General features: G+C 62.5%; 30 protein-coding genes and 17 pseudogenes (1 of these 47 running past the window's edge). 32 read left to right on the forward strand and 15 right to left on the reverse strand.

Annotation, left to right across the window (positions count from 1 at the left end; genetic code table 11):
• The first annotated feature begins 169 nt into the window (after positions 1 to 169).
• From traI to trbG, 10 genes are read left to right on the forward strand one after another with little or no spacing between them, the layout of a single operon-like run.
• Positions 170 to 796, forward strand: a complete 627-nt coding sequence (traI, locus tag ABIF91_RS00660; protein ID WP_035679252.1) for an acyl-homoserine-lactone synthase TraI — start codon at positions 170 to 172, stop codon at positions 794 to 796.
• A gap of 5 nt (positions 797 to 801) precedes the next feature.
• The gene (gene trbB / locus ABIF91_RS00665; protein WP_038381012.1) at positions 802 to 1,770 is read left to right on the forward strand and encodes a P-type conjugative transfer ATPase TrbB; all 969 of its coding nucleotides are present in this window, start codon (positions 802 to 804) and stop codon (positions 1,768 to 1,770) included.
• The gene (locus tag ABIF91_RS00670; RefSeq protein ID WP_028152998.1) at positions 1,760 to 2,140 is read left to right on the forward strand and encodes a TrbC/VirB2 family protein; all 381 of its coding nucleotides are present in this window, start codon (positions 1,760 to 1,762) and stop codon (positions 2,138 to 2,140) included. The genes trbB and ABIF91_RS00670 overlap by 11 nt, the downstream gene beginning before the upstream one ends.
• Positions 2,133 to 2,432, forward strand: a complete 300-nt coding sequence (locus tag ABIF91_RS00675; protein ID WP_028152997.1) for a conjugal transfer protein TrbD — start codon at positions 2,133 to 2,135, stop codon at positions 2,430 to 2,432. Before ABIF91_RS00670 ends, ABIF91_RS00675 begins: the two co-directional genes overlap by 8 nt.
• 9 nt (positions 2,433 to 2,441) lie before the next feature.
• Positions 2,442 to 4,895, forward strand: coding sequence for a conjugal transfer protein TrbE (locus tag ABIF91_RS00680; protein ID WP_424578673.1), 2,454 nt, complete (start codon positions 2,442 to 2,444; stop codon positions 4,893 to 4,895).
• Positions 4,867 to 5,664, forward strand: a complete 798-nt coding sequence (trbJ, locus tag ABIF91_RS00685) for a P-type conjugative transfer protein TrbJ (RefSeq protein ID WP_060907882.1) — start codon at positions 4,867 to 4,869, stop codon at positions 5,662 to 5,664. The genes ABIF91_RS00680 and trbJ overlap by 29 nt, the downstream gene beginning before the upstream one ends.
• Positions 5,661 to 5,843: an entry exclusion protein TrbK gene (gene trbK, locus ABIF91_RS00690; protein WP_060907883.1), complete on the forward strand. Its 183-nt coding sequence runs from the start codon at positions 5,661 to 5,663 to the stop codon at positions 5,841 to 5,843. Before trbJ ends, trbK begins: the two co-directional genes overlap by 4 nt.
• A gap of 16 nt (positions 5,844 to 5,859) precedes the next feature.
• Positions 5,860 to 7,020, forward strand: coding sequence for a P-type conjugative transfer protein TrbL (trbL, locus tag ABIF91_RS00695; protein WP_028180954.1), 1,161 nt, complete (start codon positions 5,860 to 5,862; stop codon positions 7,018 to 7,020).
• 42 nt (positions 7,021 to 7,062) lie between these two features.
• The gene (locus tag ABIF91_RS00700; RefSeq protein ID WP_284278624.1) at positions 7,063 to 7,725 is read left to right on the forward strand and encodes a conjugal transfer protein TrbF; all 663 of its coding nucleotides are present in this window, start codon (positions 7,063 to 7,065) and stop codon (positions 7,723 to 7,725) included.
• The gene (trbG, locus tag ABIF91_RS00705; protein WP_424578674.1) at positions 7,722 to 8,582 is read left to right on the forward strand and encodes a P-type conjugative transfer protein TrbG; all 861 of its coding nucleotides are present in this window, start codon (positions 7,722 to 7,724) and stop codon (positions 8,580 to 8,582) included. The genes ABIF91_RS00700 and trbG overlap by 4 nt, the downstream gene beginning before the upstream one ends.
• A 145-nt stretch (positions 8,583 to 8,727) precedes the next feature.
• On the opposite strand, the gene ABIF91_RS00710 is transcribed toward trbG, so the two are convergent.
• A protein-coding gene (locus tag ABIF91_RS00710; RefSeq protein ID WP_424578689.1) for an IS3-like element ISRj2 family transposase occupies positions 8,728 to 9,857 on the reverse strand; the annotation gives its coding sequence in 2 pieces (ribosomal slippage) (positions 8,728 to 9,605 and positions 9,605 to 9,857; 1,131 coding nt in all).
• Positions 9,858 to 9,981: 124 nt separating this feature from the next.
• On the opposite strand from ABIF91_RS00710, the gene ABIF91_RS00715 reads away from it, so the two are divergent.
• Positions 9,982 to 11,259 carry a transposase gene (locus tag ABIF91_RS00715; RefSeq protein ID WP_424578675.1) on the forward strand — a complete coding sequence of 426 codons (1,278 nt, stop codon included), beginning with the start codon at positions 9,982 to 9,984 and terminating at the stop codon, positions 11,257 to 11,259.
• Between the two features lie 65 nt (positions 11,260 to 11,324).
• Here ABIF91_RS00715 and ABIF91_RS00720 read toward each other — a convergent pair whose 3' ends face one another.
• Complete coding sequence (locus tag ABIF91_RS00720; RefSeq protein WP_080586306.1) at positions 11,325 to 11,597, reverse strand: transposase family protein; 273 nt, start codon at positions 11,595 to 11,597, stop codon at positions 11,325 to 11,327.
• Positions 11,598 to 11,774: 177 nt separating this feature from the next.
• Here ABIF91_RS00720 and ABIF91_RS00725 point away from each other — a divergent pair.
• A pseudogene (locus ABIF91_RS00725) lies at positions 11,775 to 12,062 on the forward strand (IS110 family transposase); the annotation flags it as partial.
• 330 nt (positions 12,063 to 12,392) lie between these two features.
• Here ABIF91_RS00725 and ABIF91_RS00730 read toward each other — a convergent pair.
• Together ABIF91_RS00730 and ABIF91_RS00735 are read right to left on the reverse strand one after the other, a co-directional pair.
• Positions 12,393 to 13,190, reverse strand: a pseudogene (locus ABIF91_RS00730) (IS1380 family transposase); the annotation flags it as partial.
• Positions 13,191 to 13,381: 191 nt separating this feature from the next.
• Positions 13,382 to 13,921: a GNAT family N-acetyltransferase gene (locus tag ABIF91_RS00735; protein WP_014498653.1), complete on the reverse strand. Its 540-nt coding sequence runs from the start codon at positions 13,919 to 13,921 to the stop codon at positions 13,382 to 13,384.
• 275 nt (positions 13,922 to 14,196) lie between these two features.
• Here ABIF91_RS00735 and ABIF91_RS00740 point away from each other — a divergent pair, with 275 nt between their 5' ends.
• The 5 genes and pseudogenes from ABIF91_RS00740 to ABIF91_RS00760 form a co-directional block, all read left to right on the forward strand.
• Positions 14,197 to 14,391 (forward strand): hypothetical protein, encoded by a 195-nt coding sequence (locus ABIF91_RS00740; protein WP_424578676.1) that lies wholly within the window; start codon positions 14,197 to 14,199, stop codon positions 14,389 to 14,391.
• Between the two features lie 61 nt (positions 14,392 to 14,452).
• Positions 14,453 to 15,721 (forward strand): IS256 family transposase, encoded by a 1,269-nt coding sequence (locus ABIF91_RS00745; protein ID WP_014497957.1) that lies wholly within the window; start codon positions 14,453 to 14,455, stop codon positions 15,719 to 15,721.
• Between the two features lie 71 nt (positions 15,722 to 15,792).
• Positions 15,793 to 16,365, forward strand: a complete 573-nt coding sequence (locus ABIF91_RS00750) for a hypothetical protein (RefSeq protein ID WP_028182303.1) — start codon at positions 15,793 to 15,795, stop codon at positions 16,363 to 16,365.
• A gap of 72 nt (positions 16,366 to 16,437) precedes the next feature.
• Positions 16,438 to 16,671: a type II toxin-antitoxin system VapB family antitoxin gene (locus ABIF91_RS00755; protein ID WP_424578690.1), complete on the forward strand. Its 234-nt coding sequence runs from the start codon at positions 16,438 to 16,440 to the stop codon at positions 16,669 to 16,671.
• Positions 16,671 to 17,003 (forward strand): annotated as a pseudogene (locus ABIF91_RS00760) (PIN domain-containing protein); the annotation flags it as partial. The gene ABIF91_RS00755 and the pseudogene ABIF91_RS00760, both read left to right, overlap by 1 nt.
• A 44-nt stretch (positions 17,004 to 17,047) precedes the next feature.
• Here the strand turns inward: ABIF91_RS00760 and ABIF91_RS00765 are convergent.
• The gene (locus ABIF91_RS00765; protein WP_424578677.1) at positions 17,048 to 18,421 is read right to left on the reverse strand and encodes a DUF2130 domain-containing protein; all 1,374 of its coding nucleotides are present in this window, start codon (positions 18,419 to 18,421) and stop codon (positions 17,048 to 17,050) included.
• 321 nt (positions 18,422 to 18,742) lie between these two features.
• On the opposite strand from ABIF91_RS00765, the gene ABIF91_RS00770 reads away from it, so the two are divergent.
• The 5 genes from ABIF91_RS00770 (at position 18,743) to ABIF91_RS00790 (ending at position 22,745) form a co-directional block, all read left to right on the forward strand.
• Entirely contained in the window at positions 18,743 to 18,985 is a 243-nt protein-coding gene (locus ABIF91_RS00770) for a hypothetical protein (protein ID WP_424578678.1), read from the forward strand.
• 19 nt (positions 18,986 to 19,004) lie between these two features.
• Positions 19,005 to 20,069, forward strand: a complete 1,065-nt coding sequence (locus tag ABIF91_RS00775) for an IS630-like element ISRj1 family transposase (protein WP_026192128.1) — start codon at positions 19,005 to 19,007, stop codon at positions 20,067 to 20,069.
• Between the two features lie 66 nt (positions 20,070 to 20,135).
• Positions 20,136 to 20,330, forward strand: coding sequence for a hypothetical protein (locus tag ABIF91_RS00780; protein ID WP_424578679.1), 195 nt, complete (start codon positions 20,136 to 20,138; stop codon positions 20,328 to 20,330).
• A gap of 42 nt (positions 20,331 to 20,372) precedes the next feature.
• Positions 20,373 to 21,437, forward strand: coding sequence for an IS630-like element ISRj1 family transposase (locus ABIF91_RS00785; RefSeq protein WP_026192128.1), 1,065 nt, complete (start codon positions 20,373 to 20,375; stop codon positions 21,435 to 21,437).
• 178 nt (positions 21,438 to 21,615) lie between these two features.
• Positions 21,616 to 22,745 (forward strand): IS3-like element ISRj2 family transposase gene (locus tag ABIF91_RS00790; RefSeq protein WP_424578686.1). Its coding sequence is split into 2 segments (ribosomal slippage): positions 21,616 to 21,874 and positions 21,874 to 22,745, totalling 1,131 coding nucleotides; the frame shifts between segments, so codons are not numbered across the junction.
• A gap of 148 nt (positions 22,746 to 22,893) precedes the next feature.
• Here ABIF91_RS00790 and ABIF91_RS00795 read toward each other — a convergent pair.
• The 4 genes and pseudogenes from ABIF91_RS00795 to ABIF91_RS00810 all read right to left on the reverse strand — a co-directional run.
• Positions 22,894 to 23,199: pseudogene (locus ABIF91_RS00795) on the reverse strand (IS21 family transposase); the annotation flags it as partial.
• Between the two features lie 32 nt (positions 23,200 to 23,231).
• Entirely contained in the window at positions 23,232 to 24,500 is a 1,269-nt protein-coding gene (locus ABIF91_RS00800; protein WP_014497957.1) for an IS256 family transposase, read from the reverse strand.
• Between the two features lie 94 nt (positions 24,501 to 24,594).
• A pseudogene (istA, locus tag ABIF91_RS00805) lies at positions 24,595 to 25,278 on the reverse strand (IS21-like element ISFK1 family transposase); the annotation flags it as partial.
• Between the two features lie 120 nt (positions 25,279 to 25,398).
• Positions 25,399 to 25,788, reverse strand: a pseudogene (locus tag ABIF91_RS00810) (IS21 family transposase); the annotation flags it as partial.
• Between the two features lie 96 nt (positions 25,789 to 25,884).
• Between ABIF91_RS00810 and ABIF91_RS00815 the strand changes: the two are divergent.
• Positions 25,885 to 27,153: an IS256 family transposase gene (locus ABIF91_RS00815; protein WP_038952271.1), complete on the forward strand. Its 1,269-nt coding sequence runs from the start codon at positions 25,885 to 25,887 to the stop codon at positions 27,151 to 27,153.
• Between the two features lie 34 nt (positions 27,154 to 27,187).
• Here the strand turns inward: ABIF91_RS00815 and ABIF91_RS00820 are convergent.
• Positions 27,188 to 27,538: pseudogene (locus ABIF91_RS00820) on the reverse strand (IS21 family transposase); the annotation flags it as partial.
• A 717-nt stretch (positions 27,539 to 28,255) separates the two neighbouring features.
• On the opposite strand from ABIF91_RS00820, the gene ABIF91_RS00825 reads away from it, so the two are divergent.
• A complete protein-coding gene (locus tag ABIF91_RS00825) occupies positions 28,256 to 28,399 on the forward strand; it encodes a hypothetical protein (protein ID WP_284277706.1) in 144 nt (47 codons plus the stop codon).
• Here the strand turns inward: ABIF91_RS00825 and ABIF91_RS00830 are convergent, their stop codons facing one another.
• Positions 28,400 to 29,668, reverse strand: coding sequence for an IS256 family transposase (locus tag ABIF91_RS00830; RefSeq protein WP_424578680.1), 1,269 nt, complete (start codon positions 29,666 to 29,668; stop codon positions 28,400 to 28,402).
• Positions 29,669 to 29,761: 93 nt separating this feature from the next.
• Between ABIF91_RS00830 and ABIF91_RS00835 the strand changes: the two are divergent.
• Both ABIF91_RS00835 and istA (ABIF91_RS00840) read left to right on the forward strand, forming a co-directional pair.
• A pseudogene (locus tag ABIF91_RS00835) lies at positions 29,762 to 29,938 on the forward strand (transposase); the annotation flags it as partial.
• Between the two features lie 172 nt (positions 29,939 to 30,110).
• Positions 30,111 to 31,073, forward strand: a pseudogene (gene istA / locus ABIF91_RS00840) (IS21-like element ISFK1 family transposase); the annotation flags it as partial.
• 233 nt (positions 31,074 to 31,306) lie between these two features.
• Here the strand turns inward: istA (ABIF91_RS00840) and ABIF91_RS00845 are convergent.
• Positions 31,307 to 31,942 (reverse strand): annotated as a pseudogene (locus tag ABIF91_RS00845) (IS256 family transposase); the annotation flags it as partial.
• 254 nt (positions 31,943 to 32,196) lie between these two features.
• Here ABIF91_RS00845 and ABIF91_RS00850 point away from each other — a divergent pair.
• Positions 32,197 to 32,957 (forward strand): IS5 family transposase gene (locus ABIF91_RS00850; RefSeq protein WP_110115998.1). Its coding sequence is split into 2 segments (ribosomal slippage): positions 32,197 to 32,536 and positions 32,536 to 32,957, totalling 762 coding nucleotides; the frame shifts between segments, so codons are not numbered across the junction.
• Between the two features lie 669 nt (positions 32,958 to 33,626).
• On the opposite strand, the pseudogene ABIF91_RS00855 reads toward ABIF91_RS00850, so the two are convergent.
• Positions 33,627 to 34,911 (reverse strand): annotated as a pseudogene (locus tag ABIF91_RS00855) (IS256 family transposase).
• A 239-nt stretch (positions 34,912 to 35,150) separates the two neighbouring features.
• Here ABIF91_RS00855 and ABIF91_RS00860 point away from each other — a divergent pair.
• The 4 genes and pseudogenes from ABIF91_RS00860 to ABIF91_RS00875 form a co-directional block, all read left to right on the forward strand.
• Positions 35,151 to 43,217: pseudogene (locus ABIF91_RS00860) on the forward strand (amino acid adenylation domain-containing protein); the annotation flags it as partial.
• Positions 43,218 to 43,397: 180 nt separating this feature from the next.
• Positions 43,398 to 44,756: pseudogene (locus ABIF91_RS00865) on the forward strand (amino acid adenylation domain-containing protein); the annotation flags it as partial.
• A gap of 186 nt (positions 44,757 to 44,942) precedes the next feature.
• A pseudogene (locus tag ABIF91_RS00870) lies at positions 44,943 to 49,961 on the forward strand (amino acid adenylation domain-containing protein); the annotation flags it as partial.
• Positions 49,962 to 50,040: 79 nt separating this feature from the next.
• Positions 50,041 to 55,758 carry an amino acid adenylation domain-containing protein gene (locus ABIF91_RS00875; protein WP_424578681.1) on the forward strand — a complete coding sequence of 1,906 codons (5,718 nt, stop codon included), beginning with the start codon at positions 50,041 to 50,043 and terminating at the stop codon, positions 55,756 to 55,758.
• 189 nt (positions 55,759 to 55,947) lie between these two features.
• Here ABIF91_RS00875 and ABIF91_RS00880 read toward each other — a convergent pair.
• Together ABIF91_RS00880 and ABIF91_RS00885 are read right to left on the reverse strand one after the other, a co-directional pair.
• A pseudogene (locus tag ABIF91_RS00880) lies at positions 55,948 to 56,281 on the reverse strand (integrase core domain-containing protein); the annotation flags it as partial.
• A 111-nt stretch (positions 56,282 to 56,392) separates the two neighbouring features.
• Positions 56,393 to 56,602: pseudogene (locus tag ABIF91_RS00885) on the reverse strand (transposase domain-containing protein); the annotation flags it as partial.
• A 196-nt stretch (positions 56,603 to 56,798) separates the two neighbouring features.
• Here ABIF91_RS00885 and ABIF91_RS00890 point away from each other — a divergent pair.
• Positions 56,799 to 57,671, forward strand: a pseudogene (locus tag ABIF91_RS00890) (IS3-like element ISRj2 family transposase) (its annotated part continues 113 nt past the right edge of the window); the annotation flags it as partial.

Here is a 57,671-nt window from a genome sequence, read left to right on the forward strand (position 1 = left end):
GCGACCCTTTTGGCCTCGACTAGAGCTGCAACCCGACCAAATCCGACGCCGAAGGCGCGACTCATCGCGAATCGGAGCTCGCCGGGGCCCCGTTAATTCAACAGAGCGTACGAGCCGCCGCGCCGTGCTGACTTGCCTCCGTTCACGAACGCGACGGAGGATTCGACGAATGCGGGCAATTGCGATCGATGCCAACGAACACGGCGGATTGGGGTCTCTGGTCGATGAGATGCATCAGTTGCGCGCCCGGATGTTCGCCGACCGGCTCGGTTGCCAGGTCAGGATCGAGTACGGCCGCGAGCGCGATGAATACGACGCGCTTGACCCGACCTACCTCCTGGCCCTGACGAACCACGGCGGCGTCGCCGGCTGTGCCCGTCTGCTTCCGACCACGGGCCCGACCATGCTGTCGCGGACCTGCCCGCAACTGCTCCCGGGCGGCGGGTTACGAAGCAAATCGACCATGATCGAGAGCTCGCGCGTTTGCCTCCTCGACACGCGCGTCGGGAGGAGGGGAGGCCGGTTCCTGCACGAGGCCACGCTGACAATGTTCGCGGGGATGATCGAGTGGTCGATGTCGAATGGCTTCGGCGAGATCGCCACGGCAACGGACGTGCGCTTCGAACGCATCCTCCAACGGGCGGGCTGGCCCATGACGCGCTTTGGCGGCGTAAAGCTCATCGGCGAGACCATGAGCGTCGCCGGCATCCTACCGGCCGGCCAGGCAAGCTTCGATCGGGTCTGCCCGCCTGGCTATCGGTCCGACCTGCGGCACCTTCAGCGCGTCGCTGCGTGAGCGATATGGCCGAACTTCGTTCTCATCCGCGGCTCGTCCGCAAACTCCAGGATGCGCTTGGCGACCAGATATGCGCCGCGCTCAATGATCCGGCGGTCGTCGAAGTGATGCTCAATCCGGATGGCCGGTTGTTCATTGAACGACTAGGCCAAGGGATGACCGCTGCCGGGACCATGCTGGAGGCGACCGCCGAGATCATTATCGGCAGTGTCGCCCATGCGCTGCAATCGGAGGCCGACGACGAGCGTCCGATCATTTCGGGGGAACTGCCGATCGGCGGTCATCGCTTCGAAGGTTTGCTGCCGCCCGTCGTCGGCGCCCCCACATTCACGATCCGAAAGCGGGCTTCGCGTCTCTTCAATCTCGAGGACTACGTGACGCAGGGCGTGATGACGACCGACCATCTTGCGGTCATCCGCAACGCCATCGCTTCGCGCTTGAACATCGTGGTGTCGGGCGGCACGGGCTCGGGCAAGACAACACTCGCCAATGCCGTGATCGCGGCGATCGTGGCGCACGCGCCTGAACACCGCCTGGTCATTCTCGAAGATACGGCCGAGATCCAGTGCGCGGCCGACAACACCGTCTCGCTTCACACCAGCGACACGGTCGACATGGCGCGCCTGCTCAAGAGCACGATGCGGCTACGGCCCGATCGCATCATCGTCGGAGAAGTACGCGACGGCGCGGCGCTCACGCTGCTCAAGGCGTGGAATACCGGCCATCCCGGCGGCATCACCACCATCCACGCCAATAGCGCCGTTTCGGCGCTGCGCCGTCTCGAGCAGCTCACAGCCGAAGCCAGTCAACAGCCCATGCGCGAGGTCATCGGCGAGGCGGTCAATCTGATCGTCTCGATCGAACGAACGGATCGCGGCCGCCAGGTCCGCGACGTGCTCCATGTCGAGAGCTTCTCAGCGGGCCAATACCGAACCCAGTCCTATGCCCCGAAGGAGGAACGCCATGTCGCATAACCGCATGATGATTGTCGGCACGAGCGCCGCATTGCTCGCGCTCCTGATACTCGACCCCGCCTTTGCGTCGACCAGCGGCGGCGGCAATCTGCCTTGGGAGAGCCCGCTTCAGCAGATCCAGCAATCGATCACGGGTCCGGTGGCTGGCTTCATCGCGCTTGCAGCTGTGGCCGTTGCAGGCGGCATGCTGATCTTCGGTGGCGAGCTCAACGATTTCGCGCGACGCCTCATGTATGTCGTGCTTGTCGCCGGCATTCTGCTCGGCGCCACACAGATCGTGGCTCTATTCGGTGCAAGCGGCGCGTCGATCGGTGATGTCACGCGTGCAGCGGCCAGCGCCGATGGGGCAGGGGAGCCCGGTCATGGCTGAGGTCGGGGCCAATCTGCGACGCAATCGCATTCACCGCGCGCTGTCGCGGCCGAACCTGCTATTCGGCGCCGATCGCGAGCTTGTGCTATTGACAGGCCTTGCCGCCGTCATCCTGATCTTCGTCGTGCTCACCTGGTATGCGGCGATCCTCGGCGCAGCTATCTGGATCGTTGTCGTCGCGGCGCTGCGGATAATGGCGAAGGCCGACCCGATGATGCGGCGGGTCTATGCCCGTCACATCTCCTATCGGCCTCACTACCGGGCGACCTCGACGCCCTGGCGTCGTTACTGAGGTCCGCTCATGGTCGCGCTGCGTACATTCCGTCATTCTGGCCCGTCCTTCGCCGATCTCGTGCCCTATGCCGGGCTCGTTGCGAACGGGGTCGTGCTGCTCAAGGACGGCTCGCTGATGGCGGGCTGGTATTTTGCCGGGCCGGATTCCGAGAGCTCGACGGATGCCGAACGCAACGAGGTCTCGCGCCAGATCAACACCATCCTGGCGCGCCTCGGTTCCGGCTGGATGATCCAGGTCGAGGCGGTGCGGGTGCCGACCACGGATTATCCGGCGCAGCAGGACTGCCACTTTCCCGATCCGGTGACGCGGGCGATCGACGACGAACGCCGCAGCCGGTTCGAGCAGGAGAGGGGACATTTCGAGAGCCGGCACGCGATCATTCTGTCCTGGCGGCCGCCCGAGCGGCGGCGCGCGGGTCTCGCGCGCTACATCTATTCCGATACCGAGAGCCGATCAGCCTCCTATGCTGATACGGCGATCGAGAGCTTCCGCACTTCGATCCGCGAGGTCGAGCAGTACCTCGCCAGCGTCCTGTCCATCCGGCGCATGGAAACGCGCGAGGTTGAGGAGCGCGACGGCACGCGCATAGCGCGTTACGATGAACTGTTCCAGTTCATCCGCTTCTGCATCACCGGCGAGAATCATCCGATCCGCTTGCCGGATATCCCGATGTATCTCGACTGGCTGGCGACGGCCGAGCTCCAGCATGGCCTGTCGCCGACGGTCGAGAACCGCTTTCTCGGCGCCGTGGCGATCGACGGTTTCCCGGCCGAGAGCTGGCCGGGAATCCTCAACTCCCTCGATCTGATGCCGCTGACCTATCGCTGGTCCTCGCGTTTCATGTTCCTCGACGACCAGGACGCGCGGCAGAAGCTCGAGCGCACCCGCAAGAAATGGCAGCAGAAGGTCCGCCCCTTCATCGACCAGCTCTTCCAGACGCAAAGCCGCTCGATCGATCAGGATGCGGCCGCCATGGTGGCCGAGACCGAGGATGCGATCGCACAAGCCTCTTCGCAACTCGTCGCCTATGGCTATTACACGCCGGTCATCGTGCTGTTCGACGAGAGCAGCGCGCGCCTGCAGGAGAAGGCCGAGGCGGTCCGTCGCCTGATCCAGGCCGAGGGTTTTGGCGCGCGCATCGAAACGCTGAACGCGACGGAAGCCTTCCTCGGCAGTCTGCCGGGCAATTGGTACGCCAACATCCGCGAGCCGCTCATTAACACGCGTAACCTCGCCGACCTGATCCCGCTCAATTCGGTGTGGTCGGGCAATCCGACCGCGCCATGCCCGTTCTATCCGCCTAGCTCCCCGCCATTGATGCAGGTCGCATCCGGTTCAACACCCTTCCGGCTGAACCTGCATGTCGACGACGTCGGTCATACCTTGGTGTTCGGGCCGACGGGCTCCGGCAAGTCGACGCTGCTCGCGCTGATCGCAGCGCAGTTTCGCCGTTATGCCGGCGCGCAGATCTTCGCCTTCGACAAGGGCCGCTCGATGATGCCGCTGACGCTGGCCGCCGGCGGCGACCACTACGAGATCGGCGCCGACGACGCGGATGGTGCGCCAGCGCTCGCGTTTTGTCCGTTATCAGACTTATCGACGGACACCGATCGCGCCTGGGCGGCCGAATGGGTGGAGACGCTCGTCGCCGTGCAAGGCGTCTTGATCACGCCCGATCATCGCAATGCCATCTCGCGGCAGATCGGCCTGATGGTTAAGGCGCGCGGACGATCGCTGTCGGATTTCGTGTCGGGCGTGCAGATGCGCGAGATCAAGAACGCGCTGCACCACTACACGGTCGACGGTCCGATGGGCCAACTGCTCGATGCCGAGAGGGATGGCTTGCAACTCGGCTCCTTCCAGACCTTCGAGATCGAGCAGCTGATGAATATGGGCGAGCGCAACCTCGTCCCGGTCCTCACATACTTGTTCCGTCGCATCGAAAAGCGGCTGACCGGCGCACCGAGCCTGATCATTCTTGACGAGGCCTGGCTGATGCTCGGCCATCCTGTCTTCCGCGACAAGATTCGCGAATGGCTGAAGGTGCTGCGCAAGGCCAATTGCGCAGTGCTGCTCGCCACGCAGTCGATCTCGGACGCCGAGCGCTCCGGCATCATCGATGTGCTGAAGGAAAGTTGCCCGACAAAGATCTGCCTGCCGAATGGCGCCGCGCGCGAGCCCGGTACACGCGAGTTCTACGAGCGTATCGGCTTCAACGAGCGCCAGATCGAGATCGTGGCAACCGCGGTTCCCAAGCGCGAATACTACGTCGCCTCGCCCGAAGGCCGTCGCCTCTTCAATATGGCGCTCGGACCCGTCGCGCTCTCCTTTGTCGGTGCGTCCGGCAAGGACGACCTGAAGCGCATCCTGGCGCTGAAGAAGGCCGAGGCCAATTGGCCCGTTCACTGGCTCAAGGAAAGGGGGATCGGCCATGCCGAGACGCTTCTCGCAACTTCGTAAGGCGCTCTTCGCCGCCATCATCATCGGATCGCCGACGGCCGGTCCCGCGTTCGCCGGCGCCGCAGCAGGCGGCGCCACCGAGTTCACGCAGATCCTCAACAACGGCGAACTGGTCAGCCTCGTCGGCCAGTCGACGACGCAGATCAACAACCAGATTCAACAAATCTCGCAGCTCGCCCAGCAGATTCAGAACCAGCTGAGGATCTACGAGAACATGCTGCAGAACACAGCACAGTTGCCGTCGCATGTCTGGGGGCAGGTCGAGAACGATCTCAAGCAGCTGCAGAACGTCGTCAACCAGGGCCAGGGCATGGCGTTCTCGATGGGCAACATCGATGACGTGCTCAAGCAGCGCTTCCAGAGCTACGCCCAGTTCAAGACCAATCTGCCCAATGGGGCGAGCTTCGCGTCGACTTATCAGACCTGGTCGACGACGAACCGCGACACGATCTCGAGCACGCTGCAGGCGGCGGGTCTCACCTCGCAGCAATTTGCGACCGAGAACTCGACGATGACGCAACTCAAGACGGCCTCGGAGAGCGCTGATGGCCAAATGAAGGCGCTGCAGGTCGGCCATGAGATCGCCGCGCAGGAAGTCGCCCAGATGCAGAAGCTGCGGGGTCTGATCTCGCAGCAGACCACCATGATGGCAACCTGGTTCCAGTCCTCGCAGGCGAGCAAGGACCTGTCGCAGGCGCGCCGGGAGCAGTTCTTCAACGCGACTGCGCCGGCCACCTCCGGCGGCCAGCCCATGGAGCCGCGCTGGTGAGACCGTCCACGATCATCATCGTCATCCTCGCGATCGGCGCCGGCGCTGCAGGGGCCTGGCTCGTTTTCGCGCCGCGCGCTTACGGGGGGCAGCCGGCTGCATCGCGTTCCAGCGACTTCTTCAAACCTCCGCAGGACTACGAGACGTCCGGCGGCCAGCAGATGAAACCGCGTTGGTAGGATAAGGGGGCAGGGGGTGCGTGGGATTAAACCGGGGCTCATTCTGATCATCGCGATCGGCATCGTCGTTGCTGCGCATCCGGCATTGGCGCAGCAGGACGGCAGCGTTCTCACGACGCTGGAGAATTCGGTGACGACGGCCGCCAAGGGCTGGCAGACGACGGTCATGCAGGCGGCCAAGTCGTTGTTCTGGATCCTCGCTGGCATCGAGGTCGGACTTGCCGCGGTCTGGCTTGCCATTCAGACCGCAACGCTTGACGCCTGGTTCGCCGAGATAGTGCGACGGATCATGTTCATCGGCTTCTTCGCTTTCGTGCTCGACCAGGGGCCGAGTTTCGCGAAAGCGGTCGTCGACAGCCTCTACCAGATCGGTGCCGGCGGCGGCTCGGCTTCGCCGGCGGATGTGTTCAACGCGGGTCTCAAGGTCGCCTCCGCGATGTCGCAGAACGCGCAGTTCGGCCTGTTCCAGGACAATGCGCTCGCAATCGCCTCGGTCTTCGCCATGGTGATCGTGGTGATCGCCTTCTCGCTGGTCGCCGCGATCTTCGTGGCTGTCATGGTCGAGATGTATGTCGGCCTGCTCGCCGGCATGATCATGCTCGGCCTCGGCGGCTCGTCCTTCACCAAGGATTTTGCCATCCGCTACCTCGTCTACGCCTTCTCCGTCGGCATGAAGCTGATGGCGCTGGTGATGATCGCCAAGATCGGCTCCGACGCCTTGTTGAACCTTACCAACCAGACCGGTACCGGCAACGACGCCTTTGTCGGAACACTGGCGATCGGCGGCATCTCGGTCGTCGTCTTCATCATCTCGATGTACGTGCCGAGCATCGTGCAAGGCGTCGTGCAGGGCGTCTCCGTCGGCAGCGGCATGGAGGTAGTGAAGCATGCGGGGCAGGCGGCGAGCTTCGCCGCCGGCAGCGCTACGCTTGCCATGGGAGGGGCAAGGGCAGGGGCAGCCGGGTTCAGTTCCGCGCGTGCTGACGGCGCCTCGTTTGGCGCGGCCGCCCTCAAGGCGATGACGCAAGGCATCGGCACGGCGGGCGGCGCGCTCGCCTCCGCCACACGCGACCAGGCGATCGGCGCGCCGGGCTCCTTCGGCACCTCAACGCTTGGCCTCGCCAACGCCAAGCTCGATCAGCGGGTCGCCCAGAAGAAATCGGCGAACAGGCCGTGAGCGACAGGACCCGCCAGATGAAGAATAGAGAGCCTTTCCCGAATGCCTGCGCATAATCCGCCCGACAATCCCTATCTCGCCGCGCGTCAGGAATGGAACGAGCGCTACGGCTCCTATGTGAAGGCGGCCGCGACGTGGCGCACCATCGGCATCGTCGCCATGGTGATGGCGGTGATCGGCTTCGCCTATGCGCTGTTCCAGAGCACGCAGGTCAAGCTTGTCCCTTACATCGTCGAGGTCGACAAGCTCGGCACCGCCGCGAGCGCCGGCTATCCGCAGCAAATCGAGTATGCGGATCCGCGGGTGGTGCGCGCGACGCTCGGCAGCTTCGTTGCGAACTTCCGATCGGTGACGCCCGATGCAGTCGTGCAGAAGCAGTATATCGACCGCACCTACGCGCTGCTGCGGACCTCTGATCCCGCCACGCAAAAGATCAATGATTGGTTCCGGAGCAACTCGCCGTTCGAGAGGGCCAAGACGACGACGGTCGCCGTCGAGGTCAACAACATCGTCGCCCTGTCCAACCAGTCGTATCAGATCGACTGGACTGAATTCGAGTGCGACAGGAAGGGAAAGCAAACCGGCGAGCACCGCTATCGCGGCATCGCCACCGTCACGCTGACCCCACCCCAGGACGAGCAGACCATCCGGCTCAATCCGATCGGCCTCTACCTCCGTGATTTCGACTGGACGGCGCAACTATGAAAGGGGCGGGGACGCAGATGCACCTAAACACAACAAGGCTTCATGCATGCAGTGTTCTCGCGGTATCCGTCTGCGGCTTGCTGCTTGCCGATGTCAGCGCGCACGCGCAGCCGATGAGCGCCAAGGAGCGAAAGGGCACGGGCATTTCGAGCCAATGGCGTGGATCGACCGGCCTTGTGACGCGCGGCGCGGACGGCAAGGTCGTCTTCCTGTTCGGGGAGGTCCAGCCCTCGGTCGTCTGCTCGCCGCTCGAGGTTTGCGACATCGAGCTCGAGGCCGGTGAGGTCGTGCGCGATGTGCTGGTTGGCGACACCGTGCGCTGGAAGATCGAACCGGCGACGTCTGGCGCGGTCGGCGGACAAGCCATCCACCTGATCGTCAAACCGTCCGAGCCTGGGCTCGTCACCTCGATGGTGGTGACGACCTCGCGGCGGACCTATCACATCCAGCTCAAATCGAATGCGAGCCAATACATGGCGCGCGTCGGCTTCGAATATCCGGAGGCTGTCAGCAGCCGGCTCGGGGACATCAACGCGCGGCTTGGCACTGACGTGCTTCCGGGCGCCGGCGTTCCCGCCGAGCAGTTGAGCTTCGCCTATAGCGTGAGCGGCAACGCCTCCTGGCGGCCGACCCGCGTCTACAGCGATGGCGTGAAAACCTATATCCAGTTTCCATCATCGCTCTCCGGACAGGATGCACCGGTCCTGTTCGTGGTGTCGGGCGGCCAGAACCGCATCGTCAACTACCGGCTAAAGGGCGACATGATGGTGGTCGATTATCAGATCGACACCGCCATTCTGGTCTCCGGCGTCGGCTTTTGGAACCAGGACAAGGTGACGATCCGGAGGGGAGGATGAGAGCTGGCCCCGGTTGTTTGGACAGCGCCCCGCTGGATTTAAGTGGATTCCTGCCGGGTTATGCTGAACGCGGGGCTTTACGGTTTTGTCGTTGCGTCGGGAGGGCGTAGCCCGACCAGAGCGACGACAAAACCGTCGGCGACGGTCATGCGGCCATCACCATAGCTTGCGTGCCGAAGTAAGCCTCGTCGGGCGTGCGCCCGTCAAGGCTCGAGTGAGGGCGTCCCTGATTGTAGAAGGCCAGATACTTGGCAATTGACGCTCGCGCCTCGGACACGCTGTCGTAGGCGCGGAGATATACTTCTTCGTATTTGACCGTGCGCCAGAGCCGCTCGACAAACACGTTGTCGCGCCAGGCGCCCTTGCCGTCCATGCTGATGGCGATCTTCGCGTCCAGCAGCACATCGGTGAACTCGAGGCTGGTGAACTGGCTGCCCTGATCCGTGTTGAAAATCTCGGGCCTGCCGTGCTTCGCCAACGCCTCCTGGACCGCTTCGACGCAGAAGGCCGCCTCCATTGTGATCGAGACGCGATGGGCCAGGACCCGTCGGCTGAACACATCGACGACCGCCGCGAGATAGACGAAGCCACGCCGCATCGGAATGTAGGTGATGTCCATTGCCCACGCATGGTCGGGCCGCTCGATCTTCAATCCGCGCAACAGGTACGGGTAGATCTTGTGACCCGGAGCCGGCTTGCTCGTGTTCGGGCGACGATAGACCGCCTCGATCCCCATGCGCTTCATCAGCGTCGCGATGTGGCGGCGACCGGCGTATACGCCCTCCCGCCGCAGCAACGATCGCAGCATACGCGCTCCCGCGAAGGGATAATCGAGATGCAGCTCATCGAGCCGACGCATCAAGGCAAGGTCCTCGGCCGAAACTGGCCGAGGTTCATAGTAGACCGTGCTGCGAGCCAGCTTCAGGACCTTCGCCTGGCGCACGATAGAAAGATCATGATCGCGGTCGATCATCCCTTTGCGCTCAGCAGGCCCGCCTTGGTGAGCGCGCCGGACAAAAAATCGTTTTCCAACGCCAGCTCGCCGATCTTGGCATGTAACGCCTTCAAATCGACCGGCGTCTCGGCCGATGTCTTGTCATGCCCAAACACGCCGGCGGCGCCTTCCAGGAGCTGGTTTTTCCAGATCGTGATCTGGTTCGGATGAACATCAAACAGTTGCGCCAGCTCCGCCAGTGTCTTGTCGCCTTTGACCGCAGCCAAAGCAACCTTCGCCTTGAATGCCGGAGAATGCGTCCGGCGGCTCTTCTTCGTCATCTTCGCTCCTGATTCGCAGCAAGAATCCTCGCCGCTGTCAGGCAGAAAATCCACTCAAGCTACTGTCCGAATTTGCGGGGCCAGCTCTATCAGCGCCGCCACCATCGATCGCCTGCTCGTCGATGTGAAGATCGCGGCGAGCGGCGGCAGGCGGCGCCGTGCCGGGTTCCATTCGGCAATCCGGCGCGAGGTCCCGATCCGCACCTTCAATGACTGGAACAGCCCGCCGCCGGGCTTCTGCGAGGTCGACATGGTCGCCCATGGCGGCACGTCGGTGGCTGGCTCGTTCATCCAGACCCTGACGATGGTCGATATCGCCACGGGCTGGACGGAGTGCCTGCCGTTGCTGACGCGGGATGGCTCGCTGGTTGCCGAGGCGATCAACCGCGCACAGAGCCTGTTCCCCTGGCTCTTGCGCGGCGTGGACTTCGACAACGACAGCGCCTTCATGAACGATGTCGTCGTGCCATGGTGCCGCCAACAGAAGCTCGAGGTGACGCGCTCGCGTGCCTATAAGAAGAACGATCAGGCGTTCGTCGAGCAGAAGAATGGTGCCGTCGTCCGCCGCCTCATGGGCTATGGCCGCTTCGATGGCGTCGAGACGGCGCGTATGATGGGCCGCCTTTATGCTGCGGCACGGCTCTACGTCAACTTCTTCCAGCCGTCGTTCAAGCTGAAGGAGAAGCGTCGCGAAGGGGCTAAAGTGATCAAGCGTTATCATGCTCCGTTGACGCCCTATCAGCGCGCGCTGGCCCATCCCAAGGTGACCGCGGCTGTAAAGCGGCGGCTACGCGATCAGTATCGCTCGCTCGATCCGGTCGCGCTGTTGGCCGAGATTCGCGCAACCCAGGACGAACTCGGCAATCGCGTCGATCGTCGTGCCGGACAGGCGCGCTGCCTGCAACGCGCTTGCACGAGCACCGCGCCGGCGACCGCGGCGACGTTTGCGAAGACGCTCGGCAAGACGGTGACGGCCGGCGAGCCGCGTGCCACGCACCGGCGAAGCCGTCGGCCCTATAAGACCAGGGTTCGCATGCCGTCCAAGCTCGACCCGCATCTTGCTGCGATCGAAGCCTGGCTCGCAGAGCAGCCGCAGCTGACTGCACTCGCCATCGTCGGCCGGCTGAGCGAGAAACACCCCGAGGAGTTCGGGACGAGACAGCATTCGATCGTGCAGCGTCTGCTGAGGGCGCTTAGACGGAGGGCTGCCGAGCAGTTGGTCGCGGAGGAGTCGCTCGGCGACGCCACCACCGCTGCCCCATTGTCCGGGGTTGTGGACGGCTCGGGCTATGTAGGGCCCGACCCGCCCACAGCCCCTCCCACCGAGCAAGCTTGGAAAGCAACCTGGCGCGGCCAATCAGTCGACATCGCATCGACCGCTGCAACGGCGCCATCAGGGTAACATTCGCAGATGCGGCAATACGGGGGGTCAAATTTCGATCCGCATTCACACCCTGAAATCCGCGCTCACGATCCCGCGAAACGCGCACACAGGACGGCGTCGCAGCGGAAGCGGCGGGCGATCACCAGGAGCTGTACGATCCGCCCCGAAAGCGGGAGATCGGTCACGCGTCGCCGATACCGGCTATGGACACGCCGGGAAACTGTTCCGCACAATGGACACAGACCAACGCTTCCGGACGCCCGGATCTCAATGACGGCCTTATCACCTTCGTAGTATGCACTCTCTACAACAAACCCACGCGGCACCAGACTGGAGCGGTGGAGTGCTTGCTGCATGGCGTTGATTCTCCTCCAATCAAAGCGCCACGCATCCCCCAAACTGCATCAAAAGTGAGTCAGATGGGGTATTCGGCCTGTTGCTGAGCCCCGCGTTAGCAGGGTGCTGCGCTTCAGGTTGATGATAAACGTGGTCTGTTTTCGAACAGCCACAAGCATCAGACGGAGAAGCGCAGCATGAAACATTACGCTGGACTGGACGTGTCGGTCAAAGAGACGTCCCTGTGCATTGTCGACGAAACGGGCCGCATTTGCCGGGAAGCGAGGTTGGTGAGTCACCCGGACGATCTTCTTGCTGCACTCAACGATCCGATTTGGCGGTTTGATCGGATTGGGCTCGAGGCTGGACCGCTGTCGCAATGGCTGTTCAGCGGGCTGGCGGAGGCTGGCCTGCCGGTAATCTGCATCGAGACGCGACATGCCAAGGCGTTCCTCAAGGCGCAGGTGAACAAGAGCGACCAGTCAAGGAGGCTCCGCGTACAAAGCCGCGTGGATGCCTTGACGGGTTGCGCTGCTGACCTATTCACCCGACCTTGCCGGCCGGGTGGCGAAGCATCCAAAGGAGGCTCATCGACTGGGGTCCTTCATCGCGCCGCGAGACTTCGTCGAATGCTGAATACGAAGCTAGCCCGTCCTATTCGTGAGAGTGCGGCTTTGGGGCCCGATTGATCCGGCCGAACATCTTGTCTGACGAGGCGCACAGGATTGCCTTCGGCTTTTCACCGCCTGACGACCCGTACTTTGCAACGCGCTTGAGGTATAGGTTGGGCGAACGGGGGGCGGACGCCCCGCCGGTCAAGGACCGAGCGGCAGCAGCGCACCGGGCAAGCAGCGGATCAGGTCGGCTTCGGGACATGCCGCGGCGAACGCAAGGCGAATGCGGCTCGAGGTCTCGACCACACGGGCGGCGATTTTCAAGAGCCGAAGACGCAGCGTCGCGAACTCGGCAGCGGCCAATTCCCGGACTTTGGGAATGGCGTCGCGCACGGTCAGCATCAGCCAATAAGCGGCCGTATGGAGCAGGAGACGGACCTGGTTGGCGAGCGCCGAACGGCAGCTGGTGCGGTCGGAGGCGAGCTGCGTCTTATGCAGCTTGATCAGATTCTCGGCTTGGCCGCGCGCGCAATACAGGCTGTCGTAGATCCACTCGGCCGAGCCGACATCGAGGCTGGTGACGACGAAACGGATGTCGAGGCCGAGCATCGTCGCCTCAATACGGGCGACGGTGCGCCGTTCGCGATCCCAGGACTTTGCCTTGTGGCGCGTCTCGGTATAGCCACGCAGAACCGGCAGGTTCTCGATGGCGCGTCGGGTGCGGATGTCGTCGGCGACCTCGTCGACTTTTCTGGCGAGAGGCTTGGTGCCGGACAGACCGAAGATGTAGTCGATGCCGTTGGTCTCGCACCACGCCATGGCCTCCGGCCGGGCATAGTGCCCGTCGCCACGGAACGTAATTCGCGTGTTGTGCCACCGCGTCCGGATATGCCGTACCAGGCGGCGCAGATGGGCACGCACCTCGACGCCGCCCGGCGTCTTGCCGGGCCGCAGCACGACGGCCACGGGCCGGCTCTTATCCGTGTCGTAGACGTGGATCGACCGCCATCGAAGGCAGCTGTGACTTTCTTGGCGTGAACGGCTGGAAACGAGGATGGCAGAATCGTATCATCGGTCATGGCGGGCGTGGTTTAAGGTGATGGGGTGGCTTCGCAACCGAATCCTACGCCGCATCAGCGCTTTACACCACGCTCGCCAGCCCTCAGGCGCACTCTTACGAATAAGACGGGCTAGCGCTCCATCTCGCCCATAAGAATTTCATCTGAGACGTATCGTGGATTGGAAATGACAGTCCGCATTTCCGCATTCTTGCCCTCGTCCGCAAACCGGAATCCCTTCTTGTAGAAAAATGCTGAAGCTCCTTCATCTTGAGAGAGAAGGGATAGCTTGGAAAGGCCCGCGGACTGCCTAGTATGATCGGCGACTTCAATCATAGCCGTCCCGACCCCTTTGTACCTCGACCGGCCGAGATTTTCTATGCTGAGAATTCGCAAACTGTTGCGCCCCGGCGCCACGGTCATCGCTCCCACCTTATTGCGTTCATTGGCATCAGTAAACAAAGAAACACTTTGGGCGTTGCCAATATTGCTACTTACTCTGTGTAGGCGGACTGACACACCTGTCCTCTTGTCAAAAGCGGAAGACGCTGGTCCAGCAGCTAAAGCGGCCGTAAAAGCAGCACCATCTGCGCCAGAAGTGCCGGCCAGCGCATCGCGCTGCTGGTCCACACTTTGCCCGTCGGAGGGCCAGTTGTTGTAATTGGTTCTCATCACAACGAGCTACTATTTGGACGAGCTGACAGAAAGCTGACAAAGCCGACGCATGAGCCGGTCCTTTACGAATAAGACGGGCTAGACTGCCGCTGGGGGTCACTCCGATGGGTGAAGCCAAGCGCAGACTTGAGGAAATGAAGGTGGCACCTTGTCGTTGTCGATCGGGGCGACAATCGGCTTCCTGCTGTTTTGATGGTGTTCGATGGCACAAGCCGGCTTCAGGGCTTGACCTTCGATCCGGCTCGCCCAGTACGACACTTGAACGCTGTTACATGCAGGAGCTGGGAAATTGCGAAGCGCCAATCTCCGGCGAGCATCTGATCAGCGAGGCTGTGATCGAAATACTTCGCGGGGACGGTAATTTCACGGCCTCTGGACTGCCTTGGCTCGAAGCAGGCGAAACAAAGGCGCTGGCTCCAAAGAATCTCACCGCGAGCTATGCGGGAAACTGGGTGATGACGGAATGAGATAGGCGGCGTATCGAGGCGGGTGTCGAGCCTGCCAGAACCTCAAGGAGAGCGATACGCCATGAACGAGCATAGCAACATTGTCCCACTGCGTCAGCCCGATGAGATCGACGATCCACTGACGAATATTTTGCGATCTGGAGCTCGGCAGCTGCTTGCGCAGGCTGTCGAGATGGAAGCCGAGGCGTTTCTCGCCGCGATGAAGGGCTTGAAGCTTCCCGATGGCCGCGACCGCCTCGTGCGACACGGCCATGGTCCAGTGCGGACGATCCAGACGGGGATCGGCGCCGTCGAAGTCGCCCGGGTAAAGATTCGCGATCGCGCGGTGACCAGCGATGGCGAGCGGATCCGCTTCACCTCGGCGATCCTGCCGTTGTGGGCACGGCGCACGAAGAGCTTGGATGCACTTTTGCCGGTTCTGTACCTGCGAGGCATCTCGACGGGCGACTTCCAGGAGGCGCTGGCGGCGCTCTTGGGCAAGGATGCGCCGAATCTTTCTCCGGCGGTGGTTTCCAGACTGACGACGGAGTGGCAGCTCGAGTACGAGCGTTGGCAGAAGCGCGATCTGTCGGCGCGCCGGTACGTATACGTGTGGGCGGACGGCGTCTTCCTGCAGGCTCGCATGGAAGACCACAGCGAATGCATGCTGGTGCTGATCGGCGCGACGCCGGAAGGCAAGAAGGAACTCATCGGCTTCCAGGTCGGCGTGCGCGAGAGCACGCAGAGCTGGCACGAACTGCTCGTCGAGGCGAAAACCCGAGGGCTGAAGATCGCCCCGGAAATCGCCGTCGGTGACGGCGCGCTCGGCTTCTGGAAGGCGCTCGACGAGGTCTTTCCCGCCACGCGACATCAGCGGTGCTGGGTGCACAAAACCGCGAATATCTTGAACAAAGTCGCAGTGTCGGTACAGGCCAGCATGAAGAAGGATCTGCGCGAGGTCTATTTGGCGTCCAACCGAGCTTCGGCCGAAGTGGCGATCGATGTCTTTGCCGAGAAATACGGAGCGAAGTACGACAAGGCGGTCGAGTGCCTGACGAAAGATCGCGACGCAATGCTTGCGTTCTACGAATTCCCCGCCGAGCATTGGGACCACTTGCGGACGACGAATCCCATCGAAAGCGTGTTCGCGACGGTCCGGCACAGAACGGTGCGCACGAAAGGTTCGTTATCGTCAACGACTGCCAAGTTGATGGTGTTCAAGCTGCTCTGCGCCGCATCAAAGACCTGGCGGCGGCTGAAAGGCACAAATCAGTTGCCGAAGGTCAGCGCAGGTGTCAGATTCGAAAACGGCATCGAGGTCATCCAAGTGCCGGAAAACCACGCCGCCTGATCGCCTCGTCACCCAAAATCCCGCATAGCTCGAACTGCCTTTGTAGACGACACAACAGCGCGCTGTCGCCGTTGGATGCCGCTGCCAAGATATTCTTTGCCGGCCTCAGGGACTGCTTGGAATCGAGCGAAGCCGTCTTGCCGTACTTGCTGTCCGGTCATGATGTCGAACGCTGGCTGCTGAAGACGCTCAAAGCTATGGCTGTGTCCGGCAGTCTTGCTCAGGGCCGTGTAAAATTACCCGGCGCCTTCGAACGCGGCGTCGACATCATCCGCATGCTCGAACATGTCGATGAGTGGCCGGAGGCCACGGGCCTGTACTTCATCATGCCTACGGGATCGCAACTGATCAATCACACGCGTTTCCAGCTGCAGCCATGGTACGGCGACGCTCAGAAGGAGCTTGTCGGGCTGTGGTCCAACTTTTTGGGCTTGGAGTTCGTTATGATGATTGCAGCTCCGAACGTCCTCCAAAGCCCGGGACTCAAGAACTGGCTGTACCGGCCTTCGGCCATCGACGTGCTGATCGGCAAATCCAAGCGGCAAATCGGCCTAAGCTGGCAGGACGGACGCCTACACCGGCCGATACAGGTGACATTCGAGAAATTGGTGACGAGCACGGCCTCCAAGGGAACGGATAGCTAGCAGCTTCGCCATTCTTGGGTTAAGCCCAGCCATACCGTCGTTGAAAACGTAAATCGTGAATGCGATTAGACGATTTGCCAGAGGCACGACTGGCAGCCTCACTCCGCGGCTTCCGCAGGCGGGGTCTTAAGCTCCGCAAATTTCGCCGTGCGTCTCGCGCTCGAGCATGAGCTGCAGCGCGTCCGTGAGAAACAGCCGGCAAGCGAGCGCGCGGCAGCGAGCATTGCCATCGCCAGGACAATGGGGCCGGGTGGCGGCTCCTTCGACATGAAAACCTTCACCGACGACATGTGGGGCGACATCTGATGTATATCGATGCCTCCGCGATCGTGGCCATCCTGGGAGAAGAAAATGACGCCGGGGATCTGCTGGCGCGGCTTGATAGCTCCTCGTCCCAGTTACTGGTGTCGCCGCCGACCGTCTATGAGGCCGTGATCAGCCTCGCCCGGAAGAAGGCGGACGAGAATGGCATGCAGGGTAAGCCAGCGCCTGTGCACTTCATCGAAACCTCACAGTCGGCTGTCGCAACGTTCTTGGAGGATTTCGGGATCAAGGAGATCATGGTTTCAGCCGATATCGGCCGAAAGGCTGTGGATGCCGCCAAACGCTACGGGAAGGTGGTCGGCCACAAGGCGGACCTGAATTTCGGCGACTGCTTCGCCTATGCCGGCGCCAAGGCCTATCACGTGCCCCTGCTCATCGTCGGATTGCCCTTTGTCAGCTTCTTGATCGTCACATCCTGCGCCTTGTCGTTCGCAAGGCGGAGATTGCGGTCCGCACCAATCAAGGCGTCCTTGGTCTTCTGCAGGTGATCAATCGACTTATCGATCTCAGCGATTGCGGTCTGGAAGTGCCGGGACGCAAGATCGAAGTTCTTCGAGAATGCGGTCTTGAACGTTTCGAGCTGGCTCTCAAACTGAGTGATGTCGATATTCTGCGCCTTCACAAGCGCGAGCTCGGTCTTGTATTTGAGCGAGTTGATCGCCGCATTCCGCAGCAGCGTAATCATCGGCAGGAAGAACTGCGGCCGGATGACATACATTTTCGGGTAGCGATGGAAGACATCAACGATGCCCGTATTGTAAAGCTCGTTATCTGGTTCGAGCAATGAGACCAGGATGGCGTATTCGCAGCCCTTTTCGGTGCGATCCCGGTCGAGCTCCTTGAGAAAATCTTCGTTCTTGCTTTTCGTGGCGGTTTTGTCGCACTCGTTCTTCATCTCGAACATGATCGAGATGATCCCGGTGCCGGCCTCATCCGAGTCGCGGAAGATGTAGTCGCCCTTACTGCCGGTCCGGGCGTCGTTGTCTTTCTCGAAATAGGCCCGCGGAAACGCCATCGAGCGAACCCGGTTGAACTCGGTCTCGCAGTGCTGTTCGAGGGTCTCGCCGACCATCTTGGTCGAGAGACGGGCCTTCATATCCTTGAGGCGTTCGATCGCGTCGTCCCGATCCTTGATCTGGGTTTCATACTTGTCCTTGAGCGACTGCTCGGACAGCTGCTTTTCAAGCTGGACCTGCTTGATGCCGTTCTTCAGCTCATCGCGCTCTTTCTCGATAGCGCCGACGGCTTCGGTCACGGCGAGCTTCTTCTCCAGCTCGACGGCCTGAAGCTTGGCCTTCAGCTCTTGGATTTCCTTTTCCTTGGCGGCAGTGATCTTGTGCTGCTCGCTGGCCAGAAGCGCCTCGGCAAGCTCCGAGGCGGCCTTCTTCTCGCGCTCGGACTCGGCCAGCGCGTTCGCGAGTCTGTCACGCTCCTTTTCGACGGCGCTAAGCGCTTCGGTCACCGCGAGCTTCTGCGAAACTCCACTGGCCTCGAGCTTGGACTTCAACTCCTGGATTTCGGCATCCTTGGCAGCGGCGGTCTTCTGCAGATCGCTGGCAACTTGGGCCTTGGCCAGCTCCACCGCGCTTTGCTTGTCGCGCTCGGCCAATTCCAGCCGTTCGTGCAGTTGCTTTGCGAAATCGGCGTCGCGGACCTGCTTCAGAATGTCGGCATAGCCGGATTCATCGACCTTGAAGGCCTTAGCACAGTGGGGACAGATGATCTCGTGCATGGTTGCTGCCCGGATGGGCGTTTCCTGTTTCCGTTGAAAAGCTGGCTGCGGGGCTCACAGAATCGCCCCCGAGCATTTGAGAACAAAATTAGAACAGGCCAATCTGAACGGTCAAGCGATGCGCATCGCTTCCGGGCATTTTCCCCGGTTTTTCCGATAACGGCTGAGTTTGCGGGCAGCAGTCGAGCACCGGGCGAATCGAAACCCGGCTGACCATTGCAAAGACTCGAACTCCAAGGAACGGCGTCATGGTATACTGCGCTCATGAGCAAGCGGCACGTTGGCAAAATCTGCGTCTACTGCGGCACCCCACCTGCGACCATGGACCACGTGCTGGCGCGCGAATTTTTGCCGATCAGCCGCCGGGACAACCTGCCTAAGGTCCCGGCCTGCGGCGCCTGCAACGGCGTCAAGAGCGGCCATGAGCACTATCTCACCGCGGTATTGCCGCTTGCCGGCAATCATCGAGATGCGCTTGGCGTCCTGTCGACGATGGTTGAGCCGCGATTAGCGAAAAACGCGAAGCTGAAGGCCCAACTAGTACCCACTTTTCTTGGAACGTGAGTCGTGATTCAAGGTCGGGATGATACCCGAAGCAAGAGAAGTCCACCTTTCGAGGAAAGATCGCAAGGTGCTTGAGGCGTGCTGTCGCTCACCGGTGACGTTGCAGCGCGATTTGAAGCGGGCGCGGATAGTTCTGTTGGCGGCGGATGGGCGCAGCACCCGGTCGATCGCCAAGGAAGTTGGGGTCCAGCCGCGGATTGTCAGCCTTTGGCGGCATCGCTATGCCGACCATGGCCTTGAAGGGCTGCAAGACAAGCCGCGGCCTGGCAAGCAGCCGATCTATACGAAGACGACCGACAAGCGGATTCTGAAGCTGCTGGATAAGCCGCCACCGCAAGGGTTTGCGCGCTGGACCGGCCCCCTGCTGGCCGAGGCGCTGGGCGATGTCGATGTCCAATATGTCTGGCGGTTCCTGCGCAGCCACAAGATTGACCTGGTGGCTCGCAAGTCCTGGTGCGAGAGCAACGACCCGAACTTTACGGCCAAAGCCGCCGATGTTGTCGGCCTCTATGTCGCGCCGCCGGCGAAGGCCATTGTGCTGTGCGTGGACGAGAAGCCCTCGATCCAGGCTTTGGAGCGAGCGCAGGGTTATCTGAAGTTGCCCAATGGCCGCGCCTTGACCGGCCAAAGCCACGATTACAAGCGGCATGGCACCACAACATTGTTTGCGGCGCTCGAAGTCGCCACCGGAAAGATCATCGCGACCCATTCAAAACGCCGGCGCCGCGTCGAGTTTCTCGATTTCATGAACAGCGTCACCGCGGCTTTTCCGAACCGCAAGCTTCACGTCATCCTCGACAACCTCAACACCCATAAAAAGAACGAGGACTGGCTCAAGGCCCACCCCAACGTGCAATTTCATTTCACGCCGACAAGTGCGTCATGGCTCAATCAGGTCGAAGTATGGTTTTCCATCTTGCAGGGGCAGTCGCTCAGCGGCACCTCCTTCACGAGCCTCAAGCAGCTTCAGGAACACATCGATGCCTACGTCAACGCATACAACGACAGAGCCGAGCCCTTCGTCTGGACCAAGAAAAAGGTCCGTCAACGCCGTTTCAAAGGCCGCCGTATCACTCAGCTCTGATTCCGGGTACTAGCCTCTGAGCAGCGGCAGGAGCTGATACTTAAAAACGGCATGCTCGTGCCGTCAATGACACTGCCGTTCGATGCGACCCGCGTCGACGAACTGTTCAAGTTCATCACGCAGGGGCTGCTGTTCCACCACTTCGGAGCGATACTCGATCGGAAGAAGCACGGCGTTTGGGCGGGATTCCTTAATCGGCAAGGCGAGGAGATGCACCGGCAGCTGCTCGCAACGCCCGCTCCCGCATCACCGACGATCTAGTACCCACTTTTCTTGGAACGTGAGTCGTGATTCAAGGTCGGGATGATACCCGAAGCAAGAGAAGTCCACCTTTCGAGGAAAGATCGCAAGGTGCTTGAGGCGTGCTGTCGCTCACCGGTGACGTTGCAGCGCGATTTGAAGCGGGCGCGGATAGTTCTGTTGGCGGCGGATGGGCGCAGCACCCGGTCGATCGCCAAGGAAGTTGGGGTCCAGCCGCGGATTGTCAGCCTTTGGCGGCATCGCTATGCCGACCATGGCCTTGAAGGGCTGCAAGACAAGCCGCGGCCTGGCAAGCAGCCGATCTATACGAAGACGACCGACAAGCGGATTCTGAAGCTGCTGGATAAGCCGCCACCGCAAGGGTTTGCGCGCTGGACCGGCCCCCTGCTGGCCGAGGCGCTGGGCGATGTCGATGTCCAATATGTCTGGCGGTTCCTGCGCAGCCACAAGATTGACCTGGTGGCTCGCAAGTCCTGGTGCGAGAGCAACGACCCGAACTTTACGGCCAAAGCCGCCGATGTTGTCGGCCTCTATGTCGCGCCGCCGGCGAAGGCCATTGTGCTGTGCGTGGACGAGAAGCCCTCGATCCAGGCTTTGGAGCGAGCGCAGGGTTATCTGAAGTTGCCCAATGGCCGCGCCTTGACCGGCCAAAGCCACGATTACAAGCGGCATGGCACCACAACATTGTTTGCGGCGCTCGAAGTCGCCACCGGAAAGATCATCGCGACCCATTCAAAACGCCGGCGCCGCGTCGAGTTTCTCGATTTCATGAACAGCGTCACCGCGGCTTTTCCGAACCGCAAGCTTCACGTCATCCTCGACAACCTCAACACCCATAAAAAGAACGAGGACTGGCTCAAGGCCCACCCCAACGTGCAATTTCATTTCACGCCGACAAGTGCGTCATGGCTCAATCAGGTCGAAGTATGGTTTTCCATCTTGCAGGGGCAGTCGCTCAGCGGCACCTCCTTCACGAGCCTCAAGCAGCTTCAGGAACACATCGATGCCTACGTCAACGCATACAACGACAGAGCCGAGCCCTTCGTCTGGACCAAGAAAAAGGTCCGTCAACGCCGTTTCAAAGGCCGCCGTATCACTCAGCTCTGATTCCGGGTACTAGGTTCCGGCGCGCTCGTGTATGAGGGCGCGCAAGGCGTGGATTTCCCGGAGATGTCAATCTGGGTATTCCGGATCTTCAGAGCTGGCCCCGCAAATTCGGACAGTAGCTTGAGTGGATTTTTTGCCTGACAGCGGCGAGGATTCTTGCTGCGAATCAGGAGCGAAGATGACGAAGAAGAGCCGCCGGACGCATTCTCCGGCATTCAAGGCGAAGGTTGCTTTGGCTGCGGTCAAAGGCGACAAGACACTGGCGGAGCTGGCGCAACTGTTTGATGTTCATCCGAACCAGATCACGATCTGGAAAAACCAGCTCCTGGAAGGCGCCGCCGGCGTGTTTGGGCATGACAAGACATCGGCCGAGACGCCGGTCGATTTGAAGGCGTTACATGCCAAGATCGGCGAGCTGGCGTTGGAAAACGATTTTGTGTCCGGCGCGCTCACCAAGGCGGGCCTGCTGAGCGCAAAGCGATGATCGACCGCGATCATGATCTTTCTATCGTGCGCCAGGCGAAGGTCCTGAAGCTGGCTCGCAGCACGGTCTACTATGAACCTCGGCCAGTTTCGGCCGAGGACCTTGCCTTGATGCGTCGGCTCGATGAGCTGCATCTCGATTATCCCTTCGCGGGAGCGCGTATGCTGCGATCGTTGCTGCGGCGGGAGGGCGTATACGCCGGTCGCCGCCACATCGCGACGCTGATGAAGCGCATGGGGATCGAGGCGGTCTATCGTCGCCCGAACACGAGCAAGCCGGCTCCGGGTCACAAGATCTACCCGTACCTGTTGCGCGGATTGAAGATCGAGCGGCCCGACCATGCGTGGGCAATGGACATCACCTACATTCCGATGCGGCGTGGCTTCGTCTATCTCGCGGCGGTCGTCGATGTGTTCAGCCGACGGGTCCTGGCCCATCGCGTCTCGATCACAATGGAGGCGGCCTTCTGCGTCGAAGCGGTCCAGGAGGCGTTGGCGAAGCACGGCAGGCCCGAGATTTTCAACACGGATCAGGGCAGCCAGTTCACCAGCCTCGAGTTCACCGATGTGCTGCTGGACGCGAAGATCGCCATCAGCATGGACGGCAAGGGCGCCTGGCGCGACAACGTGTTTGTCGAGCGGCTCTGGCGCACGGTCAAATACGAAGAAGTATATCTCCGCGCCTACGACAGCGTGTCCGAGGCGCGAGCGTCAATTGCCAAGTATCTGGCCTTCTACAATCAGGGACGCCCTCACTCGAGCCTTGACGGGCGCACGCCCGACGAGGCTTACTTCGGCACGCAAGCTATGGTGATGGCCGCATGACCGTCGCCGACGGTTTTGTCGTCGCTCTGGTCGGGCTACGCCCTCCCGACGCAACGACAAAACCGTAAAGCCCCGCGTTCAGCATAACCCGGCAGGAATCCACTTAAATCCAGCGGGGCGCTGTCCAAACAACCGGGGCCAGCTCTTAAGGCTGATCTGGCAGCGGGGTTAGCTTGGGTTTGTCGAGTTCGGCAAACAGTTCGGCGCGGCTTGAGCCGAAGCCACGCATTTGACGAGCATTGAGTTCGTCGACGAGTGTCTTGATGGCGGCGTTGAGCTCGGCCCGGGAAAAGAAGCGCTGATTGCGCAGCCGGGCCAGAATCCAGCGCTGAGCGATTTGCACTGCGACCTCGACCTTCGCCTTGTCTTTTGGGCGCCGCGGCCGTGCGGCGAGAATGGCCGTGCCGTAATGGCTCGCCATCTCGGCATAAGTGCGATTGAGGCCGGGATCGTAGGAGCTATGCGGGATTTTGGGTGACGAGGCGATCAGGCGGCGTGGTTTTCCGGCACTTGGATGACCTCGATGCCGTTTTCGAATCTGACACCTGCGCTGACCTTCGGCAACTGATTTGTGCCTTTCAGCCGCCGCCAGGTCTTTGATGCGGCGCAGAGCAGCTTGAACACCATCAACTTGGCAGTCGTTGACGATAACGAACCTTTCGTGCGCACCGTTCTGTGCCGGACCGTCGCGAACACGCTTTCGATGGGATTCGTCGTCCGCAAGTGGTCCCAATGCTCGGCGGGGAATTCGTAGAACGCAAGCATTGCGTCGCGATCTTTCGTCAGGCACTCGACCGCCTTGTCGTACTTCGCTCCGTATTTCTCGGCAAAGACATCGATCGCCACTTCGGCCGAAGCTCGGTTGGACGCCAAATAGACCTCGCGCAGATCCTTCTTCATGCTGGCCTGTACCGACACTGCGACTTTGTTCAAGATATTCGCGGTTTTGTGCACCCAGCACCGCTGATGTCGCGTGGCGGGAAAGACCTCGTCGAGCGCCTTCCAGAAGCCGAGCGCGCCGTCACCGACGGCGATTTCCGGGGCGATCTTCAGCCCTCGGGTTTTCGCCTCGACGAGCAGTTCGTGCCAGCTCTGCGTGCTCTCGCGCACGCCGACCTGGAAGCCGATGAGTTCCTTCTTGCCTTCCGGCGTCGCGCCGATCAGCACCAGCATGCATTCGCTGTGGTCTTCCATGCGAGCCTGCAGGAAGACGCCGTCCGCCCACACGTATACGTACCGGCGCGCCGACAGATCGCGCTTCTGCCAACGCTCGTACTCGAGCTGCCACTCCGTCGTCAGTCTGGAAACCACCGCCGGAGAAAGATTCGGCGCATCCTTGCCCAAGAGCGCCGCCAGCGCCTCCTGGAAGTCGCCCGTCGAGATGCCTCGCAGGTACAGAACCGGCAAAAGTGCATCCAAGCTCTTCGTGCGCCGTGCCCACAACGGCAGGATCGCCGAGGTGAAGCGGATCCGCTCGCCATCGCTGGTCACCGCGCGATCGCGAATCTTTACCCGGGCGACTTCGACGGCGCCGATCCCCGTCTGGATCGTCCGCACTGGACCATGGCCGTGTCGCACGAGGCGGTCGCGGCCATCGGGAAGCTTCAAGCCCTTCATCGCGGCGAGAAACGCCTCGGCTTCCATCTCGACAGCCTGCGCAAGCAGCTGCCGAGCTCCAGATCGCAAAATATTCGTCAGTGGATCGTCGATCTCATCGGGCTGACGCAGTGGGACAATGTTGCTATGCTCGTTCATGGCGTATCGCTCTCCTTGAGGTTCTGGCAGGCTCGACACCCGCCTCGATACGCCGCCTATCTCATTCCGTCATCACCCAGTTTCCCGCATAGCTCGGATCGTAGCGGTCGGGGTTGCTGACGGCGGCTTTGAGGTTGTCGCAGACCACGAACGTCGGCGTTCCGCTCAAAAACGTGAACAAGTTGACGTGGGCCCGGATCCAGTCGGCCAAGCTCTCGCTGGGGCAGGCCTCGGCGTAGGTGTAGTTCGAAGCGCCCATCGCCGCGACGAACAGCTTCATCGGCTGCACTTCCCCGGTCAGGGGATCGACGATGTCGATGGTGTCGCCGGCGAAATCCACGAACACCTTCTCGCCGCCCAGATGAATCTGCCGCATCGAAGGTCGGACCCGCCCCTTCCAGGCCTCGTAGGTAGTGCAGAACCACGTGTACCCGAAACCGTCGGGATTAACGGCGCGATACTCCTCCCAGAGCAGGCGACGGGTTACGTTGCGCCGGCGGAGCTCTTTATCGATGTAGCTCCAGTCGGGCACCGGCCGCTGCGGGCTCTGAGACGCTGGTCGTGGGGCCGGGAAAAGCAAAAGCTCCAGGTCTTCATCGGTCATTCCCTCCGGAAGCGGCCAGCTCAACCCAGCAGAGCGGGCGCGGCTCAGGTAGCTGTGCACAACGCCGTTGCTGACGCCCACGCTCCGCGCGATGGCCCGCTCTGGCAGGCCTTGAAAATGTTTTAACCGAAGGACTTCCTTGATCCGGCGCATCGACAATCTCTGGGTAGGCATTGGACTTCCTCGTTAACCACGAGGTCATCCCTAAGCCGGTTGAGTTGTCGGCCGAAGCGCTGCAAGGCTCCGAAAGCCTTGCTCACGATCCCGCGAAATCGTTGCTCACGATCGTCTGAAATCTCTGCTCACGATCCCCTGAAATCCGCGCTCACGATCCCGCGAAACGCGCATGGGGACCCCGCCAAAATACCGGAACGCCTCTTCGTGGAGCTGCGCCCAGACTTGTTGGCTGGACTTCCAGACTACCCGCCGGAAGCTGCGCCGCGAGTAGCGTAGCGTCATCACGAACAGGCGGGGACGACGGTACCGCCCGCTCTTCGGATCAACCGTCGGCGCGCCCTCGCCATAGTCGACCTGAGCTTCCTCGCCGGGGAGGAACTCAAGACGATCAAACTGCTCAGGATCAGCGTGCCGCAACCGGCGCACAAACCGCTTGACACTCTGGTAGCTGGACGGAAAGCCAAATTGATCAACCAGGTCCTGGTAAATCGCCTGCGCGTTCCGCTGAGCTATGGCGGAATCTGGGTGATGACGGTGTGAGGAAGGCGGCGTATCGAGGCGGGTGACGAGCCTGCCAGAACCTCTCGAGGAGAGCGATACGCCATGACCGAGACTACCAATGTTCTTGCTTTCCGTCAGCCGTCCGCGGTTGATGATCCACTGACCGATATCGTTCGTGCCGGCGCGCGGGACCTGCTTGCCAGGGCGATCGAGATCGAGGTTGGCGCGTTTCTGGCCAGCACGGCCAATCTGACGCTGCCCGACGGTCGAGCGCGCCTGGTCCGACATGGGCACGGTCCGGTGCGCGAGATTGCGACCGGCATCGGTCCGGTGGAGGTCGCTCGTCCCAAGGTCCGCGACCGCGGAGCGAGCGGGCCAGGCGACCGCCTCCGCTTCAGTTCGGCAATCCTGCCGCTATGGGCGCGGCGGACGAAGAGCCTGGATGCCTTGATCCCGGTCCTCTATTTGCGCGGCATCTCGACCGGCGACTTCCAGGAGGCGCTCTCGGCGCTGCTCGGCAAGGATGCGCCGAACCTGTCGCCTTCGGTGATCGCCGGCCTGAAGGCCGATTGGCAGGTCGAGTACGAACGCTGGCAGAGACGCGATCTGTCGGCGCGTCGCTATGTCTACATCTGGGCCGATGGCGTGTACCTGCAGGCCCGCATGGAAGATCACAGCGAATGCATGCTGGTGCTGATTGGCACCACGCCGGAAGGCAAGAAGGAGCTGATCGGCTTCCAGGTCGGCGTGCGCGAGAGCGCGCAGAGCTGGCGCGAACTCCTGATCGACCTGCGGCAACGCGGGTTACGGATTGCCCCGCAACTCGCCATCGGCGACGGCGCCCTCGGCTTCTGGAAGGCACTGGACGAGGCCTTTCCCGGCACGCGGCACCAACGATGCTGGTGCCATAAAGTGAGCAACGTACTCGACAAGGTCGCCAAATCCGTGCAGGGCCCCATGAAGAACGACCTGCGGAACATCTATCTGGCCCCACACCGGGCCGAAGCTGAAACCGCGATCGACGTCTTCGTCGAGAAATACCACGTCAAATACGGACGTGCGGTGGAGTGCCTGATCAAGGATCGCCATGCGCTGCTCGCCTTCTTCGACTTCCCTGCTGAGCACTGGATCCACCTACGCAGCTCGAACCCGATCGAGAGCGTCTTCGCCACGGTGCGCCACCGAACGGTGCGGACCAAGGGATCGCTGTCGCAACAAACTGCGAAGCTGATGGTGTTCAAGCTCATCGACGCCGCATCGAAGACCTGGCGGCGATTGAAGAGCACGAACCAGTTGCCGAAAGTCATCGCCGGTGTAAAGTTCATCGACGGAATCGAAGTCATTCCGAACACTGAAAGCCACGCCGCCTGATCAGGCCGCGTCACCCAAAATCAGCCATAGCTCCGTTCCGCTTCAGCCGGACCTGTTCTTCGATCCACGTCCGATGCGCTTCGCAAGCCGAACGGGCCAGGCTGCTGGTGACCGTCGCTTCCGATGTCCCAAAAGCCGGTGGTCGGGGTGGAGGAATTTGGCCGTCCGCGCTCACCGAGCCGGTGGTCACTTCCCCGGGGGAATTTGCCTCCGCACCGGCCCGCAGCGCCTGATAACGCCGGATCGTCTTGCGATCGACACCCGTCAGCCGGTGAATCTCGCGCTGGCTGGTGTTGCGATCAAGTAATGTAAGTACGGTGCTTTGCAGATGTCGCTTCAAGACGTTCAACTCCCCGGCCCCTTGCTGGCTAAAGGGGTCGAACATAAACGTCCTGCCTGACCGGCTACTGCTGTTCAGCGGCGCTGACGGCGATCATCAGGTGGGGGAGTTTCAAGTGACCATACCCGGGGGATTTTGACCGACCCACGGGGCGTTATCCGGTTCTTGTCCATCGGGTCGCGGATTTGCTCCACGCTTTCTTCAGACCCCGTCTTGCGACGACGCCCTTGCGCTTCGCTAACCCTTCGCCACCATCAGGCTGGGTAGAGGACTTCCACCTCCAAGCTGTCGTTCATACTCGGCACACAGAAAAGGGGCCGCATCTCTGCGGCCCCTTGCCGGTTGCAATCTTACTCGTAATGAAACGCCAGCCCCGGCGAACCCAACCTAGAGTTTTCCACGCCTAGTGAAACCCCGATAAAATACGGTGTATGCGCAAATAGCCAATCGCAGGCCACACGGGGCGGGCGATCATCGGGCTACATTCTGCGGCGAGTCGGCGAGATCCTTTGAGCCCTCGATCGCCTTTAGGTTCGGTTTCGCCGATTCAAGCACGACCGGCAGCGCAAAAAGCATCGATCGCGTGATTGAATAGTTGTCCGTGAACAAGCCTCCAAGCACTTGATTGGGAGTCTGTTTTCCGCTTGCGGCGGCATTTGAGATTGCAGGGGATTGAGGCTTCACAGCCCAAAACCCTGCAATTTCGATTTTGGATTTCCCTGCCGCTGCGAACCGTGATTCTGTGCTGCATCGGAGGCACCGATGCGACCAAAGAAGCACAGGACGACAGGCTCGAACGATCTGTTCCGGTCCCGGCTGGACCAGATCATCAACATGCGACACGAGCTGGTTCTGCTCGCCGGCAGGGTCGATGAGCTATGGCTGATTTTGGGTGACGCGGCCTGATCAGGCGGCGTGGCTTTCAGTGTTCGGAATGACTTCGATTCCGTCGATGAACTTTACACCGGCGATGACTTTCGGCAACTGGTTCGTGCTCTTCAATCGCCGCCAGGTCTTCGATGCGGCGTCGATGAGCTTGAACACCATCAGCTTCGCGGTTTGTTGCGACAGCGATCCCTTGGTCCGCACCGTTCGGTGGCGCACCGTGGCGAAGACGCTCTCGATCGGGTTCGAGCTGCGTAGGTGGATCCAGTGCTCAGCAGGGAAGTCGAAGAAGGCGAGCAGCGCATGGCGATCCTTGATCAGGCACTCCACCGCACGTCCGTATTTGAAGTGGTATTTCTCGACGAAGACGTCGATCGCGGTTTCAGCTTCGGCCCGGTGTGGGGCCAGATAGATGTTCCGCAGGTCGTTCTTCATGAGGCCCTGCACGGATTTGGCGACCTTGTCGAGTACGTTGCTCACTTTATGGCACCAGCATCGTTGGTGCCGCGTGCCGGGAAAGGCCTCGTCCAGTGCCTTCCAGAAGCCGAGGGCGCCGTCGCCGATGGCGAGTTGCGGGGCAATCCGTAACCCGCGTTGCCGCAGGTCGATCAGGAGTTCGCGCCAGCTCTGCGCGCTCTCGCGCACGCCGACCTGGAAGCCGATCAGCTCCTTCTTGCCTTCCGGCGTGGTGCCAATCAGCACCAGCATGCATTCGCTGTGATCTTCCATGCGGGCCTGCAGGTACACGCCATCGGCCCAGATGTAGACATAGCGACGCGCCGACAGATCGCGTCTCTGCCAGCGTTCGTACTCGACCTGCCAATCGGCCTTCAGGCCGGCGATCACCGAAGGCGACAGGTTCGGCGCATCCTTGCCGAGCAGCGCCGAGAGCGCCTCCTGGAAGTCGCCGGTCGAGATGCCGCGCAAATAGAGGACCGGGATCAAGGCATCCAGGCTCTTCGTCCGCCGCGCCCATAGCGGCAGGATTGCCGAACTGAAGCGGAGGCGGTCGCCTGGCCCGCTCGCTCCGCGGTCGCGGACCTTGGGACGAGCGACCTCCACCGGACCGATGCCGGTCGCAATCTCGCGCACCGGACCGTGCCCATGTCGGACCAGGCGCGCTCGACCGTCGGGCAGCGTCAGATTGGCCGTGCTGGCCAGAAACGCGCCAACCTCGATCTCGATCGCCCTGGCAAGCAGGTCCCGCGCGCCGGCTCGAACGATATCGGTCAGTGGATCATCAACCGCGGACGGCTGACGGAAAGCAAGAACATTGGTAGTCTCGGTCATGGCGTATCGCTCTCCTCGAGAGGTTCTGGCAGGCTCGTCACCCGCCTCGATACGCCGCCTTCCTCACACCGTCATCACCCAGATTCCGCCATAGCTCGGGTCGATTGGGACTGGATCGACGGCGAGATCGCGCCGCTCTACAGCGACAACGGTAGGCCGGGTATCGCGACCCGATTCATGATCGGATTGCTGCTGCTCAAGCACATCTACGGCCTGTCCGATGAGGGGGTGTGCGAGCGCTGGGTCCACGATCCGTACTTCCAGTTCTTTGCGCGTTTCGGGGGATCGTGAGCGCGGATTTCAGGGGATCGTGAGCAGAGATTTCAGACGATCGTGAGCAACGATTTCGCGGGATCGTGAGCAAGGCTTTCGGAGCCTTGCAGCGCTTCGGCCGACAACTCAACCGGCTTAGGGATGACCTCGTGGTTAACGAGGAAGTCCAATGCCTACCCAGAGATTGTCGATGCGCCGGATCAAGGAAGTCCTTCGGTTAAAACATTTTCAAGGCCTGCCAGAGCGGGCCATCGCGCGGAGCGTGGGCGTCAGCAACGGCGTTGTGCACAGCTACCTGAGCCGCGCCCGCTCTGCTGGGTTGAGCTGGCCGCTTCCGGAGGGAATGACCGATGAAGACCTGGAGCTTTTGCTTTTCCCGGCCCCACGACCAGCGTCTCAGAGCCCGCAGCGGCCGGTGCCCGACTGGAGCTACATCGATAAAGAGCTCCGCCGGCGCAACGTAACCCGTCGCCTGCTCTGGGAGGAGTATCGCGCCGTTAATCCCGACGGTTTCGGGTACACGTGGTTCTGCACTACCTACGAGGCCTGGAAGGGGCGGGTCCGACCTTCGATGCGGCAGATTCATCTGGGCGGCGAGAAGGTGTTCGTGGATTTCGCCGGCGACACCATCGACATCGTCGATCCCCTGACCGGGGAAGTGCAGCCGATGAAGCTGTTCGTCGCGGCGATGGGCGCTTCGAACTACACCTACGCCGAGGCCTGCCCCAGCGAGAGCTTGGCCGACTGGATCCGGGCCCACGTCAACTTGTTCACGTTTTTGAGCGGAACGCCGACGTTCGTGGTCTGCGACAACCTCAAAGCCGCCGTCAGCAACCCCGACCGCTACGATCCCGGCCTCAATCGCACTTATGCCGAGATGGCGAGCCATTACGGCACGGCCATTCTCGCCGCACGGCCGCGGCGCCCAAAAGACAAGGCGAAGGTCGAGGTCGCGGTGCAAATCGCCCAGCGCTGGATTCTGGCCCGGCTGCGCAATCAGCGCTTCTTTTCCCGGGCCGAGCTCAACGCCGCCATCAAGACACTCGTCGACGAACTCAATGCTCGTCAAATGCGTGGCTTCGGCTCAAGCCGCGCCGAACTGTTTGCCGAACTCGACAAACCCAAGCTAACCCGGGGTCGGAACAAGAGCTGTTCCTCCAGACACGCTAAGATCGAACGAAGTGCGAACACTCGTGAGAGATCTGTAGAAGAACCGGCTGGCCGGTTGCATCCTTGCGGCTAGTTCTGAACCACTTGCCCATTGGAGATGAGTCCCTGTAGGGCAGCGGGAGATTGCGGGTGGGTAGAAGAAAGCTGATCAGTTCGAAGGAGACGACAACGCTCCTGGGGATCGCGGCGGACGAGAGCATCTTCCACCAGCGCCAACGGATGCTTGTTGCCTTCGCCGTCAACTCCGATCGCGGCGACCAGCACGAGATCGTCGCCGAGATGCAGCCCGTCGATTTGGACCACCAGAAGGTCGAGCGCGGACAGATCGGCAGCCATGAAATCGGCCAGCCGCGCCGCCGACAGCGCTACGAACCTCCGCGAGGCCGCCGACTTCGAAACCCCCGATCGGGGCGGTGCCGGCACGTCACCCTCGGGCAGCCGGACAGCGCGGCCGAACCGGCGCGTCGACACATTGATCAGCATCAGGTTCATCGCCCAGCGACCGAGCCAGTCCTCCTGCGCCGCCGTTTCCCAGCTCGGGATCGTGACCTCGCGGCCGTCCACGCCCCGAACCCGCGGGCGCTCGACTTCGATCTTGCCGCCGTGGAAACCAATCCGTCCCCGCGTTCGGCCCCAACGGTGCGCCCGCCGCGCCGCATCGCGACCGTGGCGCGGTCCGCAGGCCGCCACAACATCCGCCTCCATCATCATGCCGAGCGCCTCGATCCCTGCCGCCAGGCAGAACCGATCGAAGCTCGCCCGCACTTCCGCAAACGCCTCGTCCACAGCCCCGGTCGCCGGCCAACCAGCCGGTGTGATATCTCTCGTCATGGCGTTGCTCTCCTTTGTGGAATCAGCACCCCGAGCCTACCGGCTCAAGGTGGGCAACGCCGACCTCTTCAGAAATTCAACAGAACCCGGGACATCCCCGGCTCGTCCGGTTCAAGCCGTCAATGTCCTAAGATCGACAATTGGACAGCAGTATTTCCGCGTTCGGCGCGAAACGACGAGATCTTTCTTTAGGGTCTGTACCTAAATAGCGCCACGTGATTCTCTTGCCTACGTGTTGATTCGGGGGCGAGAGAATGCGCGCTGGTTTGTTTTGGCTGAACGACAGGCAATGGGCGCGTATCGAACCGCATCTGCCGAGGGGACTGACGGGGCCGGATCGGGACGACGACCGACGCATCGTCAGCGGCATCATTCACATGCTGCAATCGGGTGCACGATGGCGTGATTGTCCACGTGAATACGGCCCTTACACGACGATCTACAATCGCTTCAATCGCTGGGCCAAGCGAGGACGATGGTGCGCAATCTTCGAAGCGCTGGCCAAGCCTGGCGAAGACGGCGTCGTACTGTCGCTCGACTCGACCTCGATTAAAGCTCACCGGTGTGCCTCCGGCGGAAAAGGGGGGAGCACAATCAAGCAATCGGCCGCTCGCGCGGAGGCCGCACGACAAAAATCCATGCGCTGAGCGATCCGCTCTGCCGGCCGGTCGTCCTGCATCTGACTCCAGGCCAGGATGCCGATATCGCTGCGGCTCCCGATGTCCTGGCGCTCGCGCCACCCATGAGCGTGCTCCTCGCCGACAAAGGGTATGATGGCGACAAGCTTCGCGGCGAAATCATTCGTCGTGGCGCCAAGCCCGTAATCCCCAATAAATCTAACCGTGTCGTCATCCATCGCTTCAACAAACGCGCCTACAAAGGACGAAATGTCATCGAACGCTGCTTTTGCAGGCTCAAGGACTTCCGGCGCATCGCCACGCGATATGACAAGCTCGCCCGTAATTTTTTGGCCGCTGTTCATCTCGCCGCTCTCGTCGCATATTGGCTCAATTGAGTCTGGACCCTAGGAAAGAGCTTGCAGAACGTCTTTGGCACGGCGATTGCTGCGACGGTGGGCGTCACATCACAATGGTCTGCACTCCGCCAAGAGTTCAGATCAACCCTGTTCGATTTATCCATGTCCATGGCATGCTGATGCTGCCGCTTCCATGGCGCGCACCCGTCGCGAGGTCTCTCACATGCTCATGTCGCTTGGAGTTCTGGCGATGACTTGGCCACAACGGTGCCAAGGAGGAGGTGCTGCGCGCCACGTTCCAGGTGAGAGGTGCCGCGAGCCATTCGTGGCAGATCGAGCTGGCGAGCGTCAATCTACAGCTGAAGCGGGGCGATCCGACGCCAGCAGTGGGTGCGGACCTAGTTTTCTCAGGAGCTGACGGCGATGGAAGGATGTCAGTGTTGGCTTAGATAGGCAATTAGCTGATGCGCTGGCGTATCTCTAGTCATGTTCAGAGTTGGTGGCCAAGCGGTCGGGCGTATCACATGCCGCCAAGTTTAATCGCTAGTCGTCGCAGATCCTGTGCGGATTGTGGGGGCTTGGCCGGTCAATCACCTGCCGTTGAAGTGGGGTGCCACGCTAGTGGCAGAGATAAGGCTTTATCATGGATGTGAAGCGCGATCGTCATGACCCAGAGCTATCGCCAAATTTTGGTGACGGCCGGGCCGGTCAGGCGGCGGCGGTTTTGGGCTCACGGTCAGCCGTGCTTGGCGATGACCTCAATCCCGTCGTTGAATGTCACACCGAGCACGAGTTTTGGCAACTGGTTGTGACCATCGAGTCGACGCCAACTTTTCTGCGCGGCCTCGGCCAGTTTGAAGACCATCGCGAGCGCCGTCCTGTTGGACAGGCAACCCTTCGATCGGATCGTGCGGTGGCGCACGGTGGCGAAGGTGCTTTCAATGGGATTGGTCGTTCGCAGGTGTTTCCAGTGCTCGGCGGGGAAGTCGTAGAAAGCCAGCAGCGTGTCCCGATCCTTGCCGAGGCAGTCGGCCGCCTTTTCGTATTTGGGTGTGTAGCTCTCGATGAAGGCGTCGAATGCCAGCTCGGCGGTGGCCTTGGACTCCGCCATCCAAATCTCCTGCAGCGCGCGTTTGGCTTTCGGCTGCTGGCTCTTTGGCAGCTTGGCGAGCACGTTGGTGGTCTTGTGCACCCAGCAGCGCTGCTCGCGCGTTGTCGGCCAGACCTCACCGGCGGCCTTCCAGAACCCGAGCGCGCCGTCGGCAATGACGAGCCGCGGCGACACGTCGAGCCCACGCCGCTTCAGATCGAGCAGCAGATCGCGCCAATCGTGCGCGCTCTCGCGGGCGCCATCGGTGAAGCCGACCAGTTCCTTGCGGCCTTCCGGCGTCGCGCCGATCAGCACCAGGATGCACTGCTTCTCGTCCTCGAGGCGAGCTTCGAGATGGATGCCATCGGCCCAGATGTAGACATAGCGCCTGGCCGAAAGATCGCGCTTTTGCCACGCGGCGTACTCGTCGAGCCAGCCGTCCTTCAGGCGACCAACGGCGGATGCCGACAACCCGGCAGCATCCTTGCCGAGCAGCGCCGCCAGCGCCTCGGAGAAGTCGCCGGTCGAGATCCCCTTCAAATAGAGGATCGGCAGCAGCGTCTCGATCGACTTCGACCGCCGCATGTAGGGCGGCACGACCGATGGCGAGAACCGGATACGGTCGGGATCGGCGGCGGCGGCCTCGCGATCGCGCACACGCGGCTGGCGGACGGAGACTGGACCGATCCCGGTCATCACCTCGCGCTCCGGCAGGTGACCGTGGCGGACCACACGCTGCTGGCCGTCCTCGGTCTTCACATCGGCATGCTTGCCGAGAAAGTCCGCGACCTCGGCCTCGACCGCCTGCGCCAACAGAGCGCGGGCCCCGTTACGCAAGATTTCGGTGAGTTGGTCGTCGAACACTCCTGGCTGAATCAGCTTGGTGACGTTATCGTTGGACACGGCATATCGCTCCTTCGGTGGAGAAGTGGAGGCGTCAAGCACCCCCACGATATGCCGCCTTCCCGATTCCCGCCGTCACCAACTTTCAGCGATAGCTCCATGACCCATGTGGGTTGGCATTGTTGAGCAGCGAAGCAGGCGATTTGGATGAGCAGAGACCCCTAGTGTCACCAATCGGTTCTACGGTCTTTGTTGGTGGCGGTACGTTAGCCATTGGGTGCGCTCAGCTAGCAATGGAGATGGGGCACGTCATCCGCGTGGCGCTGTGTGTCGACGCCATATTCCGCGATTGGGCTGCTCGCGCTAATATCTTGTGTGTCGCGAGCGTTGAAGAGCTCTCGATATTGCTCAACACCGAGTCAGTGGAGTGGGTGTTTTCCGTCGCCAACCCATTCGTATTGCCACCGGATGTGATGAGTCTCGTACGACGAGGCGCTTTCAACTATCATGACGGTCCATTACCGCGGTATGCTGGAGTTCATGCGACGTCTTGGGCGCTGCTGGCCCAAGAGACCGAATATGCCATCACGTGGCATCGTATCGATGATGGTGTTGATACGGGGGACCTGGTTGTTCAGCGCCAAGTCTTGATTGCGCCCATCGACACGGCGTTAACTCTGAACCTCAAATGTTATGAGGCTGCAGTCGAGAGCTTCCGCGAGCTTTTAACCGGTCTAGCGAATGGGGCGTTAAGTAGCTGGCCGCAGGCGCTGGCGGACAGAAGTTACTTTCCGAGACGTCGACGTCCAGATGCGGCAGGCTGTCTGCGATGGGGTCGCTCCGCGCAAGATCTGTCAGCGACGACACGCGCCTTAGATTTCGGGCTGTATCATTTCAATCCGTTATGTCTGTCTAAGGCTCTTGTGGGCGATGACGTTGTCGCAGTCAGGTGCTTGGAGGTGTCGTCTGGCCGCTCGGGCTTTTCAGCGGGCTCCCTGGTTGAAGTCGACCCCGGCCATTGGCGGGTGGCGACGGGTACAAATGACGTTTATGTCTTCTTTGGCAGTTTAGGTGCTGAAGTTTTGGACGCGCAGACACTCGCACGGCGCTGCGATCTTTATGTAGGCGATCGCCTCCCGATCTTGAGCGATGACGAGGCGCGGAGCATAACCGTTGCGCACGAAATGCTGGCGCCTCGGGAGGATTTTTGGCGACAGCGGCTTCAGCAGTTCAAAATGTCGCAGCTTCCTTTTCTGTCGTCTTCAGAGGCTATGGCTTCGCCCAGATGGCAGTCGAGTTCCCGACTCATTCCAATTGCTTTGGCCGAGTTGTCGGCAGTTGATCGCACTGAACACTTGCTGAGTGCTTGGCTGATATATCTCGCCCGCATCACTGGTGAATCAGAGCTTCAATTGGGATGGACTCCCGCGCCGAGCGGATCGCGAGCCGGGTTGAAGTCGTCGATGGAGATGCTTGTTGCCTCTGTCGTGCCCATGCAAGTTACCATTGATCTTGATCGTGATTTTGCAGAGGTGCACAGGGCAATCGCCTTCGAATGCGCTCAGCTGAGGGAGAACGATAGCTTTGCGCGGGATCTTATCGTGCGCTGCCCGACGTTGCGGGGTATGGGGGCGCTACGGTCGCGCCGACCTTGGCCGATGGGCGTTACTGTTACGGAAAACAGCTGTTGCGCTGCGGATGATCTAGCTTCGAGCCCGACTTCTGAAACGGTCCTATCCGGCGATCTCTTGACGTTTGAGGTTTGCGCTCTGGATGGCAGCTTCCGATGGCACTTTGATGCAGGTCGCTTGGCTCCAAGGCAGGTCGACCGCCTGACGGAGCATTTGCAAAATTTGTTGTTTGCTGTGATGGCCGATGCGCAACAAGCGGTGGGGCGGATTGATCTGCTGTCGACTGCTGAGCGCGCGTATCTGTTGGAGGAGCTGAACCGGACGGCGGCGCCGTATCCTGAGCAGCAGTGCATCCATGAGCTGTTCGAGGAGCAGGTGCGCAAGGCGCCGGAGGCGGTGGCGGTGGTCTTCGAGGACGAGCGCCTGAGCTACGGCGAGCTCAATGCGCGGGCCAACCGGCTGGCGCATCACCTGATCGGGCTCGGGGTCAGGCCGGACCAGCCGGTGGCGATCTGCCTGGAACGCAGCCCGGCGATGGTGGTGGGGCTGTTGGCGATCCTCAAGGCGGGTGGCGCCTACCTGCCGCTGGATCCGGCCTATCCGTCGGCGCGGCTGCGCCAGGTGCTCGACGATGCCGCGCCGCAGCTGCTGCTGGCCGATGCGGCGGGACGATCGGCGCTTGGCTGCGATGCGCTGGGGGATGTGACGGTGGTCGATCTCGAGACGGCGACACCGGCCTGGGCCGAGCTGCCGGCCTCGAACCCCGACCCGCGTGCCCTCGGCCTGAGCTCACGCCATCTCGCCTATGTGATCTACACCTCAGGCTCAACAGGCACCCCAAAGGGCGTCATGGTCGAGCATCGGGGATTGGTCAATCTTGTAGCATGGCATGTGCAAACGTTTTGTCCGCAACCAGAAACCAGCTGTGCACTCACAGCTGGAATGGCATTCGATGCCAGCACTTGGGAGCTATGGTCTGCGTTGTACAACCGCAGCACATTGCTGCTCCCGCCCAGAGCACCGGCCGGAGATTCTCTACTTCGACTGCTGCTGAAGTGGTGGCGTGATCAATCGCTGGGAGTTGGCTTTTTGATCACGCCGCTGGCCACGATCGTGTTGGAAGATAAGCTGGTAAATTCCACATTGAAGTACTTGCTTATTGGCGGTGATCGTCTCCAACGTGTGCCTGCGCCTCTACCAGCGGGTCTAAAGCTAATAAACAACTATGGGCCTACGGAAGCTACGGTCGTAGCGACCTCGGGACGGCTCTTCGTCGAAGACGTAGTGCCGCATATCGGCCGTCCGATTGCCAACACGCGAGTGTATCTGCTGGACGGTCATGGTGCGCCGGTTCCGTTTGGGGCGGTGGGGGAGCTTTACATTGGCGGGGCGGGGGTTGCGCGGGGCTATCTGAACCGGCCCGCGCTGACGGCGGAGCGGTTCATCGCCAGCCCCTTTGTGGAGGGCGACCGGCTGTACCGGACCGGGGATCTTGCGCGGTACTTGCCGGACGGCAATCTGGAGTTCCTGGGCCGCAACGACGAGCAGGTGAAGATCCGCGGCTTCCGGATCGAGCCCGGGGAGATTGCGGCGCGGCTTTGCGAGCACCCGTTGGTGCGCGAGGCGGTGGTGGTGGCGCAACAGGATGGCGCCGGCGACAAGCATCTTGTGGCCTATCTGGTGTGCGCGCCCGAGGCCGGCTCGGACGAGGAAGATGGAAGCACGTTGGCCGGCGCCTTGCGCGCGCATGTGAGTGCGCGGCTGCCGGACTACATGGTGCCCTCGGCGTTCGTGCGGCTATCGGGGCTGCCCGTGACGCCGAACGGCAAGCTGGATCGCAAGGCGCTGCCGGCGCCGGAAGATGATGCGTATGCGCGTCGGACGTACGAGCCGCCGCGGGGCGAGATCGAGACGGCGCTGGCCGAGATCTGGGCCGAGCTTCTGGGGCTCGAGCGGGTCGGGCGCCACGACCACTTCTTCGAACTGGGCGGCCACTCGCTGCTGGCGGTACAACTGATGGAGCGTCTGCGGCGGCTGTCGCTGGGGGTGGAGGTGCGCACCCTGTTCGCCAGGCCGGTGCTGGCCGATCTGGCCGCAAGCCTTGGGTGTCATCACGAGGTGGCGGTCCCGGCCAACCTGATCACGGCAGAGAGCAGCTCGATTACGCCGCAGATGCTGCCACTGATCGAGTTGGCGCAGGAAGAGATCGACCGGATCGTCGCCACGGTGCCCGGTGGCATCGGCAACATCCAGGACATTTATGCGTTGTCGCCGCTGCAGGACGGCATCCTGTTCCATCATCTGTTGGCGACGAAGGGCGATCCGTATCTGCTGGTCTCGCAGATGGCGTTTGCCGAGCGTGGGCTGCTGGATCGCTATCTCGCCGCGGTTCAGCGGCTGGTGGATCGGCACGACATTCTGCGTACGTCGTATGTCTGGGAGGGCCTGTCGCGCCCGGCCCAGGTGGTGTGGCGGAAGGCGCCGCTGGATGTGACCGAGGTTGAGCTGGGCTCTGGCGGTCCTGGCCACGCGCAGCTCAGGAGACGGTTTGATCCGCGCCGGCACCGCATCGATCTTGGCCGGGCGCCGCTGTTGCGGTTTGTGATTGCGCGCGAGCCCGACAGCGCGCGCTGGCTGCTTTTGGAGCTGCAGCATCATCTGATCGGGGATCATACCACGTTGGAGGTGATGCATGCCGAGGTCCGGGCTGTGCTGGAGGGACGTGAGCGTGAGCTGGCAGTCCCGCAGCCGTTCCGCAACCTGGTGGCGCAGGCGCATCTCGGCGGTGACGCCAAAGCGCATGAAGAGTTCTTTCGGACAATGCTGGCGGACATCGATGAGCCGACCACGCCGTTCGGCTTAAGCGAGGTGCGCGGCGACGGCGGCGGGGTTAATGAAGCGCATCGGATGCTGCCGCAGGCGCTGCACACGCGGCTGCGCAGCCAGGCGCGGCGGCTTGGGGTGAGCCTGGCGAGCCTATGCCATCTGGCCTGGGGGCAGGTGGTGGCGCGCAGCAGCGGCCGCGAGCAGGTGGTGTTCGGCACGTTGCTGTTCGGCCGCATGCATGGGGGCGTTGGTAGCGACCGTACCATGGGCCTGTTCATCAACACCCTGCCGCTGCGGCTTGATCTTGATGGGACCGGGGTCGAGGCGAGCGTGCGGACCACGCACGCCCGGCTGGCCGAGCTCTTGGCGCACGAGCATGCCTCGCTGGCGCTGGCGCAACGCTGCAGCGGCGTTGCGGCGCCGGCGCCGCTGTTCAGCGCGCTGTTGAACTACCGCCACAACACGCCGGCGGCAATCTCCGGCGCCGGACCGGATGATGAGCTGTCCGGCGTGGAATGGCTGGGCGGGGAGGAACGCACCAACTATCCGCTGACCTTGGCGGTGGAGGATTTTGGCGAGGCGCTCGGGCTGACGGCGCAGGTGGTGGAGGGCATCTCTGCGGAGCGGGTCTGCGGCTACATGCAGCGGGCGCTCGAGCAACTGGCCGAGGCGCTGGCGCATGCGCCGAACACGCCGGTCCGCGAACTGGATATCCTGCCACCTGCTGAGCGCGCGTATCTGTTGGAGGAGCTGAACCGGACGGCGGCGCCGTATCCTGAGCAGCAGTGCATCCATGAGCTGTTCGAGGAGCAGGTGCGCAAGGCGCCGGAGGCGGTGGCGGTGGTCTTCGAGGACGAGCGCCTGAGCTACGGCGAGCTCAATGCGCGGGCCAACCGGCTGGCGCATCACCTGATCGGGCTCGGGGTCAGGCCGGACCAGCCGGTGGCGATCTGCCTGGAACGCAGCCCGGCGATGGTGGTGGGGCTGTTGGCGATCCTCAAGGCGGGTGGCGCCTACCTGCCGCTGGATCCGGCCTATCCGTCGGCGCGGCTGCGCCAGGTGCTCGACGATGCCGCGCCGCAGCTGCTGCTGGCCGATGCGGCGGGACGATCGGCGCTTGGCTGCGATGCGCTGGGGGATGTGACGGTGGTCGATCTCGAGACGGCGACACCGGCCTGGGCCGAGCTGCCGGCCTCGAACCCCGACCCGCGTGCCCTCGGCCTGAGCTCACGCCATCTCGCCTATGTGATCTACACCTCAGGCTCAACAGGCACCCCAAAGGGCGTCATGGTCGAGCATGCCCAGATAGTTCGTTTATTCGAGGCTACCGAAAGCTGGTATGGCTTCAACGAACACGACGTATGGTGCCTGTTCCATTCCTTCTCGTTCGACTTCTCAGTTTGGGAGTTGTGGGGCGCACTGCGCTATGGTGGGCGTTTGGTTCTCGTGCCGAGCCATATGGTTCGCTCTGCTTCTGACTTCCATGATCTCATCTGCAAATCCGGCGTCACAGTTCTGAACCAGACCCCCTCGGCCTTTAAAGCTCTCATGGAGGTGAAGTCTCAGAGCAGTGTTCGAAGCCGCATTCGATATGTGGTTTTTGGTGGGGAGGCTCTGGAGCCACCGATTCTGCAGCCGTGGTATGCAAGGCATTCCGATTGCGCCCCCAAACTGATCAACATGTACGGGATTACGGAAACGACCGTGCATGTCACCTATCGGCCGCTTGATCAGTCTGACACTTCCAACTCGGGTAGTCCGATTGGAGGGCGCATCCCCGATCTTCGGTTGTACGTGTTGGATCGATTTGGCCAGCCGGTTCCGTTTGGGGCGGTGGGGGAGCTTTACATTGGCGGGGCGGGGGTTGCGCGGGGCTATCTGAACCGGCCCGCGCTGACGGCGGAGCGGTTCATCGCCAGCCCCTTTGTGGAGGGCGACCGGCTGTACCGGACCGGGGATCTTGCGCGGTACTTGCCGGACGGCAATCTGGAGTTCCTGGGCCGCAACGACGAGCAGGTGAAGATCCGCGGCTTCCGGATCGAGCCCGGGGAGATTGCGGCGCGGCTTTGCGAGCACCCGTTGGTGCGCGAGGCGGTGGTGGTGGCGCAACAGGATGGCGCCGGCGACAAGCATCTTGTGGCCTATGTGGTTGCGGCGGCGGAGCATGCGGCCGAAGCTGCGGAAGTTGATCTTGCCGGCACCTTGCGGGCGCATGTCAGTGTGCGCTTGCCGGAGCACATGGTGCCGGCTGCGTTTGTGCGGCTCGCGGTGCTGCCCGTGACGCCGAACGGCAAGCTGGATCGCAAGGCGCTGCCGGCGCCGGAAGATGATGCGTATGCGCGTCGGACGTACGAGCCGCCGCGGGGCGAGATCGAGACGGCGCTGGCCGAGATCTGGGCCGAGCTTCTGGGGCTCGAGCGGGTCGGGCGCCACGACCACTTCTTCGAACTGGGCGGCCACTCGCTGCTGGCGGTACGGTTGCTGAGCCGGCTGTCGCAGGCTGTGGGTGTAGCGCTGCCGCTGACGATGCTGTTTGGCAAACCAGTGCTGGCCGATCTGGCGGAGAGCATTGCCGAGGTGTTGGGTCGGACCGGTCCACAAGACCTGCCGGCCGTAGCGGCTGTGTCTCGCGAAGCGCCCCTTGTGCTGTCGTTTGCGCAACAGCGGCTGTGGTTTTTGGCGCAGCTGGATGCGGGCAGCACGACCTATCACATTCCGCTAGCGTGGCGGCTACGCGGCGTGCTCGACCGCACCGCCTGGCAGCGCAGCCTTGACCGTTTGTTGGCACGTCATGAGGCGCTGCGGAGCATCTTTGTCACCTCGGAGGGCAAGCCCTGGGTTGAGGTGCTGCCGCCGGAGGCGCCGCTGCCGGTGCTGGAGCATGATCTGCGGGACAGGCCAGACGCAGAGGCCGCGTTGTCGGAGCTGTGCAAGGAGGAGGCGCGCACGGCGTTCGATCTGGTGCGCGGCCCGCTGATCCGCGGTCGGTTGATCCGCACCTCCGATGAGGAGCATGTGTTCCTGCTGACGCAGCATCATATTATCTCGGACGGCTGGTCGCTGGGCGTCTTGGTGCGTGAACTCAATCAGCTGTACCGGGCGTTCGTGGCCGGAGAAGACGATCCGCTGCCGCCGCTTGCGATCCAGTATCCGGACTATGCTGCCTGGCAGCGGCGGTGGCTGTCGGGGGAGCGGCTGCAGAGCCAGGCGCAGTATTGGCGCAACACCCTGGCTGGCGCGCCGGCCCGTCTTGCCTTGCCAACGGACCGGCCGCGGCCGGCCCAGCAGTCGTTTGCCGGGGCCCGTGTGCCTGTCATCATCGATGCGGATCTGACACGAGATTTAAAGCGGCTGAGCCGGCAGCGTGGCACGACGTTGTTCATGACGGTGTTGGCGGCGTGGGCCGCGGTGCTGTCGCGCCTGTCGGGGCAGGACGATCTTGTGATTGGGGTGCCGAGCGCCAATCGAGTCCGGTGCGAGATCGAAGAGTTGATCGGCTTCTTCGTGAACACCCTGGCGCTTCGGCTTGACCTGTCTGGCGCGCCGAGCGTGGCGGAGCTGTTGGAACGGACGCGGCGTGTGGCCTTGGGAGCGCAGGAGCATCAGGACCTGCCGTTTGAGCAGGTGGTGGATATCGTGCAGCCGCCGCGGCATCTTGATCACACGCCGTTGTTCCAGGTGATGCTGGCTTGGGAGAATAACGCCACTCAGTCCTTCGATCTTCCCGGGCTGATGGTGCAGGCGGCGGCGGATGGGTACGATCAGGTCAAGTTTGATCTGGAGCTGAACCTGGGTGAGCATGGCGAGGTCATCGCCGGAACGCTGGGCTATGCTACGGCGCTATTCGATCAAGTGACCATTGAGCGGCAGCGTGGTTATCTGCTGGCGCTGCTGCGGGCGATGGCTGCCGATGCGCAACAAGCGGTGGGGCGGATTGATCTGCTGTCGACTGCTGAGCGCGCGTATCTGTTGGAGGAGCTGAACCGGACGGCGGCGCCGTATCCTGAGCAGCAGTGCATCCATGAGCTGTTCGAGGAGCAGGTGCGCAAGGCGCCGGAGGCGGTGGCGGTGGTCTTCGAGGACGAGCGCCTGAGCTACGGCGAGCTCAATGCGCGGGCCAACCGGCTGGCGCATCACCTGATCGGGCTCGGGGTCAGGCCGGACCAGCCGGTGGCGATCTGCCTGGAACGCAGCCCGGCGATGGTGGTGGGGCTGTTGGCGATCCTCAAGGCGGGTGGCGCCTACCTGCCGCTGGATCCGGCCTATCCGTCGGCGCGGCTGCGCCAGGTGCTCGACGATGCCGCGCCGCAGCTGCTGCTGGCCGATGCGGCGGGACGATCGGCGCTTGGCTGCGATGCGCTGGGGGATGTGACGGTGGTCGATCTCGAGACGGCGACACCGGCCTGGGCCGAGCTGCCGGCCTCGAACCCCGACCCGCGTGCCCTCGGCCTGAGCTCACGCCATCTCGCCTATGTGATCTACACCTCAGGCTCAACAGGCACCCCAAAGGGCGTCATGGTCGAGCATCGGGGATTGGTCAATCTGGGGTTGGCTCAGATCGTGCTTTTTGGCGTTTGTTCGAACAGCCGAGTGGTGCAGTTCGCCTCCTTTAGTTTTGATGCCAGTGCGTGGGAAATTGTCATGGCATTTGGCTCAGGAGCCGCATTGCATTTGCTTGCGGATGAGCTCCGTCAATCGACTAAAGAGCTATCGGATTATCTGCGAAACGAAGCCATCACGCATGCGACGTTGCCTCCAGCATTGCTTCAGGGAAGCCAGAATCTGGAATATTTGGCGCCGCAACTTCTCATTCTTGCTGGAGAGCTCCCGAGGGCCGAACTTATCCGAGGCCTGCCTGCAGCATCTATTGTGAACGCCTATGGACCTACCGAAGCAACAGTCTGCGCGACGACCTGGAGTTGCCCGGATGATTTTGATGGCGCAGCTGTCCCGATCGGCCGTCCGATTGCCAACACGCGAGTGTATCTGCTGGACGGTCATGGTGCGCCGGTTCCGTTTGGGGCGGTGGGGGAGCTTTACATTGGCGGGGCGGGAGTTGCGCGGGGCTATCTGAACCGGCCCGCGCTGACGGCGGAGCGGTTCATCGCCAGCCCCTTTGTGGAGGGCGACCGGCTGTACCGGACCGGGGATCTTGCGCGGTACTTGCCGGACGGCAATCTGGAGTTCCTGGGCCGCAACGACGAGCAGGTGAAGATCCGCGGCTTCCGGATCGAGCCCGGGGAGATTGCGGCGCGGCTTTGCGAGCACCCGTTGGTGCGCGAGGCGGTGGTGGTGGCGCAACAGGATGGCGCCGGCGACAAGCATCTTGTGGCCTATCTGGTGTGCGCGCCCGAGGCCGGCTCGGACGAGGAAGATGGAAGCACGTTGGCCGGCGCCTTGCGCGCGCATGTGAGTGCGCGGCTGCCGGACTACATGGTGCCCTCGGCGTTCGTGCGGCTATCGGGGCTGCCCGTGACGCCGAACGGCAAGCTGGATCGCAAGGCGCTGCCGGCGCCGGAAGATGATGCGTATGCGCGTCGGACGTACGAGCCGCCGCGGGGCGAGATCGAGACGGCGCTGGCCGAGATCTGGGCCGAGCTTCTGGGGCTCGAGCGGGTCGGGCGCCACGACCACTTCTTCGAACTGGGCGGCCACTCGCTGCTGGCGGTACAACTGATGGAGCGTCTGCGGCGGCTGTCGCTGGGGGTGGAGGTGCGCACCCTGTTCGCCAGGCCGGTGCTGGCCGATCTGGCCGCAAGCCTTGGGTGTCATCACGAGGTGGCGGTCCCGGCCAACCTGATCACGGCAGAGAGCAGCTCGATTACGCCGCAGATGCTGCCACTGATCGAGTTGGCGCAGGAAGAGATCGACCGGATCGTCGCCACGGTGCCCGGTGGCATCGGCAACATCCAGGACATTTATGCGTTGTCGCCGCTGCAGGACGGCATCCTGTTCCATCATCTGTTGGCGACGAAGGGCGATCCGTATCTGCTGGTCTCGCAGATGGCGTTTGCCGAGCGTGGGCTGCTGGATCGCTATCTCGCCGCGGTTCAGCGGCTGGTGGATCGGCACGACATTCTGCGTACGTCGTATGTCTGGGAGGGCCTGTCGCGCCCGGCCCAGGTGGTGTGGCGGAAGGCGCCGCTGGATGTGACCGAGGTTGAGCTGGGCTCTGGCGGTCCTGGCCACGCGCAGCTCAGGAGACGGTTTGATCCGCGCCGGCACCGCATCGATCTTGGCCGGGCGCCGCTGTTGCGGTTTGTGATTGCGCGCGAGCCCGACAGCGCGCGCTGGCTGCTTTTGGAGCTGCAGCATCATCTGATCGGGGATCATACCACGTTGGAGGTGATGCATGCCGAGGTCCGGGCTGTGCTGGAGGGACGTGAGCGTGAGCTGGCAGTCCCGCAGCCGTTCCGCAACCTGGTGGCGCAGGCGCATCTCGGCGGTGACGCCAAAGCGCATGAAGAGTTCTTTCGGACGATGCTGGCGGACATCGATGAGCCGACCACGCCGTTCGGCTTAAGCGAGGTGCGCGGCGACGGCGGCGGGGTTAATGAAGCGCATCAGATGCTGCCGCAGGCGCTGCACACGCGGCTGCGCAGCCAGGCGCGGCGGCTTGGGGTGAGCCTGGCGAGCCTATGCCATCTGGCCTGGGGGCAGGTGGTGGCGCGCAGCAGCGGCCGCGAGCAGGTGGTGTTCGGCACGTTGCTGTTCGGCCGCATGCATGGGGGCGTTGGTAGCGACCGTACCATGGGCCTGTTCATCAACACCCTGCCGCTGCGGCTTGATCTTGATGGGACCGGGGTCGAGGCGAGCGTGCGGACCACGCACGCCCGGCTGGCCGAGCTCTTGGCGCACGAGCATGCCTCGCTGGCGCTGGCGCAACGCTGCAGCGGCGTTGCGGCGCCGGCGCCGCTGTTCAGCGCGCTGTTGAACTACCGCCACAACACGCCGGCGGCAATCTCCGGCGCCGGACCGGATGATGAGCTGTCCGGCGTGGAATGGCTGGGCGGGGAGGAACGCACCAACTATCCGCTGACCTTGGCGGTGGAGGATTTTGGCGAGGCGCTCGGGCTGACGGCGCAGGTGGTGGAGGGCATCTCTGCGGAGCGGGTCTGCGGCTACATGCAGCGGGCGCTCGAGCAACTGGCCGAGGCGCTGGCGCATGCGCCGAACACGCCGGTCCGCGAACTGGATATCCTGCCACCTGCTGAGCGCGCGTATCTGTTGGAGGAGCTGAACCGGACGGCGGCGCCGTATCCTGAGCAGCAGTGCATCCATGAGCTGTTCGAGGAGCAGGTGCGCAAGGCGCCGGAGGCGGTGGCGGTGGTCTTCGAGGACGAGCGCCTGAGCTACGGCGAGCTCAATGCGCGGGCCAACCGGCTGGCGCATCACCTGATCGGGCTCGGGGTCAGGCCGGACCAGCCGGTGGCGATCTGCCTGGAACGCAGCCCGGCGATGGTGGTGGGGCTGTTGGCGATCCTCAAGGCGGGTGGCGCCTACCTGCCGCTGGATCCGGCCTATCCGTCGGCGCGGCTGCGCCAGGTGCTCGACGATGCCGCGCCGCAGCTGCTGCTGGCCGATGCGGCGGGACGATCGGCGCTTGGCTGCGATGCGCTGGGGGATGTGACGGTGGTCGATCTCGAGACGGCGACACCGGCCTGGGCCGAGCTGCCGGCCTCGAACCCCGACCCGCGTGCCCTCGGCCTGAGCTCACGCCATCTCGCCTATGTGATCTACACCTCAGGCTCAACAGGCACCCCAAAGGGCGTCATGGTCGAGCATCGGGGATTGGTCAATCTTGTAGCATGGCATGTGCAAACGTTTTGTCCGCAACCAGAAACCAGCTGTGCACTCACAGCTGGAATGGCATTCGATGCCAGCACTTGGGAGCTATGGTCTGCGTTGTACAACCGCAGCACATTGCTGCTCCCGCCCAGAGCACCGGCCGGAGATTCTCTACTTCTGCTGAAGTGGTGGCGTGATCAATCGCTGGGAGTTGGCTTTTTGATCACGCCGCTGGCCACGATCGTGTTGGAAGATAAGCTGGTAAATTCCACATTGAAGTACTTGCTTATTGGCGGTGATCGTCTCCAACGTGTGCCTGCGCCTCTACCAGCGGGTCTAAAGCTAATAAACAACTATGGGCCTACGGAAGCTACGGTCGTAGCGACCTCGGGACGGCTCTTCGTCGAAGACGTAGTGCCGCATATCGGCCGTCCGATTGCCAACACGCGAGTGTATCTGCTGGACGGTCATGGTGCGCCGGTTCCGTTTGGGGCGGTGGGGGAGCTTTACATTGGCGGGGCGGGGGTTGCGCGGGGCTATCTGAACCGGCCCGCGCTGACGGCGGAGCGGTTCATCGCCAGCCCCTTTGTGGAGGGCGACCGGCTGTACCGGACCGGGGATCTTGCGCGGTACTTGCCGGACGGCAATCTGGAGTTCCTGGGCCGCAACGACGAGCAGGTGAAGATCCGCGGCTTCCGGATCGAGCCCGGGGAGATTGCGGCGCGGCTTTGCGAGCACCCGTTGGTGCGCGAGGCGGTGGTGGTGGCGCAACAGGATGGCGCCGGCGACAAGCATCTTGTGGCCTATCTGGTGTGCGCGCCCGAGGCCGGCTCGGACGAGGAAGATGGAAGCACGTTGGCCGGCGCCTTGCGCGCGCATGTGAGTGCGCGGCTGCCGGACTACATGGTGCCCTCGGCGTTCGTGCGGCTATCGGGGCTGCCCGTGACGCCGAACGGCAAGCTGGATCGCAAGGCGCTGCCGGCGCCGGAAGATGATGCGTATGCGCGTCGGACGTACGAGCCGCCGCGGGGCGAGATCGAGACGGCGCTGGCCGAGATCTGGGCCGAGCTTCTGGGGCTCGAGCGGGTCGGGCGCCACGACCACTTCTTCGAACTGGGCGGCCACTCGCTGCTGGCGGTACAACTGATGGAGCGTCTGCGGCGGCTGTCGCTGGGGGTGGAGGTGCGCACCCTGTTCGCCAGGCCGGTGCTGGCCGATCTGGCCGCAAGCCTTGGGTGTCATCACGAGGTGGCGGTCCCGGCCAACCTGATCACGGCAGAGAGCAGCTCGATTACGCCGCAGATGCTGCCACTGATCGAGTTGGCGCAGGAAGAGATCGACCGGATCGTCGCCACGGTGCCCGGTGGCATCGGCAACATCCAGGACATTTATGCGTTGTCGCCGCTGCAGGACGGCATCCTGTTCCATCATCTGTTGGCGACGAAGGGCGATCCGTATCTGCTGGTCTCGCAGATGGCGTTTGCCGAGCGTGGGCTGCTGGATCGCTATCTCGCCGCGGTTCAGCGGCTGGTGGATCGGCACGACATTCTGCGTACGTCGTATGTCTGGGAGGGCCTGTCGCGCCCGGCCCAGGTGGTGTGGCGGAAGGCGCCGCTGGATGTGACCGAGGTTGAGCTGGGCTCTGGCGGTCCTGGCCACGCGCAGCTCAGGAGACGGTTTGATCCGCGCCGGCACCGCATCGATCTTGGCCGGGCGCCGCTGTTGCGGTTTGTGATTGCGCGCGAGCCCGACAGCGCGCGCTGGCTGCTTTTGGAGCTGCAGCATCATCTGATCGGGGATCATACCACGTTGGAGGTGATGCATGCCGAGGTCCGGGCTGTGCTGGAGGGACGTGAGCGTGAGCTGGCAGTCCCGCAGCCGTTCCGCAACCTGGTGGCGCAGGCGCATCTCGGCGGTGACGCCAAAGCGCATGAAGAGTTCTTTCGGACGATGCTGGCGGACATCGATGAGCCGACCACGCCGTTCGGCTTAAGCGAGGTGCGCGGCGACGGCGGCGGGGTTAATGAAGCGCATCGGATGCTGCCGCAGGCGCTGCACACGCGGCTGCGCAGCCAGGCGCGGCGGCTTGGGGTGAGCCTGGCGAGCCTATGCCATCTGGCCTGGGGGCAGGTGGTGGCGCGCAGCAGCGGCCGCGAGCAGGTGGTGTTCGGCACGTTGCTGTTCGGCCGCATGCATGGGGGCGTTGGTAGCGACCGTACCATGGGCCTGTTCATCAACACCCTGCCGCTGCGGCTTGATCTTGATGGGACCGGGGTCGAGGCGAGCGTGCGGACCACGCACGCCCGGCTGGCCGAGCTCTTGGCGCACGAGCATGCCTCGCTGGCGCTGGCGCAACGCTGCAGCGGCGTTGCGGCGCCGGCGCCGCTGTTCAGCGCGCTGTTGAACTACCGCCACAACACGCCGGCGGCAATCTCCGGCGCCGGACCGGATGATGAGCTGTCCGGCGTGGAATGGCTGGGCGGGGAGGAACGCACCAACTATCCGCTGACCTTGGCGGTGGAGGATTTTGGCGAGGCGCTCGGGCTGACGGCGCAGGTGGTGGAGGGCATCTCTGCGGAGCGGGTCTGCGGCTACATGCAGCGGGCGCTCGAGCAACTGGCCGAGGCGCTGGCGCATGCGCCGAACACGCCGGTCCGCGAACTGGATATCCTGCCACCTGCTGAGCGCGCGTATCTGTTGGAGGAGCTGAACCGGACGGCGGCGCCGTATCCTGAGCAGCAGTGCATCCATGAGCTGTTCGAGGAGCAGGTGCGCAAGGCGCCGGAGGCGGTGGCGGTGGTCTTCGAGGACGAGCGCCTGAGCTACGGCGAGCTCAATGCGCGGGCCAACCGGCTGGCGCATCACCTGATCGGGCTCGGGGTCAGGCCGGACCAGCCGGTGGCGATCTGCCTGGAACGCAGCCCGGCGATGGGTGGTGGGGCTGTTGGCGATCCTCAAGGCGGGTGGCGCCTACCTGCCGCTGGATCCGGCCTATCCGTCGGCGCGGCTGCGCCAGGTGCTCGACGATGCCGCGCCGCAGCTGCTGCTGGCCGATGCGGCGGGACGATCGGCGCTTGGCTGCGATGCGCTGGGGGATGTGACGGTGGTCGATCTCGAGACGGCGACACCGGCCTGGGCCGAGCTGCCGGCCTCGAACCCCGACCCGCGTGCCCTCGGCCTGAGCTCACGCCATCTCGCCTATGTGATCTACACCTCAGGCTCAACAGGCACCCCAAAGGGCGTCGAAATGTCTCACTGCTCGCTTTTGAATTTGCTCTCGTGCTCGCCGGAAAGTGGTTCGCCAAAACGACGCACCCTTCAGTTTACAACCCTGAACTTCGACGTGGCGTTGCAGGAATTGTTCAGTTGCTGGAGAGACGGTGGCGTGCTCGCGCTCGTGCGGGAAGAGACCCGTGCGGACGTCTCCGCCTTACTGGAGCTTGTGCGGGGTGAGGAAATCGAGCGGCTTTTCCTTCCATTTGTCGCGCTTGACCATTTTGCGGAAGTCTGGGCCTCGCAGCGAGTGCTGTTCCCCTCCTTAAGCGAGATCTATACGGCGGGTGAGCAATTGCGGGCCACCCCAGTGCTCAGGTCGTTGTTTGAAGCACACCCAAGCGCGAGGTTGATGAATCAGTATGGGCCGGCAGAAACCCACGTAGTCACGGAACACCGTCTTCCTGCTGACCCATCATGCTGGCCGCAATTGCCTCCGATCGGCCGTCCGATTGCGAACACGCGAGTGTATCTGCTGGACGGTCATGATGCGCCGGTTCCGTTTGGGGCGGTGGGGGAGCTTTACATTGGCGGGGCGGGGGTTGCGCGGGGCTATCTGAACCGGCCCGCGCTGACGGCGGAGCGGTTCATCGCCAGCCCCTTTGTGGAGGGCGACCGGCTGTACCGGACCGGGGATCTTGCGCGGTACTTGCCGGACGGCAATCTGGAGTTCCTGGGCCGCAACGACGAGCAGGTGAAGATCCGCGGCTTCCGGATCGAGCCCGGGGAGATTGCGGCGCGGCTTTGCGAGCACCCGTTGGTGCGCGAGGCGGTGGTGGTGGCGCAACAGGATGGCGCCGGCGACAAGCATCTTGTGGCCTATGTGGTTGCGGCGGCGGAGCATGCGGCCGAAGCTGCGGAAGTTGATCTTGCCGGCACCTTGCGGGCGCATGTCAGTGTGCGCTTGCCGGAGCACATGGTGCCGGCTGCGTTTGTGCGGCTCGCGGTGCTGCCCGTGACGCCGAACGGCAAGCTGGATCGCAAGGCGCTGCCGGCGCCGGAAGATGATGCGTATGCGCGTCGGACGTACGAGCCGCCGCGGGGCGAGATCGAGACGGCGCTGGCCGAGATCTGGGCCGAGCTTCTGGGGCTCGAGCGGGTCGGGCGCCACGACCACTTCTTCGAACTGGGCGGCCACTCGCTGCTGGCGGTACGGTTGCTGAGCCGGCTGTCGCAGGCTGTGGGTGTAGCGCTGCCGCTGACGATGCTGTTTGGCAAACCAGTGCTGGCCGATCTGGCGGAGAGCATTGCCGAGGTGTTGGGTCGGACCGGTCCACAAGACCTGCCGGCCGTAGCGGCTGTGTCTCGCGAAGCGCCCCTTGTGCTGTCGTTTGCGCAACAGCGGCTGTGGTTTTTGGCGCAGCTGGATGCGGGCAGCACGACCTATCACATTCCGCTAGCGTGGCGGCTACGCGGCGTGCTCGACCGCACCGCCTGGCAGCGCAGCCTTGACCGTTTGTTGGCACGTCATGAGGCGCTGCGGAGCATCTTTGTCACCTCGGAGGGCAAGCCCTGGGTTGAGGTGCTGCCGCCGGAGGCGCCGCTGCCGGTGCTGGAGCATGATCTGCGGGACAGGCCAGACGCAGAGGCCGCGTTGTCGGAGCTGTGCAAGGAGGAGGCGCGCACGGCGTTCGATCTGGTGCGCGGCCCGCTGATCCGCGGTCGGTTGATCCGCACCTCCGATGAGGAGCATGTGTTCCTGCTGACGCAGCATCATATTATCTCGGACGGCTGGTCGCTGGGCGTCTTGGTGCGTGAACTCAATCAGCTGTACCGGGCGTTCGTGGCCGGAGAAGACGATCCGCTGCCGCCGCTTGCGATCCAGTATCCGGACTATGCTGCCTGGCAGCGGCGGTGGCTGTCGGGGGAGCGGCTGCAGAGCCAGGCGCAGTATTGGCGCAACACCCTGGCTGGCGCGCCGGCCCGTCTTGCCTTGCCAACGGACCGGCCGCGGCCGGCCCAGCAGTCGTTTGCCGGGGCCCGTGTGCCTGTCATCATCGATGCGGATCTGACACGAGATTTAAAGCGGCTGAGCCGGCAGCGTGGCACGACGTTGTTCATGACGGTGTTGGCGGCGTGGGCCGCGGTGCTGTCGCGCCTGTCGGGGCAGGACGATCTTGTGATTGGGGTGCCGAGCGCCAATCGAGTCCGGTGCGAGATCGAAGAGTTGATCGGCTTCTTCGTGAACACCCTGGCGCTTCGGCTTGACCTGTCTGGCGCGCCGAGCGTGGCGGAGCTGTTGGAACGGACGCGGCGTGTGGCCTTGGGAGCGCAGGAGCATCAGGACCTGCCGTTTGAGCAGGTGGTGGATATCGTGCAGCCGCCGCGGCATCTTGATCACACGCCGTTGTTCCAGGTGATGCTGGCTTGGGAGAATAACGCCACTCAGTCCTTCGATCTTCCCGGGCTGATGGTGCAGGCGGCGGCGGATGGGTACGATCAGGTCAAGTTTGATCTGGAGCTGAACCTGGGTGAGCATGGCGAGGTCATCGCCGGAACGCTGGGCTATGCTACGGCGCTATTCGATCAAGTGACCATTGAGCGGCAGCGTGGTTATCTGCTGGCGCTGCTGCGGGCGATGGCTGCCGATGCGCAACAAGCGGTGGGGCGGATTGATCTGCTGTCGACTGCTGAGCGCGCGTATCTGTTGGAGGAGCTGAACCGGACGGCGGCGCCGTATCCTGAGCAGCAGTGCATCCATGAGCTGTTCGAGGAGCAGGTGCGCAAGGCGCCGGAGGCGGTGGCGGTGGTCTTCGAGGACGAGCGCCTGAGCTACGGCGAGCTCAATGCGCGGGCCAACCGGCTGGCGCATCACCTGATCGGGCTCGGGGTCAGGCCGGACCAGCCGGTGGCGATCTGCCTGGAACGCAGCCCGGCGATGGTGGTGGGGCTGTTGGCGATCCTCAAGGCGGGTGGCGCCTACCTGCCGCTGGATCCGGCCTATCCGTCGGCGCGGCTGCGCCAGGTGCTCGACGATGCCGCGCCGCAGCTGCTGCTGGCCGATGCGGCGGGACGATCGGCGCTTGGCTGCGATGCGCTGGGGGATGTGACGGTGGTCGATCTCGAGACGGCGACACCGGCCTGGGCCGAGCTGCCGGCCTCGAACCCCGACCCGCGTGCCCTCGGCCTGAGCTCACGCCATCTCGCCTATGTGATCTACACCTCAGGCTCAACAGGCACCCCAAAGGGCGTCATGGTCGAGCATCGGGGATTGGTCAATCTTGTAGCATGGCATGTGCAAACGTTTTGTCCGCAACCAGAAACCAGCTGTGCACTCACAGCTGGAATGGCATTCGATGCCAGCACTTGGGAGCTATGGTCTGCGTTGTACAACCGCAGCACATTGCTGCTCCCGCCCAGAGCACCGGCCGGAGATTCTCTACTTCTGCTGAAGTGGTGGCGTGATCAATCGCTGGGAGTTGGCTTTTTGATCACGCCGCTGGCCACGATCGTGTTGGAAGATAAGCTGGTAAATTCCACATTGAAGTACTTGCTTATTGGCGGTGATCGTCTCCAACGTGTGCCTGCGCCTCTACCAGCGGGTCTAAAGCTAATAAACAACTATGGGCCTACGGAAGCTACGGTCGTAGCGACCTCGGGACGGCTCTTCGTCGAAGACGTAGTGCCGCATATCGGCCGTCCGATTGCCAACACGCGAGTGTATCTGCTGGACGGTCATGGTGCGCCGGTTCCGTTTGGGGCGGTGGGGGAGCTTTACATTGGCGGGGCGGGGGTTGCGCGGGGCTATCTGAACCGGCCCGCGCTGACGGCGGAGCGGTTCATCGCCAGCCCCTTTGTGGAGGGCGACCGGCTGTACCGGACCGGGGATCTTGCGCGGTACTTGCCGGACGGCAATCTGGAGTTCCTGGGCCGCAACGACGAGCAGGTGAAGATCCGCGGCTTCCGGATCGAGCCCGGGGAGATTGCGGCGCGGCTTTGCGAGCACCCGTTGGTGCGCGAGGCGGTGGTGGTGGCGCAACAGGATGGCGCCGGCGACAAGCATCTTGTGGCCTATCTGGTGTGCGCGCCCGAGGCCGGCTCGGACGAGGAAGATGGAAGCACGTTGGCCGGCGCCTTGCGCGCGCATGTGAGTGCGCGGCTGCCGGACTACATGGTGCCCTCGGCGTTCGTGCGGCTATCGGGGCTGCCGCTGACGGTGAACGGCAAGCTGGATCGCAAGGCGCTGCCGGCGCCGGAAGATGATGCGTATGCGCGTCGGACGTACGAGCCGCCGCGGGGCGAGATCGAGACGGCGCTGGCCGAGATCTGGGCCGAGCTTCTGGGGCTCGAGCGGGTCGGGCGCCACGACAATTTCTTCGAACTCGGCGGACACTCGCTGCTGGCGGTGCAGTTGCTCAGTCGCGCAGTCGATCTCGGGATCAAGTTCAGCGCCGCCGACCTCTTTCAAGCCCCCGCTCTAAAGGAACTTGCATCGAACGTTCATTTGGAATCTCAGCCCAGCAGGTCGGGACTGATTTGTGTTCGAGAAACCGGATCGCAGCCGCCGCTGTTCTTTGTTCCCACAGGTTTGGGCGATTGCTCCTATATCGCCAGTTTGGCGCAAGAAATGGATGTCGACTGTCCTGTCTACGGTTTGCCATGGCCGCAATTCAGTGCAGCTCAATTTCCAACTGTTCAAGAGATCGCCTCGCAAGCTAGGATGGCGATTCGCGAGATCCAGCCGCGAGGTCCATATCGGTTCTCTGGATACTCATCAGGAGGAATCTTGGCTTATGCAATTGCGCAGCAGCTACTAAAGCTCAACGAAGCTGTTTCCTTCATCGGCCTAATTGACGTTGTTTTATTTGCAAATGCATCAAGGACATCACCCACCCACATGATACAAGAAGTACTGCTGGAATCTCTCGAATTAGATGACGAGAAGTTCGAAATCCTCGACCGCTTCGCTGGACAAAATTCAATTTCCCGACTGCTTGAAAAGGCTCAGAGAATTGGGGCGATCCCTCTGGATCGTGATCTCCGCAATGACATTCTGACGTATGAAAGGGCCACGCAGTTCCAACGGGCGCTGGCCTTGTATCAAGTTCCGTCCCTTCCGGTTGAGATACACCAATTCTACGCGAACCGACCTCTTAGCCGTCGGACACGTTCTCGAAAAACTTCGCTAGGTCCAGAAGCAAGTTCGCCTTTGCGGGGTTGGGACCGGATTTTGAGTGCGGAGACCATTCATGCCGTGCCAATTCCAGGCGACCATGTGACTATGATGAGTGTCCCGGAAAACCGCCAAGTTCTGGCTCGACGCCTATCAACGACCTTAAACAGCTCATCGATGCCAGATCGTGTCCCTGAGCATGGTGTAACTGGCGGTGGGACATCGCGTTCGCCGGCGAGGGCCGGACTGGTCAGCTGGCGGTCGCCGGAAGGCTGACGCTTGGATGCTGACGCGGGCGCCTCGTGAGCTGCGCGACGCATTCGACCAAAAAGAGCTCGAGGAACCACTCAAAGTCGTCACGGCAGCTGCAGAGGATATGGGCGTACCCGTTTGAGCGGCCGTACAGGCGTTGATTGATGCTGACCTGCCCCCGAACTTTCATCCAGCGGCAATTAGAGTCTCGACTTATTTTACGCCACGAGGCGCGGGTGGAGCAACATGCGATCGGCGGAGCTGGTCGGGGTTGCGCAGCCGGTCGCATGTTGCGGTGAGGTTGGCGGCGTAGGCCGCCGGGGTGAGGTAGCCCAGCGCCGAATGCGGTCGCTGGCGGTTGTAATCGTCGGCCCATTCGGCGATGCGGTTGCGGGCGTGATCGAGGCCGCGGAACAGGGTTTCATTGAGAAGCTCGTCGCGCATCCGGCCGTTGAAGCTTTCGCAGAACCCATTCTGCATCGGTAATGAAGTGCCAATCGATGGTGTGCTGCTCCGCCCAGGCCAGCATGGCGTTCGAGGTAAACTGTAAGCGACGTTCGCGTCCCATTCGCAAAGGTTTGGCGTGGGGATTGCAGTCTGTTGATCAACGTGTTTGCAAATCGTTGGCGGTGGGTATGGAGGCGGCAACGACGGAGTATTACGAGGTGCCGCCGAACGACCAGGGCAGGAGTTCGTCGATCCGGGACTGCGGGTGACCGGTTGCGATCGCTTTGAGCGTCGCTTTCATCCAGACGTAGGGCTCCACGCTGTTGATTTTGCAGGTGGCGATGAGCGAAGCTATGCGCGCCCATGAACGACCACCTTCGTCGTGACCAGCAAATAGACTATTTTTACGCGTCAGAGTCAGATGGGGTATTCGGCCTGTTGCTGAGCCCCGCGTTAGCAGGGTGCTGCGCTTCAGGTTGATGATAAACGTGGTCTGTTTTCGAACAGCCACAAGCATCAGACGGAGAAGAGAGCTGGCCCCGCAAATTCGGACAGTAGCTTGAGTGGATTTTCTGCCTGACAGCGGCGAGGATTCTTGCTGCGAATCAGGAGCGAAGATGACGAAGAAGAGCCGCCGGACGCATTCTCCGGCATTCAAGGCGAAGGTTGCTTTGGCTGCGGTCAAAGGCGACAAGACACTGGCGGAGCTGGCGCAACTGTTTGATGTTCATCCGAACCAGATCACGATCTGGAAAAACCAGCTCCTGGAAGGCGCCGCCGGCGTGTTTGGGCATGACAAGACATCGGCCGAGACGCCGGTCGATTTGAAGGCGTTACATGCCAAGATCGGCGAGCTGGCGTTGGAAAACGATTTTTTGTCCGGCGCGATCACCAAGGCGGGCCTGCTGAGCGCAAAGCGATGATCGACCGCGATCATGATCTTTCTATCGTGCGCCAGGCGAAGGTCCTGAAGCTGGCTCGCAGCACGGTCTACTATGAACCTCGGCCAGTTTCGGCCGAGGACCTTGCCTTGATGCGTCGGCTCGATGAGCTGCATCTCGATTATCCCTTCGCGGGAGCGCGTATGCTGCGATCGTTGCTGCGGCGGGAGGGCGTATACGCCGGTCGCCGCCACATCGCGACGCTGATGAAGCGCATGGGGATCGAGGCGGTCTATCGTCGCCCGAACACGAGCAAGCCGGCTCCGGGTCACAAGATCTACCCGTACCTGTTGCGCGGATTGAAGATCGAGCGGCCCGACCATGCGTGGGCAATGGACATCACCTACATTCCGATGCGGCGTGGCTTCGTCTATCTCGCGGCGGTCGTCGATGTGTTCAGCCGACGGGTCCTGGCCCATCGCGTCTCGATCACAATGGAGGCGGCCTTCTGCGTCGAAGCGGTCCAGGAGGCGTTGGCGAAGCACGGCAGGCCCGAGATTTTCAACACGGATCAGGGCAGCCAGTTCACCAGCCTCGAGTTCACCGATG

Origin of the sequence: Bradyrhizobium sp. USDA 241 (assembly GCF_049739505.1) — a bacterium.
In the GTDB taxonomy this organism is placed as follows: domain Bacteria; phylum Pseudomonadota; class Alphaproteobacteria; order Rhizobiales; family Xanthobacteraceae; genus Bradyrhizobium; species Bradyrhizobium liaoningense.

Excerpts from the sequence above, each read along its gene's own strand:
- traI (WP_035679252.1), top strand. The coding sequence starts at position 170 with ATGCGGGCAATTGCGATCGATGCCAACGAACACGGCGGATTGGGGTCT.
- trbB (WP_038381012.1), top strand. The coding sequence starts at position 802 with ATGGCCGAACTTCGTTCTCATCCGCGGCTCGTCCGCAAACTCCAGGAT.
- ABIF91_RS00670 (WP_028152998.1), top strand. The coding sequence starts at position 1,760 with ATGTCGCATAACCGCATGATGATTGTCGGCACGAGCGCCGCATTGCTC.
- ABIF91_RS00675 (WP_028152997.1), top strand. The coding sequence starts at position 2,133 with ATGGCTGAGGTCGGGGCCAATCTGCGACGCAATCGCATTCACCGCGCG.
- ABIF91_RS00680 (WP_424578673.1), top strand. The coding sequence starts at position 2,442 with ATGGTCGCGCTGCGTACATTCCGTCATTCTGGCCCGTCCTTCGCCGAT.
- trbJ (WP_060907882.1), top strand. The coding sequence starts at position 4,867 with ATGCCGAGACGCTTCTCGCAACTTCGTAAGGCGCTCTTCGCCGCCATC.
- ABIF91_RS00700 (WP_284278624.1), top strand. The coding sequence starts at position 7,063 with ATGCCTGCGCATAATCCGCCCGACAATCCCTATCTCGCCGCGCGTCAG.
- trbG (WP_424578674.1), top strand. The coding sequence starts at position 7,722 with ATGAAAGGGGCGGGGACGCAGATGCACCTAAACACAACAAGGCTTCAT.
- ABIF91_RS00720 (WP_080586306.1), bottom strand. The coding sequence starts at position 11,597 with ATGCAGCAAGCACTCCACCGCTCCAGTCTGGTGCCGCGTGGGTTTGTT.
- ABIF91_RS00735 (WP_014498653.1), bottom strand. The coding sequence starts at position 13,921 with ATGAGAACCAATTACAACAACTGGCCCTCCGACGGGCAAAGTGTGGAC.
- ABIF91_RS00740 (WP_424578676.1), top strand. The coding sequence starts at position 14,197 with ATGCAGGAGCTGGGAAATTGCGAAGCGCCAATCTCCGGCGAGCATCTG.
- ABIF91_RS00745 (WP_014497957.1), top strand. The coding sequence starts at position 14,453 with ATGAACGAGCATAGCAACATTGTCCCACTGCGTCAGCCCGATGAGATC.
- ABIF91_RS00765 (WP_424578677.1), bottom strand. The coding sequence starts at position 18,421 with ATGCACGAGATCATCTGTCCCCACTGTGCTAAGGCCTTCAAGGTCGAT.
- ABIF91_RS00770 (WP_424578678.1), top strand. The coding sequence starts at position 18,743 with ATGGACCACGTGCTGGCGCGCGAATTTTTGCCGATCAGCCGCCGGGAC.
- ABIF91_RS00775 (WP_026192128.1), top strand. The coding sequence starts at position 19,005 with ATGATACCCGAAGCAAGAGAAGTCCACCTTTCGAGGAAAGATCGCAAG.
- ABIF91_RS00780 (WP_424578679.1), top strand. The coding sequence starts at position 20,136 with ATGACACTGCCGTTCGATGCGACCCGCGTCGACGAACTGTTCAAGTTC.
- ABIF91_RS00785 (WP_026192128.1), top strand. The coding sequence starts at position 20,373 with ATGATACCCGAAGCAAGAGAAGTCCACCTTTCGAGGAAAGATCGCAAG.
- ABIF91_RS00800 (WP_014497957.1), bottom strand. The coding sequence starts at position 24,500 with ATGAACGAGCATAGCAACATTGTCCCACTGCGTCAGCCCGATGAGATC.
- ABIF91_RS00815 (WP_038952271.1), top strand. The coding sequence starts at position 25,885 with ATGACCGAGACTACCAATGTTCTTGCTTTCCGTCAGCCGTCCGCGGTT.
- ABIF91_RS00825 (WP_284277706.1), top strand. The coding sequence starts at position 28,256 with ATGCGACCAAAGAAGCACAGGACGACAGGCTCGAACGATCTGTTCCGG.
- ABIF91_RS00830 (WP_424578680.1), bottom strand. The coding sequence starts at position 29,668 with ATGACCGAGACTACCAATGTTCTTGCTTTCCGTCAGCCGTCCGCGGTT.